This is a genomic window from Micromonospora sp. NBC_00330 (assembly GCF_036136635.1).
Taxonomy (GTDB): domain Bacteria; phylum Actinomycetota; class Actinomycetes; order Mycobacteriales; family Micromonosporaceae; genus Micromonospora; species Micromonospora salmantinae.
The window spans coordinates 2,297,975-2,353,238 of sequence record NZ_CP108012.1 but is presented as its reverse complement, the minus strand read 5'-3'; the positions used below and the strand labels follow the sequence as shown (position 1 = coordinate 2,353,238).

Annotated in this window: 56 protein-coding genes, 1 pseudogene and 1 riboswitch (2 of these 58 cut by a window edge); of the genes and pseudogenes, 32 read left to right on the top strand and 25 right to left on the bottom strand. The window is 72.1% G+C overall.

All coding sequences use genetic code 11. From position 1 onward, the window contains the following. The 3 genes from OG598_RS10400 to gcvP form a co-directional block, all read left to right on the top strand. Positions 1-776, top strand: the 3' portion of a protein-coding gene (locus tag OG598_RS10400) for a MerR family transcriptional regulator (RefSeq protein WP_328654226.1). It extends 292 nt beyond the left edge of the window; the window shows 776 of its 1,068 coding nt (coding positions 293-1,068); the start codon falls outside the window, past its left edge; it ends in the stop codon at positions 774-776. A gap of 84 nt (positions 777-860) precedes the next feature. Next, a complete protein-coding gene (locus tag OG598_RS10395) occupies positions 861-1,703 on the top strand; it encodes an NAD-dependent protein deacetylase (RefSeq protein ID WP_328654225.1) in 843 nt (280 codons plus the stop codon). Between the two features lie 74 nt (positions 1,704-1,777). Beyond that, positions 1,778-1,876, top strand: a riboswitch (glycine riboswitch). Positions 1,877-1,949: 73 nt separating this feature from the next. Further along, positions 1,950-4,772: an aminomethyl-transferring glycine dehydrogenase gene (gene gcvP, locus OG598_RS10390; RefSeq protein WP_328654224.1), complete on the top strand. Its 2,823-nt coding sequence runs from the start codon at positions 1,950-1,952 to the stop codon at positions 4,770-4,772. A 150-nt stretch (positions 4,773-4,922) separates the two neighbouring features. Here the strand turns inward: gcvP and OG598_RS10385 are convergent, their stop codons facing one another. Continuing rightward, entirely contained in the window at positions 4,923-5,123 is a 201-nt protein-coding gene (locus OG598_RS10385) for a DUF5999 family protein (RefSeq protein ID WP_007460326.1), read from the bottom strand. A gap of 123 nt (positions 5,124-5,246) precedes the next feature. Between OG598_RS10385 and OG598_RS10380 the strand changes: the two genes are divergently transcribed. Together OG598_RS10380 and def are read left to right on the top strand one after the other, a co-directional pair. Beyond that, on the top strand, positions 5,247-6,494 hold the full coding sequence (locus tag OG598_RS10380) for a chorismate-binding protein (RefSeq protein WP_442931465.1): 1,248 nt from the start codon (positions 5,247-5,249) through the stop codon (positions 6,492-6,494). Positions 6,495-6,526: 32 nt separating this feature from the next. Next, complete coding sequence (def, locus tag OG598_RS10375; RefSeq protein ID WP_328654223.1) at positions 6,527-7,036, top strand: peptide deformylase; 510 nt, start codon at positions 6,527-6,529, stop codon at positions 7,034-7,036. Here def and OG598_RS10370 read toward each other — a convergent pair. After that, positions 7,033-7,803: a sulfite exporter TauE/SafE family protein gene (locus OG598_RS10370; RefSeq protein ID WP_328654222.1), complete on the bottom strand. Its 771-nt coding sequence runs from the start codon at positions 7,801-7,803 to the stop codon at positions 7,033-7,035. The genes def and OG598_RS10370 overlap by 4 nt on opposite strands. 183 nt (positions 7,804-7,986) lie before the next feature. Here OG598_RS10370 and OG598_RS10365 point away from each other — a divergent pair, with 183 nt between their 5' ends. The 3 genes from OG598_RS10365 (at position 7,987) to OG598_RS10355 (ending at position 11,885) form a co-directional block, all read left to right on the top strand. Then, the gene (locus OG598_RS10365; RefSeq protein WP_328654221.1) at positions 7,987-8,766 is read left to right on the top strand and encodes an endonuclease/exonuclease/phosphatase family protein; all 780 of its coding nucleotides are present in this window, start codon (positions 7,987-7,989) and stop codon (positions 8,764-8,766) included. Positions 8,767-9,004: 238 nt separating this feature from the next. Continuing rightward, positions 9,005-11,104, top strand: a complete 2,100-nt coding sequence (locus tag OG598_RS10360; protein WP_328654220.1) for a M14 family zinc carboxypeptidase — start codon at positions 9,005-9,007, stop codon at positions 11,102-11,104. Positions 11,105-11,195: 91 nt separating this feature from the next. Then, on the top strand, positions 11,196-11,885 hold the full coding sequence (locus OG598_RS10355) for a fasciclin domain-containing protein (RefSeq protein ID WP_328654219.1): 690 nt from the start codon (positions 11,196-11,198) through the stop codon (positions 11,883-11,885). A gap of 6 nt (positions 11,886-11,891) precedes the next feature. Here OG598_RS10355 and OG598_RS10350 read toward each other — a convergent pair whose 3' ends face one another. Further along, positions 11,892-12,887 (bottom strand): tyrosine-type recombinase/integrase, encoded by a 996-nt coding sequence (locus OG598_RS10350; protein ID WP_328654218.1) that lies wholly within the window; start codon positions 12,885-12,887, stop codon positions 11,892-11,894. Positions 12,888-13,208: 321 nt separating this feature from the next. Between OG598_RS10350 and OG598_RS10345 the strand changes: the two genes are divergently transcribed. Continuing rightward, positions 13,209-13,766 carry a hypothetical protein gene (locus OG598_RS10345; RefSeq protein WP_328654217.1) on the top strand — a complete coding sequence of 186 codons (558 nt, stop codon included), beginning with the start codon at positions 13,209-13,211 and terminating at the stop codon, positions 13,764-13,766. Between the two features lie 196 nt (positions 13,767-13,962). On the opposite strand, the gene OG598_RS10340 is transcribed toward OG598_RS10345, so the two are convergent. Continuing rightward, the gene (locus tag OG598_RS10340) at positions 13,963-14,289 is read right to left on the bottom strand and encodes a GIY-YIG nuclease family protein (RefSeq protein WP_328654216.1); all 327 of its coding nucleotides are present in this window, start codon (positions 14,287-14,289) and stop codon (positions 13,963-13,965) included. Between the two features lie 292 nt (positions 14,290-14,581). Beyond that, positions 14,582-15,568, bottom strand: coding sequence for a hypothetical protein (locus OG598_RS10335; RefSeq protein WP_328654215.1), 987 nt, complete (start codon positions 15,566-15,568; stop codon positions 14,582-14,584). 70 nt (positions 15,569-15,638) lie between these two features. On the opposite strand from OG598_RS10335, the gene OG598_RS10330 reads away from it, so the two are divergent. Beyond that, positions 15,639-16,247, top strand: a complete 609-nt coding sequence (locus OG598_RS10330) for a TetR/AcrR family transcriptional regulator (RefSeq protein WP_328654214.1) — start codon at positions 15,639-15,641, stop codon at positions 16,245-16,247. A 166-nt stretch (positions 16,248-16,413) separates the two neighbouring features. Here OG598_RS10330 and OG598_RS10325 read toward each other — a convergent pair whose 3' ends face one another. Next, entirely contained in the window at positions 16,414-17,316 is a 903-nt protein-coding gene (locus OG598_RS10325) for an alpha/beta fold hydrolase (protein WP_328654213.1), read from the bottom strand. An 86-nt stretch (positions 17,317-17,402) separates the two neighbouring features. On the opposite strand from OG598_RS10325, the gene OG598_RS10320 reads away from it, so the two are divergent. Continuing rightward, positions 17,403-17,867 (top strand): hypothetical protein, encoded by a 465-nt coding sequence (locus OG598_RS10320; protein WP_328654212.1) that lies wholly within the window; start codon positions 17,403-17,405, stop codon positions 17,865-17,867. Positions 17,868-17,927: 60 nt separating this feature from the next. Here OG598_RS10320 and OG598_RS10315 read toward each other — a convergent pair whose 3' ends face one another. Then, the gene (locus OG598_RS10315) at positions 17,928-19,526 is read right to left on the bottom strand and encodes a beta-N-acetylhexosaminidase (protein ID WP_328654211.1); all 1,599 of its coding nucleotides are present in this window, start codon (positions 19,524-19,526) and stop codon (positions 17,928-17,930) included. Positions 19,527-19,739: 213 nt separating this feature from the next. Here OG598_RS10315 and zwf point away from each other — a divergent pair, with 213 nt between their 5' ends. Then, positions 19,740-21,119: a glucose-6-phosphate dehydrogenase gene (zwf, locus tag OG598_RS10310; RefSeq protein ID WP_328654210.1), complete on the top strand. Its 1,380-nt coding sequence runs from the start codon at positions 19,740-19,742 to the stop codon at positions 21,117-21,119. Between the two features lie 58 nt (positions 21,120-21,177). Here the strand turns inward: zwf and OG598_RS10305 are convergent, their stop codons facing one another. Further along, positions 21,178-21,855: a TetR/AcrR family transcriptional regulator gene (locus tag OG598_RS10305; RefSeq protein ID WP_328655305.1), complete on the bottom strand. Its 678-nt coding sequence runs from the start codon at positions 21,853-21,855 to the stop codon at positions 21,178-21,180. Between the two features lie 50 nt (positions 21,856-21,905). Here OG598_RS10305 and OG598_RS33540 point away from each other — a divergent pair. The 4 genes and pseudogenes from OG598_RS33540 to OG598_RS10285 form a co-directional block, all read left to right on the top strand. Next, positions 21,906-22,466: pseudogene (locus OG598_RS33540) on the top strand (MFS transporter); the annotation flags it as partial. 118 nt (positions 22,467-22,584) lie between these two features. Further along, positions 22,585-23,253, top strand: coding sequence for an MFS transporter (locus tag OG598_RS10295; protein ID WP_328654209.1), 669 nt, complete (start codon positions 22,585-22,587; stop codon positions 23,251-23,253). A gap of 180 nt (positions 23,254-23,433) precedes the next feature. Continuing rightward, positions 23,434-24,864, top strand: a complete 1,431-nt coding sequence (locus OG598_RS10290) for an OFA family MFS transporter (protein ID WP_328654208.1) — start codon at positions 23,434-23,436, stop codon at positions 24,862-24,864. Then, a complete protein-coding gene (locus OG598_RS10285; protein WP_328654207.1) occupies positions 24,861-24,986 on the top strand; it encodes an MFS transporter small subunit in 126 nt (41 codons plus the stop codon). Before OG598_RS10290 ends, OG598_RS10285 begins: the two co-directional genes overlap by 4 nt. Before the next feature lie 55 nt (positions 24,987-25,041). Here OG598_RS10285 and OG598_RS10280 read toward each other — a convergent pair whose 3' ends face one another. Further along, complete coding sequence (locus OG598_RS10280; protein ID WP_328654206.1) at positions 25,042-25,770, bottom strand: SDR family oxidoreductase; 729 nt, start codon at positions 25,768-25,770, stop codon at positions 25,042-25,044. Between the two features lie 88 nt (positions 25,771-25,858). On the opposite strand from OG598_RS10280, the gene OG598_RS10275 reads away from it, so the two are divergent. The 3 genes from OG598_RS10275 to OG598_RS10265 all read left to right on the top strand — a co-directional run bounded on the left by OG598_RS10275 (position 25,859) and on the right by OG598_RS10265 (position 27,981). Then, positions 25,859-26,692 carry a patatin-like phospholipase family protein gene (locus tag OG598_RS10275; RefSeq protein WP_328654205.1) on the top strand — a complete coding sequence of 278 codons (834 nt, stop codon included), beginning with the start codon at positions 25,859-25,861 and terminating at the stop codon, positions 26,690-26,692. A gap of 60 nt (positions 26,693-26,752) precedes the next feature. Next, positions 26,753-27,214, top strand: coding sequence for a peroxiredoxin (locus OG598_RS10270; RefSeq protein ID WP_309251659.1), 462 nt, complete (start codon positions 26,753-26,755; stop codon positions 27,212-27,214). An 83-nt stretch (positions 27,215-27,297) separates the two neighbouring features. Then, positions 27,298-27,981: a hypothetical protein gene (locus OG598_RS10265; RefSeq protein WP_238669805.1), complete on the top strand. Its 684-nt coding sequence runs from the start codon at positions 27,298-27,300 to the stop codon at positions 27,979-27,981. Between the two features lie 6 nt (positions 27,982-27,987). On the opposite strand, the gene OG598_RS10260 is transcribed toward OG598_RS10265, so the two are convergent. Beyond that, a complete protein-coding gene (locus tag OG598_RS10260; protein ID WP_328654204.1) occupies positions 27,988-28,440 on the bottom strand; it encodes a MarR family winged helix-turn-helix transcriptional regulator in 453 nt (150 codons plus the stop codon). Positions 28,441-28,537: 97 nt separating this feature from the next. Here OG598_RS10260 and OG598_RS10255 point away from each other — a divergent pair, with 97 nt between their 5' ends. After that, a complete protein-coding gene (locus tag OG598_RS10255; protein WP_328654203.1) occupies positions 28,538-28,984 on the top strand; it encodes a hypothetical protein in 447 nt (148 codons plus the stop codon). 95 nt (positions 28,985-29,079) lie between these two features. Here the strand turns inward: OG598_RS10255 and OG598_RS10250 are convergent, their stop codons facing one another. The 3 genes from OG598_RS10250 to OG598_RS10240 all read right to left on the bottom strand — a co-directional run bounded on the left by OG598_RS10250 (position 29,080) and on the right by OG598_RS10240 (position 32,871). Next, a complete protein-coding gene (locus OG598_RS10250; RefSeq protein WP_328654202.1) occupies positions 29,080-30,273 on the bottom strand; it encodes a GNAT family N-acetyltransferase in 1,194 nt (397 codons plus the stop codon). 172 nt (positions 30,274-30,445) lie between these two features. Further along, complete coding sequence (cydB, locus tag OG598_RS10245; RefSeq protein ID WP_328654201.1) at positions 30,446-31,444, bottom strand: cytochrome d ubiquinol oxidase subunit II; 999 nt, start codon at positions 31,442-31,444, stop codon at positions 30,446-30,448. A gap of 14 nt (positions 31,445-31,458) precedes the next feature. Beyond that, positions 31,459-32,871, bottom strand: coding sequence for a cytochrome ubiquinol oxidase subunit I (locus OG598_RS10240; protein ID WP_328654200.1), 1,413 nt, complete (start codon positions 32,869-32,871; stop codon positions 31,459-31,461). A 151-nt stretch (positions 32,872-33,022) separates the two neighbouring features. Between OG598_RS10240 and OG598_RS10235 the strand changes: the two genes are divergently transcribed. The 6 genes from OG598_RS10235 (at position 33,023) to OG598_RS10210 (ending at position 38,493) form a co-directional block, all read left to right on the top strand. Then, positions 33,023-33,796: a lysophospholipid acyltransferase family protein gene (locus OG598_RS10235; protein WP_328654199.1), complete on the top strand. Its 774-nt coding sequence runs from the start codon at positions 33,023-33,025 to the stop codon at positions 33,794-33,796. A gap of 92 nt (positions 33,797-33,888) precedes the next feature. Next, a complete protein-coding gene (locus tag OG598_RS10230) occupies positions 33,889-34,728 on the top strand; it encodes an SDR family oxidoreductase (protein WP_328654198.1) in 840 nt (279 codons plus the stop codon). Between the two features lie 62 nt (positions 34,729-34,790). After that, positions 34,791-35,366: a hypothetical protein gene (locus tag OG598_RS10225; RefSeq protein WP_328654197.1), complete on the top strand. Its 576-nt coding sequence runs from the start codon at positions 34,791-34,793 to the stop codon at positions 35,364-35,366. Between the two features lie 174 nt (positions 35,367-35,540). Beyond that, positions 35,541-36,308 carry a glycerophosphodiester phosphodiesterase gene (locus tag OG598_RS10220; protein WP_328654196.1) on the top strand — a complete coding sequence of 256 codons (768 nt, stop codon included), beginning with the start codon at positions 35,541-35,543 and terminating at the stop codon, positions 36,306-36,308. A 17-nt stretch (positions 36,309-36,325) separates the two neighbouring features. Beyond that, positions 36,326-37,720: an MFS transporter gene (locus OG598_RS10215; RefSeq protein ID WP_328654195.1), complete on the top strand. Its 1,395-nt coding sequence runs from the start codon at positions 36,326-36,328 to the stop codon at positions 37,718-37,720. 56 nt (positions 37,721-37,776) lie between these two features. After that, positions 37,777-38,493, top strand: a complete 717-nt coding sequence (locus OG598_RS10210; protein ID WP_124821847.1) for a thymidine kinase — start codon at positions 37,777-37,779, stop codon at positions 38,491-38,493. Between the two features lie 60 nt (positions 38,494-38,553). Here OG598_RS10210 and OG598_RS10205 read toward each other — a convergent pair whose 3' ends face one another. Then, complete coding sequence (locus tag OG598_RS10205) at positions 38,554-39,399, bottom strand: hypothetical protein (RefSeq protein WP_328654194.1); 846 nt, start codon at positions 39,397-39,399, stop codon at positions 38,554-38,556. Between the two features lie 190 nt (positions 39,400-39,589). On the opposite strand from OG598_RS10205, the gene OG598_RS10200 reads away from it, so the two are divergent. Beyond that, positions 39,590-40,129 (top strand): calcium-binding protein, encoded by a 540-nt coding sequence (locus OG598_RS10200; RefSeq protein ID WP_328654193.1) that lies wholly within the window; start codon positions 39,590-39,592, stop codon positions 40,127-40,129. Here OG598_RS10200 and OG598_RS10195 read toward each other — a convergent pair. From OG598_RS10195 to OG598_RS10185, 3 genes are all read right to left on the bottom strand, one after another. Beyond that, positions 40,117-43,224, bottom strand: coding sequence for a BTAD domain-containing putative transcriptional regulator (locus OG598_RS10195; protein ID WP_328654192.1), 3,108 nt, complete (start codon positions 43,222-43,224; stop codon positions 40,117-40,119). The two genes, OG598_RS10200 and OG598_RS10195, sit on opposite strands and share 13 nt — an antisense overlap. A gap of 124 nt (positions 43,225-43,348) precedes the next feature. After that, positions 43,349-44,485 carry a low temperature requirement protein A gene (locus tag OG598_RS10190; protein ID WP_328654191.1) on the bottom strand — a complete coding sequence of 379 codons (1,137 nt, stop codon included), beginning with the start codon at positions 44,483-44,485 and terminating at the stop codon, positions 43,349-43,351. 52 nt (positions 44,486-44,537) lie between these two features. Continuing rightward, positions 44,538-44,996 carry an Rv0361 family membrane protein gene (locus OG598_RS10185; protein ID WP_430502116.1) on the bottom strand — a complete coding sequence of 153 codons (459 nt, stop codon included), beginning with the start codon at positions 44,994-44,996 and terminating at the stop codon, positions 44,538-44,540. 146 nt (positions 44,997-45,142) lie between these two features. On the opposite strand from OG598_RS10185, the gene OG598_RS10180 reads away from it, so the two are divergent. Genes OG598_RS10180 through OG598_RS10165 form a run of 4 tightly spaced genes read left to right on the top strand, consistent with a single transcriptional unit; the run spans position 45,143 to position 48,922 of the window. Beyond that, positions 45,143-46,846: an acyl-CoA dehydrogenase family protein gene (locus OG598_RS10180; protein WP_328654190.1), complete on the top strand. Its 1,704-nt coding sequence runs from the start codon at positions 45,143-45,145 to the stop codon at positions 46,844-46,846. Positions 46,847-46,877: 31 nt separating this feature from the next. After that, positions 46,878-48,050: an outer membrane protein assembly factor BamB family protein gene (locus tag OG598_RS10175; protein WP_328654189.1), complete on the top strand. Its 1,173-nt coding sequence runs from the start codon at positions 46,878-46,880 to the stop codon at positions 48,048-48,050. A gap of 60 nt (positions 48,051-48,110) precedes the next feature. Then, a complete protein-coding gene (locus OG598_RS10170; protein ID WP_328654188.1) occupies positions 48,111-48,482 on the top strand; it encodes a VOC family protein in 372 nt (123 codons plus the stop codon). Positions 48,483-48,514: 32 nt separating this feature from the next. Further along, positions 48,515-48,922 (top strand): RidA family protein, encoded by a 408-nt coding sequence (locus OG598_RS10165; RefSeq protein ID WP_328654187.1) that lies wholly within the window; start codon positions 48,515-48,517, stop codon positions 48,920-48,922. Positions 48,923-48,951: 29 nt separating this feature from the next. Here the strand turns inward: OG598_RS10165 and OG598_RS10160 are convergent, their stop codons facing one another. The 8 genes from OG598_RS10160 to OG598_RS10125 form a co-directional block, all read right to left on the bottom strand. Beyond that, on the bottom strand, positions 48,952-49,950 hold the full coding sequence (locus tag OG598_RS10160) for a tyrosine-type recombinase/integrase (RefSeq protein WP_328654186.1): 999 nt from the start codon (positions 49,948-49,950) through the stop codon (positions 48,952-48,954). 71 nt (positions 49,951-50,021) lie between these two features. Beyond that, entirely contained in the window at positions 50,022-50,447 is a 426-nt protein-coding gene (locus tag OG598_RS10155) for an Hsp20/alpha crystallin family protein (RefSeq protein ID WP_328654185.1), read from the bottom strand. A gap of 102 nt (positions 50,448-50,549) precedes the next feature. Then, the gene (locus OG598_RS10150) at positions 50,550-51,044 is read right to left on the bottom strand and encodes a GNAT family N-acetyltransferase (RefSeq protein ID WP_328654184.1); all 495 of its coding nucleotides are present in this window, start codon (positions 51,042-51,044) and stop codon (positions 50,550-50,552) included. Positions 51,045-51,074: 30 nt separating this feature from the next. After that, positions 51,075-52,751, bottom strand: a complete 1,677-nt coding sequence (locus OG598_RS10145; protein WP_328654183.1) for an ABC-F family ATP-binding cassette domain-containing protein — start codon at positions 52,749-52,751, stop codon at positions 51,075-51,077. Positions 52,752-52,997: 246 nt separating this feature from the next. Next, positions 52,998-53,411, bottom strand: a complete 414-nt coding sequence (locus tag OG598_RS10140) for a DUF6069 family protein (RefSeq protein WP_328654182.1) — start codon at positions 53,409-53,411, stop codon at positions 52,998-53,000. A 77-nt stretch (positions 53,412-53,488) separates the two neighbouring features. Further along, positions 53,489-53,965, bottom strand: coding sequence for a MarR family winged helix-turn-helix transcriptional regulator (locus tag OG598_RS10135; protein ID WP_328654181.1), 477 nt, complete (start codon positions 53,963-53,965; stop codon positions 53,489-53,491). A 52-nt stretch (positions 53,966-54,017) separates the two neighbouring features. Next, entirely contained in the window at positions 54,018-54,533 is a 516-nt protein-coding gene (locus OG598_RS10130) for a DUF2087 domain-containing protein (protein ID WP_328654180.1), read from the bottom strand. Between the two features lie 55 nt (positions 54,534-54,588). Continuing rightward, positions 54,589-55,104, bottom strand: a complete 516-nt coding sequence (locus OG598_RS10125) for a MarR family winged helix-turn-helix transcriptional regulator (RefSeq protein ID WP_328654179.1) — start codon at positions 55,102-55,104, stop codon at positions 54,589-54,591. Between the two features lie 68 nt (positions 55,105-55,172). Between OG598_RS10125 and OG598_RS10120 the strand changes: the two genes are divergently transcribed. Then, a protein-coding gene (locus tag OG598_RS10120) for an MFS transporter (protein ID WP_328654178.1) crosses the window boundary here: on the top strand, positions 55,173-55,264 show its start. Its footprint extends 1,141 nt past the window's final position; only the first 92 of its 1,233 coding nucleotides appear in the window; it begins with the start codon at positions 55,173-55,175; its stop codon lies beyond the right edge, outside the window.

The following is a 55,264-nucleotide window of genomic DNA, read 5'->3' as shown; positions in this document are numbered from 1 at the left end:
GGCTCGCCACCCTCCTCGTGGACCACCTGTCTGAAGGGGGCACCACCATGTCCGACCCGAATCCCACAGTTGCCGTCCGTTGCGCCGCCGGTGGTGACACCGGCCTGGTGCGCGACAGCAACGAGGACACCGCGTACGCCAGCGGGCGGTTGCTCGCCGTGGCCGACGGTATGCGGGGGCCCGGCGGCGCGGCCGCCAGCGCCGCCGCCGTCGACGCCCTGAAGCCGTTGGCGCTCACCGACGTGCCGGCGGCCGACCTGCTGACGATGCTGTCCGGCGCGGTGAGCGACGCCGACAGCGCCGTGTGCGGGTTGGCCACCGACACCGACCAGCCGGTCACCACGCTGACCGCGCTGCTGTTCAGCGGTTCCCGGCTGGCGCTGGTGCACGTCGGTGACACGCGGGCCTACCTGCTGCGCGGCGGTGAGCTGTCGCTGCTCACGCAGGATCACACCTGGGTGCAGGCCCAGGTCGATCTGGGCCGGCTCGACCGTGACCAGGCCGCGGCGCATCCGCAGCGCGCGGTGCTGGTGCGTGCCCTCGGCGGCGGCCGGCAGGTCGAGGCGGATCTGGCGCTGCGTACCGCGTTGCCGGGTGACCGGTACCTGTTGTGCTCCGACGGGCTGTCCGCTGTCGTCGACCGGGTCGAGTTGGGGTCGGCGTTGGCCGCGACGGACGATCCCGGCGACACGGTGCGGGCGCTGATCGATCTGGCGCGGGCCGAGGGTGCGCCGGACAACATCGCCTGCGTCGTCGCCGACGTCGTCGCGGTGTAGCCGCCTGCGCCCGCGCCGGGTGGGGCTGCCCACCCGGCGCGGGGCTCGGCGTTGGCGAACCGGTTGAGGCAGCATGGAGAGGTGATGGAGAGCTTCGACGCGTTGACCTCGCTGGTGGCCGGTGGTGGGGTGGTGGTGCTCAGCGGCGCCGGCCTGTCCACCGAGTCGGGAATTCCGGACTACCGGGGGCCCAGCGGGGTGGCGCGGCGGCACACGCCAATGACCTTCCAGGCGTTCACCCGCGATCCCCTGGCCCGGCGGCGATACTGGGCGCGCAGCCACCTGGGCTGGCGGCTGATCGCGGGCGCGGCGCCCAACGCCGGGCACCGGGCGGTGGCCGGGCTGCAACACGCCGGGCTGGTCGACACGGTGATCACCCAGAACGTCGACGGTCTGCACGGTGCGGCCGGCAGCCCGTCGGTGATCGAGCTGCACGGCCGCCTCGACGAGGTGACCTGCCTGGACTGCGGCAACCTGACCTCCCGGGAGGAGCTGCACCGGCGGCTGCGCGAGGCCAACCCGGAGTTCGTGGCCCGCGTCGCCGCGGTCAACCCGGACGGTGATGTTGATCTCCCTGAGGAGCAGGTGGCGGCGTTTCGGCCGGTGGACTGCGGGATCTGCGGCACCGGGATGCTGAAACCGGACGTGGTGTTCTTCGGTGAGACGGTGCCGGCGCAGCGGGTGGCGCGGTGTTTCGCGGCCGTGGAGCAGGCCCGCTCGTTGCTGGTGCTCGGGTCGTCGTTGACGGTGATGTCGGGGCGCCGGTTCGTGATTCGGGCCGCCAAACGGGGCATCCCGGTCGCGATCGTCAACCAGGGGCCGACCCGGGGTGACGGCCACGCCACAGTGTGCGTCGACGCGCCGCTGGGCGTCGTGCTGCCGCAGCTCGCCGCGCGGGTCGCCACTGGAGCCCCACTCGAGGTGTGACGGGAGGGCCCTGAGGGCCCGGGGGTAGGACATCCGCCGGAAACACCGACGCTGGTAGCGTTGACCATGCCGGTAACACCCACGTGGGAGAGACCGCCCGACAGCACGCAGGGCGGCGCCGAAGGGGCAAATCCTCCCCGGAACCTCTCAGGCAAAAGGACCTCGTGGGCAGGCACTGTGGAGTGCCCCTGTGGGTGCGACAGAGGGGGAGGCCGACACGTCGACCTCGCCCCGGGAGTGCCCCCTATGACCGTAGAGCAGTTCGCCACCCGTCACATCGGTCCCGGCCCCGACGATGAGCGTCGGATGCTGGAGGTCGTCGGGCACGACTCGATCGACGAGCTGATGGACGCCGCGATCCCCGAGGTGATCCGCTGGCACGGCACCCTCGACCTGCCCGACCCGGCCACCGAGGCCGAGACGATCGCCGAGCTGCGGGCCCTCGCGGCGCGTAACACCGTCGCCGTCTCCATGATCGGGTTGGGGTACCACGGCACGCACACCCCGGCGGTGATCCGCCGCAACGTGCTGGAGGACCCGGCCTGGTACACGGCGTACACGCCGTACCAGCCGGAGATCAGCCAGGGCCGCCTGGAGGCGCTGCTGAACTTCCAGACCATGGTCACCGACCTGACCGGGTTGACCACCGCGAACGCCTCCATGCTCGACGAGGGCACCGCGGCGGCGGAGGCGATGACCCTGGCGCGGCGCGCCTCCAAGAGCAAGAGCGGCGTGTACGTCGTCGACGCCGACGCGTTGCCGCAGACCATCGCCGTGATCACCAGCCGGGCCGAGCCGCTCGGCATCGACGTGCGGGTCCTCGACGTGCAGCGCGACGAGTTGCCGGCGGAGTTCTTCGGCCTGCACCTGCAGTACCCGGGGGCGTCCGGGGCGGTACGCGACCATGCCAGCCTCGTGGAGGCGGCGCACGCCGTCGGCGCCCTGGTGACCGTCGCGGCGGACCTGCTGGCGTTGACGCTGCTGCGCGCACCTGGGGAGATCGGCGCAGACATCGCCGCCGGCACCACCCAGCGTTTCGGCGTACCGATGGGCTTCGGTGGGCCGCACGCCGGTTACCTGGCGGTGCGCTCGGGCCTGGAGCGGATGCTGCCCGGGCGCCTGGTCGGGGTGTCGCGCGACGCGGACGGCAACCCGGCCTACCGGTTGGCGTTGCAGACCCGTGAGCAGCACATCCGGCGGGAGAAGGCGACCAGCAACATCTGCACCGCGCAGGTGCTGCTCGCGGTGATGGCCGGCATGTACGCCGTCTACCACGGCCCGGACGGGCTGCGGGACATCGCGACGCGTACCCATGCGATGGCGGCGCGCCTCGCGGCCGGGTTGCGCGCCGCTGCGGTGGACGTCGCGGACGTCGCGTTCTTCGACACCGTCACCGCGACCGTGCCGGGGCGGGCCGCCGAGGTGGTGGCCGCCGCCGCGGACCGTGGCGTCAACCTGCGGCTGGTCGACGCCGACCGGGTGGGGGTGTCCTGCGACGAGACCACTACCGACGCGCACCTGGCGCTGGTGTGGGAGGCGTTCGGGGTGCCCGCGTTCGACGGCGACGTGGACGCGGCCCTGCCGGTCGACCTGACGCGCGGCAGCGACTTCCTCACCCACCCGGTGTTCCGCAGCCACCACTCCGAGACGGCGATGCTGCGGTACCTGCGGCGGCTGTCGGACTTCGACTACGCCCTGGACCGGGGCATGATCCCGCTGGGGTCGTGCACGATGAAGCTGAACGCGACCACCGAGATGGAGCCGGTCAGCTGGGCGGAGTTCGCGAACATCCACCCGTTCGCGCCGGACGCGCAGACCGTCGGGTACCGGGAGATGATCGGTCAGCTGGAGTCGTGGCTGGCCGAGGTGACCGGCTACGACGCGGTGAGCGTGCAGCCCAACGCCGGTTCGCAGGGTGAGCTGGCCGGGTTGCTGGCGATCCGTTCGTACCACGCGTCGCGGGGTGAGACGCACCGCGACGTGTGCCTGATCCCGTCGTCGGCGCACGGCACGAACGCGGCGTCGGCGGTGATGGCCGGCATGCGGGTCGTGGTGGTGGCCTGCGACGACGACGGCAACGTCGACCTCGTCGACCTGGACGCGAAGATCGACAAGCACCGCGACGCGCTCGCCGCGATCATGGTGACGTACCCATCGACGCACGGTGTGTACGAGACGGGCATCGCGTCGCTGTGCGCGAAGGTCCACGACGCCGGCGGGCAGGTGTACGTCGACGGGGCGAACCTCAACGCCCTGGTCGGGTTCGCCAAGCCCGGCAAGTTCGGCGCGGACGTCTCGCACCTGAACCTGCACAAGACGTTCTGCATCCCGCACGGCGGCGGTGGCCCCGGGGTGGGCCCGGTGGCGGTCCGCGCGCACCTGGCGCCGTTCCTGCCCGGTGACCCGCTGGGCGCGCACATGGACGCCACGCCGGCGATCTCGGCGGCGAAGTACGGGTCGGCGGGGATCCTGCCGATCCCGTGGGCGTACCTGCGGATGATGGGTGCCGAGGGCCTGACCCGGGCCACCGGTGTGGCGGTGCTCGCGGCGAACTACGTGGCGGCGCGGCTGCGGGGACACTTCCCCGTGCTGTACGCCGGCAACAAGGGCCTGGTGGCCCACGAGTGCATCCTCGACCTGCGGCCGTTGACGAAGGCGACCGGGGTGAGCGTCGACGACGTGGCGAAGCGGCTGATCGACTACGGCTTCCACGCGCCGACGATGTCGTTCCCGGTGGCGGGGACGCTGATGGTGGAGCCGACCGAGAGCGAGGACCTGGCCGAGCTGGACCGGTTCTGCGACGCGATGATCGCGATCCGCGCGGAGATCGAGCAGGTGGGTTCCGGGGCGTGGCCGGCGGGGGACAACCCCCTGGCCAACGCGCCGCACACCGCGGCGATGGTCAGCGGTGACGAGTGGTCGCACGCGTACCCGCGGTCGGTGGGCGCGTACCCGGCCGGGGTGGACCGGGCCGGGAAGTACTGGCCGCCGGTGCGGCGCATCGACGGCGCGTACGGCGACCGGAACCTGGTCTGCTCGTGCCCGTCGCCGGAGGCGTTCGAGGACTGACGACGCCGCAGCCGGTCGGGGACTGACGACGGCGCGCCGGGGCGGGCGGTACGGCCTGCCCCGGCAGCCGCTGCGACCTGGGCGGGGACGTCCCTTACCGGGGGACTAGCCTGGGTCGACGGCGGCTAAACGGTGACGCTGAGTGGTCGGTCAGGCCACGAGAGCGTGGCGGGCGGGGCCGCGGTGCGGTGCGATGCTGCTGCCGTCGGGAAGCAGCTCGCCGGTGTCCTCGAAGACGATGACACCGTTGCAGAGCAGGCTCCAGCCCTGCTCACGGAAGCAGGCGAGGACCCGCGCGGCTTCCCGGTCGGTGGCTTCAGCGGAGGGGCAGGTCGGTTGGTGCTGGCACATCGGGTTCTCCGGACTGTGGGGGCACTGTGTCATGGTTCACATGACCAGTGACGCACAGTACCAAGCGAAAGTGTCCAGCATCGAGCAGGTGCCCGCCTGGTGCACGGGAAATCCACTGAACGGATGAGGAAGGTTGGACCGTACGGCGTGGAAACGCTCCCACAGGTGTGGGCCGCAGGCAGCGGCCCGGCGGCTGTGGCCGCTGTCCGCGGCCCGGCGGCGTCGATCGATGTACCCGCCGCGCCGGCCGCGTGCCGGGGTGCGCTGACCGAACGCGCCCGCCTGCACTGGTCTCGCGGTGACGGCGGTGACCCCGCGGCCCTCGCCGAGGAGTTCCTCGCCGCGCACGGCCTACCCCTGCACGACCTGACCCGACCCGCCACCGGCCGGCACGGCACCGGGGTCTGCGGTGCGGCGCTGTACCTATCGGCCGCCGCCGGGGCGCTGCTGGCCGGCGCACCCACCGGGGCGCCCGAACCCGCGCCGGCCCTGCCCGACCTCGCCGTCGTCGTCTACCAGCACGGCCCCACCCGGGTCACCCGGCCCGGCACAGGGCCGCCGTGGTGGCTCGGCGAGTGGGTCGAGAGCTGGACCCCCGCCCAGCACGCCGCCGCCGTCGACGCGGTCCGCGCCGCCATCGGCCGCGGTGACGTCTACCAGAGCAACCTCGTCGGCCACGCCGCCGCCCCCTACACCGGCGACCCGTTACCCGCCCTGAGCCGCCTCGGCGCGCTCCCCGGCGCCCGCTACGGCGGCGTCCTCACCGGCGACGGCTGGGCCATCGGCTGCGCCTCCCCGGAAACCCTCGTCGAGGTCACCGACGGGCAGGTGATCACCCGACCGATCAAGGGCACCCGCCCGGCCACCGCCACCGGCCGCGCCGAACTGCTCGCCAGCGCGAAGGAACGCGCCGAACACATCATGATCGTCGACCTGGAACGCAACGACCTCGCCCGCATCGCCCGCACCGGCACCGTCACCGTCGACGAGCTGTTCGCCGTGCGCCGCTGGTGCGACCTGTGGCAGGCCGAGTCGACAGTCCGCGCCGCCGCCGCCGACGGCCTCGGCCTCGCCGACCTGCTGCGCGCCACCTGCCCCGGCGGGTCCGTCACCGGCGCCCCGAAACTCGCCGCCCTGACCCAGATCAGCGCCCTCGAACCGGTCGGGCGGGGCGCCAGCATGGGCGCACTGGGCTGGGTCGCCCCGGGCCACGTCGACCTGGGCCTGACCATCCGCACCGCCGCCGCCGACGGACAGCGACTGCACACCTGGGCCGGCGGCGGCATCACCTGGGACAGCGACGCACACGCCGAGGTCGCCGAGGCCGCCGCGAAGACCACCCCGATCCGCGCCACCCTGGCCGGGCGCTGACCGCGGCACCGCACGGCGATACGCTGAACCCCATGACCATGCGGCCCATCCGGATCATCGGCGACCCTGTCCTGCGCACCGGATGCGAACCGGTCACCACCTTCGACGCCGAGCTGCGCGCCCTCGTCACCGACCTGATGGACACCCTGCTCGGCGCCCCCGGCCGCGCCGGCGTCGCCGCACCGCAGATCGGCGTCAGCGCCCAGGTGTTCGTCTACGACGCCGACGGGCACCGCGGCCACCTCATCAACCCCACCCTGGAGCTGTCCGACGAGCTCCAGGACGACGAGGAGGGCTGCCTGTCCATCCCCGGGCTGTACTTCCCGACCGTGCGGGCCCTGCACGCCACCGCCCAAGGCGTCGACCAGCACGGCGAGCCGCTGACCATCGCCGGCAGCGGGTTCCTGGCCCGGGCCCTGCAACACGAGACCGACCACCTGGGCGGGCGGCTCTACGTCGACACCCTGCGCGGCGACACCCGCCGCCGGGCCCTGCGCGAGATCCGCGCCGGGCGCTTCGACTCACCCAGCCGCCGCGGCTAGCTCACCCACTGGTCGTGGCCCAGCTTCGCGACCAACGCCACCACCACCACCAGCAACACCACTCGCACGAACCCGGAGCCGCGGCGCAACGCCATCCGCGCTCCCAGCACCGCGCCGGCGATGTTGCACACCGCCATGCCCGCGCCCAGCAGCCACCACACGTGCCCGGTCACCCCGAACACCACCAGCGCGCCCAGGTTCGTCCCCGCGTTGACGACCTTCGCCATCGCCGAGCCGTGCACGAAGTCCGCCCCCAACAGGGCGGTGAACGCCAACACCAGGAACGTGCCGGTGCCCGGGCCGATCAACCCGTCGTACAGGGCGATCCCCACCCCGGCCACCGCGATCACCGCCGCCACCCGCACCGGAGTGCGCTTCGCTGGCGCCGCCACCACCCCCATCCGGGGGCGCAGCAGCACGAACACCGCCACCGACACCAGCACCACCAGCACGACCGGCCGGTACGCCGACGCCGGCACCGCCCCGGCCAGCGCCGCGCCCACACCCGAGCTGAGCACCGCGAACCCCGCCGCCGGGCCCGCCACCCGCCAGTCGACCTTCGTCCTGCGGGCGTACGTCGCCGCCGCCGTGGCCGTACCGAAGATCGCGGCCAACTTGTTGGTGCCCAACGCGGTGGCCACCGGCACCCCCGGGGCGGCCAGCAACAACGCCGGCAGCAGCAACAACCCGCCACCACCGACCACGGCATCGACCCACCCGGCCATCGCGGCGGCGGCCAGCAGGGTACTCAGCGTCACGGCGTCCACGGGCGGCAATTCTGCCCACCCGACGCGCCCGGCCGGCACCCAAGTGGCCAGCCTCACCCGGTCACCGACCCCGCGTACGCCGCAACCACACCCCCAACGCTCCGACCGCCACGAACACCAGCACCGAACACAGCAAGACCTTCACCACCCGGCAACCATGCCACGGGCACGTAAGGTGCAGGAGTGCGCCTGGCCACCTTCAACCTGCTGCACGGACGGTCCCTCACCGACGGGCTCGTCGACTCCGACCGACTCGCCGCCGCCATCGGCGCCCTCGACGCCGACGTGCTCGCCCTGCAGGAGGTCGACCGCGACCAACGCCGCAGCGGCCACCTCGACCTCACCGCCATCGCCGCCCGCGCCCTCGGCGCACCCCACCACCGCTTCGCCGCCGCCGTCGTCGGCACCCCCGGCGAACAGTTCCGCCCACTGCGCCACGAAGACGACGGCCACGGCGAACCCTGCTACGGCATCGGGCTGATCAGCCGACACCCCGTACGCAGCTGGCAGGTCACCCGACTCAAGCCGGCTCCGGTGCGCTCACCGGTCTACGTGCCCGGCCCCCGCGGTGGTCTCATCCTGCTGCACGACGAACCCCGTGTGGTCCTCGCCGCCGTCCTGGACACCCCGCACGGCCCCCTCACCGTCGCCGCGACCCACCTGTCCTTCGTGCCCGGCTGGAACGCCCGCCAACTACGTCAGACCGTCCGCGCCCTGCGCGCGCTACCGGGGCCCCGCGTCCTGCTCGGCGACCTCAACCTGCCCGCCGGCGCGGCCCGGCTCATCTCCGGCTGGCACCCCCTGGGCAGACGCCCCACCTACCCGTCCGGGCAGCCCCGCGTCCAACTCGACCACATCCTCGCCGACCGGCAGGCCCTCGACCAGCTCCCACCGGTACGCGCGGTCACCACGCCCGCGTCGACCATCTCCGACCACCGCCCCCTGCTGGTCGACCTCGGCTGAGCATCATCGCCCAACCGACCGCATCGCGGCTCTGGTCCGCGTCCAAGGTCGCCTCGGCTTCCTGAAAACCGGGGCATCCCCGTGCCCCGGACACCGCGCCCTGCTGAAAGCCGAGTCGATCAAGGGTCGGCGGGGGAGCGGACCACCGAGTCGCAAGATTCCCTCAAGATCATTGCATCGACGGACTTCGACAACCATGCTGGTCGACACGCGCCACGATCAACTCGTCGGAGGCCACATGAGACGCCAGCGACCCACCCTCATCGCCGTGTCCACGCTCATCGCCATCACCCTCACCACCGCAGCACCCACCCCCGCCAACGCCGCACCACCCGACCAGGTCACCGCCCTCACCGCCCACCAGGCCGACGGATACACCACCCTCGCCTGGCAACCCGTCGACGGCGCCACCGACTACCAGATCGAACGCACCCCCGTCGACGCCGACAACACCCCCACCGGCACACCCACCATCGTCGGCATCTGGCGACCCAACCGCCAGATCAACCAACACGCACCCACCTTCGCCGACGCCGGCTACAACCCCGGCGACACCTTCCAATGGCGCGTACGCGCCCGCACCGGCACCACCGAACAGCCCTACTCCGACCCGGTCACCGCCACCACCACCGCACCCTGGGGCAACCCCACCACCCCCGGCGAGCAACTACGCACCGGCTGGGAGACCACCCACGCCGCGCAGTACACCAGCGACACCGACGAGTACGCCTACACCGCAGCCATCGACGCCCTCAGCGACCGCGTACGCGTCGTCGAACTCGGCCCCACCGTCCAGAACCGACCCATCAACATGCTCGTCATCGGCCACCCCACCCCGGCGGCCACCCCGGAAGCCGTCGCCGCCACCGCACCCGTGGCCATCAACTGCAACGTGCACGGCAACGAACCCGGCGACCGCGAAGCCTGCCTCATCATGGCCCGCCAACTCGCCTTCAGCACCGACCCCCGCATCACCGACCTGCTCAGCCACACCACCGTCCTGATCGTCCCCACCATCAACGGAGACGGCCGCGCCAACAACACCCGCGGCAACTCCACCGGCCAGGACCTCAACCGCGACTACTCCCTGATCCGCCAACCCGAGACCACCGCGTACATCACAATGGTCCGCGACTACCGACCCGTCGCCGGCTACGACGGCCACGAGTTCGGCAACTCCCGCGCCGGCGACCTACCGATGCTGCCCCCACGGCACCAGAACGTCGCCCAACCCATCTTCGACCAGTCCCAGGACATGATCGAAGGCCACATGTACGCCAAGGGCGCCGAAGCCGGCTGGTGGGCCTGCCCCTACGGCTGCGAAGGCGGCGGCAACGTCGGCCTCAGCGAAGAAACCATCCTGCGCAACACCCTCGGACTCAAGAACGTCACCAACTCCCTGCTGGAACTGCGCAGCTCCGGCGGCCAGACCCGCCCCGACGAGGGCAACACCGCCAACAACCGACGCCGCAAGACCTACTCCGCCCTGTGGACGTTCCACCAGTTCCTCGACTACCACCGCGCCGACCGCGCCGACATCCTGAAAGCCCGCAGCGAAGCCATCGAATCCCAAGCCGCCAACACCGGCCGGCTGGTCTTCCGCGGCTCCCGCCCCATCCCCGCCCACCCGGCACCGCACCCCGGCGACAGCCCACCACCACTCGACGCGCCCCCCGCCGACCTGATCCTCGACAACCCGCCCTGCGCCTACAAACTCACCGACGCGCAGTACAACGGCGCCCGCACCGACGGACCCGGTGGCGTCGGCACCACCGTCGCCCAGCGCATCGCCGCCCACGGCTGGAAGGTCATCACCATCGGCGACGACCACTACATCCCCCTCAACCAACCCGAACGCGGCCTCATCCCCCTGCTCCTCGACGGCAAGGGAGTGGAGAAGCTGACCGACGGCGAACGCGTCTACCCGACCCTCACCGGACGCCGCAACGGACCCCTGACCGTCACCGGCTTCACCTGCGCCGACGACGCCACCATCAACGGCCCGGTCACCGTCCGGGCCGGCGCGGCACTCGTCACCACCGCAACGACCATCAGCGGCCCACTCACCGCCACCGGCGCCGCCGGCATCCTCCTCGCCGACAGCACCATCAACGGCCCGGTCCGCATCGCCACCACCGACACCATCTCCATCATCGACGCCACCATCGCCGGCCCCGTCGACCTGTCCGGCAACACCACCGGCACCGACGCACCAGTGCTGGCCGGCACCACCATCCGCGGCCCACTCACCTGCGCCGGCAACAACCCCACCCCGCACAACCTCGGCATCGCCAACACCGTCCACGGCCCCCGCACCACCCAGTGCGCGGCACTGTGACCGACAACTAGCGAGCCACCACGCCGGCGGCGCGGGCCCAACCCCGCGCCGCCGGCCCTCACCAGCAACCCCCGCACCCGTGGAGGCCGCCGTGTCGCACCCCGCCACCCCACCGCGACAACCCCGACGAATCCGCGGACCGCACGGCGCTCGGCGCGTCCGACGGACGCTCGGCCTGCTCCTGCCGACCCTGCTGCTGGCCGCCTGCACCGGCAGCCCCGCAGCTCCCCGCACGGACGCCGCGACCGCGACCGCAGGACCCCAGCCCACCGGGCCACTCTGCGCCGCCCTGCCCACCGGCACCGACCCCGGCAACCCGAGCTTCCTCGCCGGGCAACCAGTCGACCAGGCGCTGCGATGGATCCCCACCCTCACCACGTTCGAAGCGGCAGTGCGCACCAGCGGCGTCCTCACCGACCTGCCCGCCGGCGACGGCGTCACCCTCCTGGCGCCCTCCGACGACGCCTTCGCCGCCACGTTCTCCGAGGACAACTGGGACGACCTCATGACCCACCACACCGACCAGCTCCGCACACTGCTGAAAGCCCACCTCATCACCGGAAACCACCCGATCGCCGACCTCGCCACCGCCGGCACCGCCACCACCCTCGACGGCGTCACCGTCACCGTCGCCCGCGCCGGGCCCACCGCCCGCCTCGGCGACCGCGCCGACACGGTCTGCGCCGACTACCAGGCCACCAACGCCCGCATCCACATCATCAACGCCGTCCTCGGCCCACTGCCCGTCACCGCCGACGGCACCGGCCACCGCGCACACTGACCACGCTCACCCGGGCGGCACCAGACCCGCCAGCGCGCGGTTGGTCCGGTTGGCGCGGACCGCGTCGCGCTGCTGCCCGGCCGTCACCTCGATGTACGTCTGCGACGACGCCAACGACGCGTGCCCCAACAACCGCATGATCTCCGCCGCGCTCGCACCGTCCTCCGCCAACCGGGTCGCGAAGGTGTGCCGCAGCGCGTGCAGCCGCGCACCACGCGGCACCCGGTCACCGATGCCGGCCCGCCGGTAACACGACTCGACCAGATACTGCAGGCCACCACGGCGCAACGGCTCACCGCGCCGATCCACCAGAAACGGCGAGTCGGGGCGTACCGACCGCGAACCGAAGCGCCGCACCCGACTGTCCAGGTAGTCCCGCAGGACCCGGTCCAGATCCGCCTCGATCGGCACCACCCGAGGCCGCCCACCCTTGCCCGCCACCTCGACCCGCCGCTCACCGGGCCGACCGCCGAGCGAGTCGACGCGCAACGCCAGCAGCTCCGACAGGCGCAGCCCGGCGCAGAGCGCCACCGCCAACACCGCCACGTCCCGCTCCGGCCACGGGTCGCGTTGCCGACCGTCGTCGCGTGCGGCGGAGGCGAGCAGCACCTCGGGGGTGTCCGCGCCGCGCAGCGGCTTCGGCTGGGGGAGTAGTGCCCGAGGCCGCCCGACCGCTGGCATCGGGTTGCCCGCCACGAACCCGTCAGCGACCAGGAACGTGAAGAAACTGTTCCAGGTGGACCAGGCCCTGTGCACCGACGCGGGCGCCCGGGGAGCGGCGAACCGGGCGAAGGCCGCGCGCATCACCCGGGGGGAGAGGTCGGTGATCGACAGCGCGTCCAGGGGTAGGGGAGGGGTGGCATCTTCCGCGACCAGAGCCGCGACCGTGCGCAGATCCCTGCGGTACGCGGCCAGGGTGTGCGGGGAGGGCTTACGGGTGGCCCGCGCGGTCAGGAACTCCTCGATCAGCACCACGAGCGATTCGTCCTGTTTGTCATGCATAAGGGATATTATGCAGCATTTTCGCGTATCCGGGAAGCGGTAAGCGAGGGGAGAGGGGCCTCGTCCCGGACCGCCGCGATTACGGCGGGAGCTGACCGAGGAGCACGTAACGTGCGCGGCATGACGTCGCTCGCCGCCACCTGTCCCACCTGTGGTCGACCGGGCATGCCCATCGTGTACCGGGACCTCGATGGTCCGACAGATCTGGTCTGCTCCGAGGGGCACCAGTGGCGGGCCGCCGGCCGAGCCGGGTGGGCTCCACATGCGTCACCCACCGCCGTCGACCGCGGCCCGCGGGACGCAACGACACCGATGAGGCCCATGGACGTCAGCAAGGACGGGCGGACCTGGCGGATCGGCACGGCCGACGACGTCGCCTGGCTCGCCGGGCGGACCACGCAGGGCCTGTCGGTCACCACGGCGATCCCGCCGGTGTTCGAGGCGTACGGCACCTTCCACCCGCCAGAGGGTGTCGACTTCCACGCCCACGAACGCGCCGTGGTCGACGAGTTGGTGGCGTGCACGCCGGATCAGCCCTGGTGGCTGGGCTTTCTCGACACCGGCGCCCACGACGTCGTCTTTCCGCACGCCGCGAGGGTGTCTCTCTACTGGGACTGGCCCTATGTGTTGGTCGAGGCCGGGCCGGAGCAGGCTCTCGGCTGGCGCGTCGGTCACATGCGCGGCGGCGACGGGGCGCTGCCCGACCTGTTCTTTCCGGCGGATCGCTCCTGGCTGGTCTCCGCCCTGTGGGACGACATCTGGACCGACATCGGCGCCAGTGCTGCCATCCTGGCAGCCTTGCGACGCAACCCGCTGGTCAACGCCGTCCTCGTCGGGCCCGACGAGGACGCGTGCCCGCCCGGCCTGTCGCGCGACTGACCCCGCCGTACGACGGTGAGGGGACCGCCCAGAACCCGCTACTTTACATAATGTGCATTATCGAATCGCACTCGTCGTGCTGCTGGGACGGGGCGCGGGCTTACTTGTGCCACGGCGGGTGTCAGTCCTCAGTTGTCCTGAGCCACCGCAACAACTTGAGCCGACTCCACAGATTCGCTTCGCGTTCGAGCCGCCGTCACAGGTGGCACTCCTCGTCGCACAGGGTGTTGACGTGCTCGTTCAGCTCGTCAGTCCAGCGGAACCATTCGCCGTTTACCCGCAGGTGACCGAAACGCCGGTGCAGGTCGGCTTCGATGACACGTCGCCGACCGGCGTCGGGTTCATAACTGGCGTGCGCCAGGTGCAGGTGGGCCGGGTTGCCGGTCTGGAGGTCGGCGAGGCGGCGTCGGACATCGTCGCTCTGTCCGATCTTGACCCGGTCGGCGATCGCCGCGCTGAATCGATCGGGGATTGCGAGAATGACGTAGACCCCAGGGCCGTGGTGCGGTTCATCGGGGGGCATACCGGCTTCGATCATGGCGTCCTTCGGGCAACCCAAGCGGTCACCGCCGGTCAGCCGGCCAATCCCTCTCACAGCTCCTCCGTCCAGTATCGCGTCAGCGTCATCCTGAAGTCGTCGTCGATTGTCACGTTAGTGACCGGCGGGTTCGGTCGACCTCTCCCCCGCGCTCGGCCCGCTCTCTGGCGATGCCCGGCTACCGTTTGTTGTCCGCCGTGGCGCTGACGAAGGCGGACCCGGTCTCAGTCTCGGGCTCGTGGTGCTGCCGATCCTGCTGGTGGCAGAGCCGCACATGTCAGAGGCGGAAGATCCGAACTATCAACCCGGTGTCGTGCATCGTGTGTGGCGCGAAGGCGTGGTACGCCCACGCGTGCACCCAGGCGTTGCCGGTCCGTACGGTGAGCCAGGTCTTGAATGCGCCGGGCAGCGTGTAGATGAGAAGCACGAACAGGATCGTCAGCGTGGCCTCGCGCGGCGACCCGAACCTGCCCCAGCCCTCGAACACGTGCAGTGCCGCGTACGTCAGGCCGCCGAGAACGAGGGTCGCGGTGGTGGAGCCGGTCAGACGGGCGTATCGGGGGACGAGGACGCTCTGTACGAAGATGACTGTGGGCAGCACCGTGCCAGCAAAGTACAGCAGGAATGTCAGTGGCACTCCGACGGTGAGCTGACCCGGGGCCAGGCCGGCGAACGCGTGGCCGAGCACCACCCACTGCGCGAGCGATTCGAGGACCAGCACGGCGAGGATGAGGATGGCGTCGCCGCGCCGATCGGCCGAGCGCAGACACATCTGGTGGGCGGTGTACCGCCGCCGGAACCACAGGAGTGGCAACAGCGCGTAGGCCACAACGTTGTACGTGGCCCAGCCGAGCGCCTCGGCGGGCCCGACCGGATCGGTGGCACCGACGAGCGTGCCGCTCAGGTGGAAGCCGATCGGGTGCCAGCCGAGCCCTCGGCCGATGAGCAGGCCACCGAGTTGGGCGAGGACGCCGTACGCCAGGACGAGCCCTGTTTCACGGCGAGCGGTCGGGGTTGTCGGTGCGCGCTCGGCGATCGCCGGTGCGGGTCGACCACGGGTGAGCGCGTATCCGACGGCGGCGAGCAGTGCCAACTCGACGAGGGTGGCCTGAGCGGCGATCACCTGGCCGGGCCCGGATGGCGGGTCGTGCTGCGCCGGCCAGTCGAAGGGGGCGTCGCCGGGCGCGAGGAGCAGTACCGCGCCGTTGAGTGCGAGCCAGCCGACCACGGCTGCCGTGAGCCAGGCTTGTTCTCGACGTGACACGGACGCTCCCGCCTATCTAGCACAGTTGTGTTAGCAACAAGAAAGTAGCACGAGTGTGTTATAAAAAGTGGTGCCGAAGCTGGTGGATGCGCAGACCCGACGGACCGAGCTTGCCGAAGCCGTCTGGCGGATCGTGATGCGGGACGGGCTGGAGCAGGCATCGGTGCGAAACGTGGCGCGCGAGGCCGGTCTGTCCATGGGTTCGTTGCGCCATTTCTTCACCACCCAGTCCGAACTCCTCGGATTCGCCCTACGGTTGGTGGGAGAACGGATCGAGGAGCGGATCCGAGCCGTGGACACCACGGGCGACCCGCGTGCGGTGGTCCGGTCGATGATCGACGAGATGCTGCCGCTGGACCGGTCACGGCGCGGCGAGTGCGAAGTGTGGCTCGCGTTCACGGCACGCGCCGTCGTGGAACCGACAATGGCCGGCCTGCGCAAGGAAATCGACAAGCGCCTCACCGACGCCTTCACCACGATGATCCGGCGACTGGCCGACGCGGGTGCGCTCCGGCCCGGGCTCGATCAGAAGGTCGAGGCAGAGCGTCTCTACGCCCTCGTCGACGGCGTGATCCTGCACGCCCTCCTGCGCCCCGGCCGGACCTCGAACGCAACCGCCAAGGCCACCGTCGGCGCACACCTCGACCAGATCGCGCCAGCCGCCGCGGATGAACGCTGATCAGCCGTACGGCGGCAGCGGGACTGGTCGCGTCGCACCTGGTCGTTGGCCACGAAAATCAGCCGGTCCTCGTAGTACCAGCTCGGATTGCACGCGCAGGTGGTGACGGTGAACCGGAAGTTCGCCCGGTACCGGCCGACCGGGACCCGCGGCTCCCATTGTCCAGTCAGGGGCGGCGCGGCGCGGTCTGGGCCTGGTCGCGGGTACGGCGCAACCAGTCCTGGCTGAGTGATCGCAGCAGGGTGGGTTGTTCGTACGGCAGGTAGTGCCCGGCCGCGTCGGTCACGGTGTAGGTGCCGCGCGGGTAGTGGCGCATGGCGCGGAACTGGTCGGCGTACCCGACGATGCGGTCCTGTCGGCCGGTGATCACGGCGACCGGGCCGTCGAAGACGACCTCGGCGGTCTCGTCGGGTAGCGCGTAGCCGGGGCCGCTCTGCAGCTCCTGTTGGAAGGTCGGGTCACCGGGGCCGCCGGAGTTCAGGGCGGCGAGGACCGTCGCGACGACGGTTGGGGTGCGGTGGCCCAGGGCGGCGTCGAGGTGTGCGTGCAGGGCGGCGGGAGCGGCGTCGAGCCAGGCCGGGGGTGCTCCGAGTGGTGGTTCGTCGGGCAGGTTCCGGCTGTGGCGGGCGATGGTGACGCCGGGACAGACCAGGAGCAGGCCGGCGACGAGGTCGGGTCGTTGGCGTGCGATGCCGGCGGCCAGGTACGCGCCGTAGGAGCCGCCGGCGAGTAGGACCGGCGCGTCGAGGTGGTGGTCGAGCCAGGCGCAGACGGTGTCCAGTACGGACTGGGAGGTGGGTGGGCAGTGTGCGGGGGTGTCTCCGTGGCCGGGCAGGTCCAGGTAGATCTCTCGTAGGCCGACGCCCGCGAGGGCGGGGCTGAAGGCGGTGGCCGTTGCGGTGCGGCTCATGCTGAACATGGGTAGGCAGACCACCGCTGGTCCGGTGTCTGCTGACTGGTCGTACGCCAGGTTCATGGAGGCGTCCTCGCTGGAGATGGCTGTGTGCTCCAACGTCTCATGCCCGGTGAGGTCGGGGCGGATACCGGGCGTGAAAGCGGTGTGCGTCATCGGTGGGTGATGTCTACAGTGGTGCGCTCCGGCCGCCGCGCGTTCATCGCGAACGGCGGGGCCGCACATCACCACGGGGGAACATCTTGACGAGTAAGCCTGTCCGTATTGTCGTTGGCCTGGTCGCTACCGTCGGCCTCGTCGTGGGCTGCCAGCCTGCCGAGAAGGAGGGCGCGGGGGCTGCCGCGCCGTCGCCGACCGTGGCGTCCAGTCCGACCGTGGACGTGGCGGCGAACAGCAAGCAGGTCTGCGACGCCAGTCTCAATTTTGTGAAGAAGCACTACGTGGCGATGGCCGACGACGCGATCGCCGCCATCGACAAGCCGGTCAGTGCCAAGGAGGCGGGCGCGAAGGTTCGCGGCCACTACACCGCGCTGTTGCAGGACCTCAGGACGGCGGCGCCGACCGCTGCCGATGTGCAGGTGCGCACCGCGTTGGAGACCCTGGCCGCGGGTGTGGAGAAGCACCTGGCCAGTCCGAAGGCCACCGAGATCGAGGCGCCGGATCTCGACCCGCCGCTGAAGGCGTTGGACACCGCCTGCGGTCGCTGACCGTCGTGGGCACCGGCCGGGTCGGCCGGTGCCCACGAACAGCGTGCGCCGGGGTGCGGGTCAGGTCCAGGGCACCTGCGGGGACGGGTAGAAGTCGACCTGTTGCAGTCGCCAGCGGGGTGCCTGCTCCCCCAGTCGGGTCCGGAACGATTCCCAGTCGTGGCTGGCGGTGGTGGACCAGCCGAGTTCGGCGATCGCGGGTAGGCGGGGGAAGGCCATGTATTCGATGTCGTCCAGGGTGCGCAGCGTTTCGGACCACAGTGGGGCCTCGACGCCGAGGATGGCGTTCTCGCCGACGCCGGCGACCCGGGTGGCGGGGTCCCAGCCGTAGGCGTCGGACACCTCGATCAGGCCGGCCCAGCGCAGGCCGAGGCGGGTGTTGGCGTCGTACTTCATGTCCAGGTAGGCCTTGTTCGCCGGCGACATGATGATCTTGTTGCCGCGGGCGGCGGCCGCGGCGAGGCTGGCGTTGGTGGTGCCGGTGCCCCAGAACTGGGCGACGGCGTCGGTGGGCAGGTCGGCCTGGGTGATCTCGTTCCAACCGGAGGCGCGCTTGCCGTACTTGGCGACCAGGGGCAGGACCCGGTTCATGAAGGTGCGGTAGTCCTCGTCGGTGGTCGCGTGGGCTTCGTCGCCGCCGATGTGCAGGAATGGTCCGGGGGTGATGGCGGCGAGTTCACGGATGACGTCCTCGACGAAGCGGTAGGTGAGTTCGTCGTTGATGCAGAGGGAGCTGTAGCCGACCGCGATGTCGGTGCGCGGGGGCGGTGCGACGCCGTCGCAGTTGAGTTCGGGGTACGTCGACTGGGCGGCGTTGGTGTGACCGGGCATGTCGATCTCGGGGATGATCGTGATGTGTCGTGCGGCGGCGTAGGCGACGACGGCCTTGTAGTCGGCCTTGGTGAGGTATCCGGGGCCGACGCCGTCGACTCCGGTGCCGGGTCCGCCGCCGACGGTGGTGAGGCGGGGCCAGGAGTCGATCTGGATGCGCCAGCCCTGGTCGTCGGTGAGGTGCAGGTGCAGGTAGTTGATTTTGTACTGGCTGAGCAGGTCCACGTAGGCGGTGATGTCGTCGACGGTGTGGAAGTGGCGTGCGAGGTCGAGCATCGCGCCGCGGTAGGCGAAGCGTGGGTAGTCGATGATTCGTCCGCCGGGGACTGTCCAGGTGGTCCGCTGCCGGTCGGGTGCCTCGATGTCGGCGGGGAGCAGTTGGCGCAGGGTCTGGGTGCCGGCGAACAGCCCGGCGGGGGTGTTGGCGCGGATGGTGACGCCGCGGCGGGTGACGTCGAGTTGGTAGCCCTGTTGGCCGACGCGGTCGTCGGCGCCGCCGAGGAGCAGGGCGATCTCGGGTAGCGGGGTGGAGCGTACGGGCAGGACGGGCAGAGGATGGCCGGTGGCGGGGCGCAGTGTGGTGGCGAGTTGGTTGCCGATGCGCCGGGCGGCGGCTGAGCCGGGGGTGGTGCGGATGACGGTCAGGGGGGTGATGCGGAATGCGTTGTGGGCGTCGGGGTGGGTTTCGACAGGTGCGGGGATGACGTCGCTGAGGTGTCGGGTTGGTGCGGTGGGCGCCGCGGCGGCGGCGGGCGTTGCGGGCAGGATTACTGGGAGCGCGAGTGCGGCTATGGCCAGCAGCCGTGTGGTGGTGTGTCGGCGACGCACGGTACCTCCAGGCCTCGTGATGATCGACCTTCGTCGATTAGAATCGCAGGCTACCGGCGTTTCGCCTGTACTGTAAACCTTCCTTAACATAAGGGCTCGTCGAGACAGTGCTGTCGCCGACCTCACGTACGCCGCACGCTGGGGAATTCCTGGCGTGGGTCGTGCGGTTGTCCGTTCGGAAGATCAGGTTCGGATGATCGAATGGGAAGTGCCATGCACATGCGCTCAGACGCGGTAGTGCTGTTCGGCGTCACGGGAGACCTCGTCTCGAAGAAGCTGTTTCCGGCGCTGTACGAGCTGACCCGGCGCGACCGCCTCGACGTTCCGGTGATCGGCGTGGCCCGCTCCCCCTGGGATGATCAGCAGTTGGTCACCATGGCCCGCAAGTCGGTCGCCGAGGCCAATGACGAGATCGACGACGAGACCTTCGACCGGCTGGCGGACAACCTTTCGATGATCTCCGGCAACTACGCGGACCCGACGACGTACCAGCGGCTGGCTGAGCGTCTGCGCGACGCCGAGCGGCCGGTCTTCTACCTGGCGATCCCTCCGGCGGTGTTCGGCTCCGTCGTCGAGGGCCTGGCGGCCGTGGGTCTGGCCGACCGGGGTCGGGTGATCGTGGAGAAGCCGTTCGGGCGTGACCTGGAGTCCTCCCGCGAGCTGGACCGCACCCTGGGCGCGGCCTTCGCGCCGGAGCGGGTGTTCCGCATCGACCACTACCTCGGCAAGGAAGCCGTCGAGGGTCTCTACGCCTTCCGGTTCGCCAACCGGCTGTTCGAGCCGCTGTGGAACAACGAGCACATCGACAACATTCAGGTGACCCTCGCCGAGGGTTTCGGCACGCAGGGCCGGGCCGGGTTCTACGACACCGTGGGCGCGACGCGGGACGTGCTGCAGAACCACATCCTTCAGGTCGTCGCGCTCATCGCGATGGAGGCGCCCGCCAGCGAGGACACCGCGGCGTTCCGGGAGGCCGAGGCCGCGGTGCTGCGGCAGATCGCGCCGCTGTCGCCGGAGTCCACCGTCCGGGGGCAGTACGCCGGCTACCGCGACGAGCCGGGCGTGGCGGCGGACTCGAACACGGAGACGTTCGTGGCGACCCGGGTGACCGTCGACTCCCCCCGCTGGGCGGGCGTGCCGTTCTACCTGCGCACCGGTAAGTCGCTGCCGGGGACGGCGACGGAGGTCGTGGTCGAGTTCAAGCAGCCGCAGCGCTCGTTGATCCCGGCCGAGCGGGGGACGGCGAGGGCCGCGAACCTGCTGCGTTTCCGCCTGGGGCGCGGTGACGGCATCACCATGTCGATCCAGGCGAAGAGCCCGGGTGCCGAGGTGGCGAGCCGTCCGGTGGATCTGTCCGTCGACTTCGGCTCGGCCTTCGGTCGCCGGCAGGAGGCGTACGAGCGGCTGCTCGACGACGCGATGGACGGGCAGCACCTGCGCTTCGCGCGCGCCGAGACGATCGAGCAGGAGTGGCGCATCGTCGAGCCGATCCTGGATCTGCCGACGGCGGTGCAGTCGTACGAGAAGGGCAGCTGGGGTCCGGCGGACGCCGACGCGCTGGCCGGCGGCTGGCACCTGCCGGCCCTGCGGTAGCGGCGGGCCAAGGCCGGGCCGGTCACGCCCGCACCGCTGGTGAGCGGTGCGGGTGGGATCACCCGGTGGTGCGGGTCGCCGGGCGGATGCCGCGGATGCCGGCGACGGCGAACTCGATGCCCAGGTCGTAGTAGCCGTCCCGGTCGCCGCAGAGGGTGAGCGCGTCGGCGGCGGCGAGGACGTGCGGAAAGCGCTGCGGTGCCAACGCCTGCAGCACTGCCCGCTTGGCGCGGATGGCGTCGTCGCGGGTGTCCGGGTCGGTGCCCCCCATGGCGCCGGGTTCGGTGGCGACGAGGGTCACCAGGGAGCAGAGGGCCTGGCTGCCGATCTCGGTGGCCTGCTCCGGGGGGTAGCCCGCCCCGTGGAGCAGGGCGAGGATGCGCTCCACCAGGATCAGGCCCGGCTCGGACAGCAGGATGCGGGTGGGGACGAGCCCGGCGACGGTGGGGTGTGGGCGTAGCGCGGCGAGGCAGGCGGCCAGGATGGCGCGGACCTGCTCGTCCCAGGGCGCGGTGGTCGGCTCGGGCAGGCGGATGTCGGCGAGCAGGCGTGCGGCGAGCGCGTCGAGCAGGTCGCCCTTGTCCCGGAAGTGCCGGTAGAGCGCCATCGGGGTGACGCCGTGCTCCTGGGCCAGCCGGCGGATGGTGATCGCGGACAGGCCCTCGGCGTCGGCGATGCGCAGTGCGCTCGCGACGATCGCAGTGGGGTCGAGACGCTGCGGGGTGTCCTTGCTCATACTGACCACCAGGCCAGTGTACTACGTACACACGCCCGTATACGTTGTAGATGTACGGCGTATACCGCGCCGTGCGACGTCCTCTCTCCGATGAGGTAGGCATGCGACGTAGTCCCTGGGCAACTCTGGCGGTGCTGTCGGTAGCGCAGTTCATCGTCATCCTCGACGTGACGATCGTGAACGTGGCGCTGCCCAACATCCAGGCCGATCTGCGCTTCACCGCTGACGACCTGCAATGGGTGATCAGCGCGTACACCCTGCTCTTCGGTGGTTTCCTGCTGCTCGGCGGTCGCGCCGCAGACCTGCTCGGCGCCCGCCGGATCTTCATCGTCGGTCTGGTGCTGTTCGGGACGATGTCCCTGCTCGCCGGACTCGCTACCTCGCCCGGCCTGCTGATCGCCGCGCGCGCCGTGCAGGGCCTGGGCGGCGCGTTGCTCTCCCCCGCGGCGTTGGCCATCCTCACCGTCACGTTCGCGCACGGACGGGAACGCAACATCGCCATGGGCATCTGGGGTGCCCTCGCCGGGCTCGGCGGCACCCTGGGCGTGGTGGCCGGCGGCCTGCTCGTCGACGCGCTGAGCTGGCGGTGGGTCTTCTTCGTCAACGTACCGATCGTCATCGCCCTCGTGGCGATCGTGCCGACCTTCGTGGCGGCCGTACGGCACTCCCAGCCCGGGTGCGCTGCTGGCGGTCTTCGTCGGCGTCGAGGCGCGCTCGGCCGCGCCGCTGGTGCCGCTGCGGCTGTTCCGCTCCCGGGCGCTGCGTGTCTCCAGTGGGGCGTTGGCGCTCAACGGCGCCGCGTTCCTGTCGATGTTCTTCCTCACCGCGATCTACCTGCAGCAGGTACGCGGCGCCTCGCCGCTGACCGCCGGCCTGCAGTTCCTGCCGATGGGCGCGACGGCCATCGCCGGCGCCGTCCTCGCCACCCAACTGGTGCACCGACTCGGCACCCGCACCCTGCAGATCATCGGCGCGCTGCTCAGCGTGATCGGTTTGCTGCTGCTCAGCGGGGCGAGCGCCACCGGCTCCTACGCCGGTGAGCTGCTACCCGGCCTGTTGCTGTTCGGTCTGGGCATCACCACGCTGGGCGTACCCGCCCAGATCTCCGCGATCTCCGACGTCGAGCACCATGAGGCCGGCGCCGCGTCCGGTGTGGTCACCGCCGTGTACCAGGTCGGCGGCGCGCTGGGGTTGGCCATCGTCACGACGCTGTCGGTCACCCACGTCACCGACGCGCTCAGCCGCGGCGCCGGTCAGCAGCAGGCGCTGGTCGACGGGTTTCACCGTGGTCTGTTGATCGCCGCCGTCTTCGCGATCGTCAACCTGGCCATCTCGCTCGCCACCCCGCAACTGCGCCCCGACGCCGAGCGGGTCGCCGAGGCGGCGGTCGCGGCCTGAGTCGGCGCGCCGTTGGAGGCCCGCCGCGCGCCGGCCTCCAACAGCGCGCGCCGCGCGGGCGCTGACTGACCGCTCAGCTCAGCGGAACGACCGTCCGGCGACGGTGAGGTTTGCCGCTTACGAGTGGTGTGGGCACGTTGGGTGCGACGTTTCTCGTCCTCGTCGGAGAGGAAGCAACGCATGCTTTCCGCACTCGATCGTCGGCACACCGTCGCGCCGCCCGGCTACAGCCGGTGGCTCATCCCCCCGGCGGCGTTGGCCATCCACCTCTGCATCGGTCAGGTCTACGCGACAAGCGTCTACAAGAACTCCCTGATCGCCCACTTCGACACCAGCCAGACGGCGATCGGGGTGATCTTCAGCATCGCGATCGTGATGCTCGGGTTGTCCGCCGCGATCGCCGGGACCTGGGTGGAGGCGAACGGGCCGCGTAAGGCCATGTTCGTCTCCGCCTGTTTCTGGGCGGCGGGCTTCCTGGTGGGCTCGCTGGGCATCGCCACGAAGCAGCTGTGGCTGCTGTATCTGGGCTACGGGCTGCTCGGCGGCATCGGACTGGGCATCGGCTACATCTCCCCCGTCTCCACCCTGATCAAGTGGTTCCCGGACCGGCCGGGGCTGGCCACCGGGTTGGCGATCATGGGGTTCGGTGGTGGGGCGATGGTCGCCTCTCCCCTGTCGCGGCAACTGTTGTCGTTCTACGACCCCGGCTACGACCCGGCCAACGCGGGGTCGACGGCGTCGGGCAGCGCCCTGGTGTGGCTGTTCGTGACCCTCGGCCTGGGCTACTTCGTGATCATGATGTTCGGGGTGGCGAACGTGCGGGTGCCGGCGCCGGACTGGCGGCCGGCCGGCTTCGACCCGGCGAGCGTGGCGGCGAAGCCGCTGGTCACCACGGCGAACGTGTCGGCGGCGAACGCGGTGAAGACCCGCTCGTTCTGGCTGCTGTGGGTGGTGCTGTTCTGCAACGTGACCGCCGGCATCGGCATCCTGGAACAGGCCAGCCCGATGATCCAGGACTTCTTCCGCGACAACGGCACCTCGGCGGTGACCGTCGCGGCGGCCGGCGGGTTCGTGGGTCTGCTGTCGCTGTTCAACATGGCCGGGCGGTTCGTGTGGTCGTCCACCTCGGACATCATCGGCCGCAAACCGATCTACCTGGTGTACCTGGGTGTCGGCATGGTGCTCTACGCGCTGCTGGCGCTCGTCGGGCAGACCTCGACGGCCCTGTTCGTGCTGTTGGCCTGCGTGATCCTGTCGTTCTACGGCGGTGGCTTCGCGACCGTGCCGGCGTACCTGCGGGACCTGTTCGGCACCTTCCAGGTCGGCGCGATCCACGGTCGGCTGCTGACCGCCTGGTCGGCGGCGGGGATCGCCGGTCCGCTGATCGTCAACGGGTTCCTCGACGCGCAGGGCGAGCCGGGCTCGCTGACCGCCGCGGCGTACCGTCCGGCGCTGTTCACGATGGTGGCTGTGCTGGCCGTCGGCTTCCTGGCGAACCTGCTGGTACGGCCGGTGCCGCAGCGCTACCACGAACCGTCGACGGAGCAGAACGCGCATCAGGATCAGAACGTGGACGAGGACACCACGACGCAGAGGAGTGGTACGCGATGAGTGAGGACAGCCGAACCGGGCAGCAGGCCCGGTTGTGGATCTCCTGGTTGGTGGTGGCGGCGCTGCTCGGCTACGGGGTCGCCCAGACCGTCGTCACCGCGGCGAAGCTGTTCACCCACTGAGCCGGATCCGGCGGTCTCCGACCGCGCGAAAGCCCGGGACCGGGTGGACGCGTGGTCAGAGACCGCCGGAGACGCGCAGCACGGTCCCGGTGGCGTACGAGGCGTCCGGGCCGAGCAGCCAGGCGATGGCGGCGGCGATCTCGTCGGGTTCGCCGGCGCGGCCCAGCGGGATGCGACCGACGGCGGAGTCGGCGCGGTCGGGCACCCCGGAGTCGGCGTGGATGTCGGTGCGCACGATGCCGGGGGCCACGGCGTTGACCCGGATGCCCTTCGGGGCGAGTTCCTTGGCCAGGCCGACGGTGAGGGTGTCGGTGGCGGCCTTCACGGCGGCGTAGTGCACGTACTCCCCCGGGCTGCCGAGGGTCGCGGCCGCCGACGAGACGTTGACGATCGCCCCGCCGTCGGTGAGCCGGCGGGCGGCCTGCTGGGCGCAGAGGACGTAGCCGACGAGGTTGACGTCGACGACCCGGCGCAGGTCCTCGACGCGCAGCTCGGTGAACGGTCCGATCGGGCTGGTGACGCCGGCGTTGTTGACCAGGCCGGTGAGCGGGCCGAGCTGCGCGGCCGCGTCGAACAGGGAGTGCACCTGCTCGGGGTCGGTGGTGTCGGCGCGTACCGCGATGGCCTGTGCGCCGGAGGCCCGCAGGTCGGCCAGGACGGCGGTGGCGGCCGCCTCGTCGCGTCGGTAGCACAGGGCTACGTGGTGACCGGCGGCGGCGAGCCGGCGGGCGGTGGCCGCGCCGATGCCCCGGCCGCCGCCGGTGATGACGGTGACGGGTGCCACGGTGCCTCCCGGGGGGTCTGACGGCTGCGCGTTGGTCGTGCCGACGCTACCGTGACCGGCGCGGCTCGGTCGTCGAGAGGAGAGTCACATGCATCGGGCGTTGGTGCTCGGCGGTGGCGGGGTGACCGGGGTGGCCTGGGAGTGGGGGCTGCTGGCCGGGTTGGTCGCGCGGGGCGTGCCGGTCACCGAGGCGGATCTGGTGGTGGGCACGTCGGCCGGTTCGGTGGTCGGCGCGCAGGTGTGCTCCGGGTTGCCCGTCGAGCGTTTCTACAGCAAGCAGTTGGCGCCGCCGTCGAGTGAGCTGGCGGCACGGTTGGGTTTCGCGACCCTGGCGCGGTTGATCTGGGCCGGTGGGCGGACCCGCGACGCGGTGCGCTCGCGGGCCCGGATCGGGGCGATGGCGGTGGCGGCGCGTACCCAGTCGGAGGCGTCGCGGCGCGCGGTGATCGAGGCCCTTCTGCCGGATTGGGAGTGGCCGCGGCGGCGGCTGCTGATCACGGCGGTGGACGCGTCGTCCGGTGAGTTCGTGGTGTTCGACAGTGACAGCGGGGTGTCCCTGGTGGACGCGGTGGGCGCGAGTTGCGCGGTGCCCGGGGTGTGGCCGCCGGTGACGATCGGCGCGCGCCGCTTCGTCGACGGTGGGATGCGCTCGAGCGTGAACGCGGACCTGGCGGCGGACGCCCGGGCGGTGCTGGTGCTCGCGCCGACGTCGGCGGCGTTCGGGCCGATGCCACGGCTGTCGGCGCAGGTGGACGCGTTGCGGGTGGCCGGGTCGCGGGTGGTGGTGCTGACGCCGGACGCGGCGGCGCGCACGGCGATCGGCCGCAACGTGCTGGACCCGGCCCGGCGTGCGGGCGCGGCGCGAGCGGGGCGGGCCCAGGCCGACGTGGTGGCCGACGAGGTGGCGGCGCTCTGGGCGTGATCGCTTACGCTCACCGCGCGGTCGATCAGACGACGGTCGATCGGACAATGGAGGTGCGCGGTGGCGGGTGTGGGTGTCGGCGACGAGGTGCAGGATTTCGAGCTGCCGGATGAGACGGGCACGCCGCGGCGGCTGTCGGAGTTTTTGGCGGCCGGGCCGGTGGTGCTGTTCTTCTACCCGGCGGCGATGACCCGGGGGTGCACGGCGGAGAGCTGTCACTTCCGCGACCTCGCTGCGGAGTTCACGGCGCTGGGTGCGACGCGGGTGGGCATCAGCCGCGACCCGGTGGCGAAGCAGGCCGAGTTCTCGAAGCTGCACGGCTTCGACTATCCGCTGTTGTCGGACGCCGACGGCGCGGTCGCGCAGCAGTTCGGCGTCAAGCGGCGGGTGCCGTTGGGGCCGTTGAGCATGAAGCGCATGACGTTCGTCATCGGCACCGACCAGCGGGTCATCGAGGTGATCCACAGCGAGGTCAGCATGAACGAGCACGCGGACCGGGCGCTGCGGGCGCTGGGCGGCTGAGCGGGCGTCAGCCCCGTGCGGCGGGTGTCGCAGCCGGCTGGTATCAAGACAGCAATCAAACAGGTGTACGGAAGAGGGTTGTGATGGATGCCGGCCAGGGTTTGTCCACTAGCGAGGTGCAGAGCATCCGGGAGTCGTTGGCGGCCGGGCGTAAACCGCGGGTGGTGTTCACCGCGGCGGCGGGGCAGATCGCCGGTCAGGTCGGTCAGGTGATCGAGCTGACCGACCCGGAGGTGTCCGACGAGTTCGTGGTGGTGCGCTTCGGTCGCGACGAGTTGCCGTTCTCCCCCGCCGACCTGGCCGTGGCGCCCAAGGGCGTCACTCGTCGGGTGGTGGAGCCGAAGCCGGAGCCCGAGCCCGAGCCGCCAGCGGTGGCCGCGCCGGAGTTCGTGTTGGACACGCCGCGGGTGCCCGCGCAGCGACAGGAGGAGCCGAAGGTGGAGCAGACGGAGAAGCCGCCGGCGCGGCGGGCGGTCAAGGCCGTCAAGCCGAAGGGCCCCGCGGGTCTCACCGTGACCTTGGCGTACGCCGACGGTGAGTGGACCGTCGCGGCGCAGCAGGGCAGCAAGGCACTGGCGAAGCCGTACGTGGTGAAGCCGGCGGAGGCGTTGAAGATGGTGGCCCTGGTCGACGTGCCGGGGGTGCAGGAGGCGGTGGAGCAGATCCTGGGCACCGAGCGGGCCGAGGCGGAGCAGCAGGCCGAGAAGCTGCGCGCCGAGCTGGCCGAGATCGAGGCCCGGCTGGCGGAGCTGCGCGAGGCCCGCTGAGGCGGGTCAGTGCCGGCTGTGGTGGTGCAGCAGTCGGGTGAGCAGTCGCGTCAGCTGCTCGCGCTCGGTGGCGGACAGCGGGGCGAGCAGGTCGGCTTGGACGCGATCGAGGGTCGCGCCCATCCGGCGGGCCTCGTCGGCGCCGGCGTCGGTGGCGCTGATGACGTTGCGGCGGCGATCGGCCGGGTCGGGGGCACGCACCACGAGCCCTCGGCCGGCCAGGTCGTTGATGGCGGCCACCACGTCGCTGCGGTCGATGCCGCAGCGACGGCCGAGGTCGGCCTGACTCGCGGGCCCGTCCTCGGCCAGGGTGGCGAGCAGGCGGTAGTGGTAGCCGCGCAGGTCGTGCGCGGCGAAGCCCTCGCTGAGCAGGCGGGCGGCGTGACCGGCGGTCTGGTTGAGCAGCCAGCTCGGTGTGGTGCTGAGCCCGGCGGGTGACTGCGGGGCCGCGTTCTCCATGCGCCGTAGCCTACCAGTAATCGTTGGCGCGACCCACGATCGGGTGTTACGTTGGTGGGACCAACGTTGGTTCTGCCAACGTGTCGAAGGAGGCGTCATGTCCACCATCCCCACCCTCAACGGCCAGGTCATCGGCCACGCCCACTACGCCACCCGAGCCCTGCTCGAACGGGCCACCGCTCCCCTCGGCGTCGAGTTCAACCAGTTGCTCGCCCTCAACGTCCTCGCCAACGGCCCGGCCGAACGCGCTCACCTCACGCACCGGATCACCAGCACCCTCAAGGTCGACGAGCAGGAGGTGCAACGGGTGCTCACCACCCTCGTCGACGCGAACCTCGCCCAGGCCGACCACGACGCCGACACGCCACGGCTACGGCTCACCGACGCCGGTCACGCCGTGCAGGCCCGCATCGCCGACGCCGTCGCGAACATCAGCGCGCGCCTCTACGCGGACATCCCCGCCGACGAGGCGAGCGCCGCCGCCCGGGCGCTCACCCTGGTCACCCAACGCGCCAATGCCGAACTGGCCGCGACCCCGACCTGACGGGCACGAGCCCGACGGTGCGCGGGTCGGTCCTGCCCGCGCACCGGGCCGGACCCGGCCAACCTGTCAGCGGCCGACGTGCCGCGTCCGGTCGGTCAGAAGTAGTCGAGCAGCTGCGCAGGGCCGCCGACGCCCAACAGGTCCAGGGCGGTCGGGTCGGCGTCACCGGCACACTGCAACAGGCCGGCCTGCGCGACCGAGCGGGCCCGCGCCGCCCCGGCGTAGAGCAGGGCGAAACCGCGTACGTCCAACCGCAGGTCGGCCTCGCCGTCGACCCGGGTCAGCTCGGCGGCGCCGTCGGCGACGGTCAACCGCCAGGTGCCGGTGTTCCACTCGGCGAGCGCGTCGGTGAGGCCGAAGTCGACGACGCCCCGGGCGTGGGCGGGCCACCCCCGCGCGCTCACCGCGCGGGCGACGTCGACCGGTCGGTGCATCCACAGGTCCCGCTCGTGATCGCGGGCCGACTCCAACGGCAGGACGGTGCTGACGGCGTCGCCGTCGAGCGGACACAGCCGCAGCGTCGGCGCGACGCTGGCCCAACTGCCGAGCACCCCGACGATCTCCCGGGCGGCCTCGGGGGTGACGGCCAGGGCCTCGTCGACGGTGAGCACGGAATCGGCGCCGTAGCCCCGGCCCCGCTGCCAGGTGACGTACCCGACCAGGTCGCCGTCGCGCTCGACGAGAGTGAGACCGTCGCCGGGCAGACCCCGGTCGGCGGCGAAGAAGTCGTACAGCTCACCCCGGCGGGTCAGCATGCCGTTGCGGTGCCGGGTGACCCGCTCGTACAGGTCGGTGACGGCAGGCAGGTCGGCCACCGTGCCGGCCCGCACCACCAGATCCGCAGAGGGCCGGTGCCGGGGCAGCGCGGCGGTGGCCAGATCGACGGTACGCAGCACACCGGCGGCCTCCCACCCGCAGGCCCGGTACGGGGCGGCGACTGTCGGATAGAGCGCGCTGACCGCCGCCCCCCGCTCGTGTGCGCCCCGCAGCAGCGCGGTGAGCAGGGCACGGCCCACGCCGCGACCGCGGGCCTCGGGGGCGACCGCCACCCCGGCGACGTCGGCGGCCGACACCGCCCGGCCCGACCACCACTGGTCGTGGTGCAGGTCGACGGCCTTGCCGACGAGCCGACCGGCGTCGTCGAACGCGCCGTAACGGGTCAGACCGGCGGGCGTGGCGGTGGTCTGCGCGGGCCGCTGCGGGTCGGAGCCGAACGCGATCCGGCCCAACTCCCAGGCGGCGTCGAGGTCGTCGGTGCTGAGTTCGCGTACGTGCACAGTGGCGGGCATCGGCACACCGTAGCGAGGCGCGTCCGCACCAACAGCCGATTTACCGCCGGGTGCGGCGGCCCCGACGCACCCCATCCCGGGCCGATCATGGAGTTGTGGTGGGCGACGAACGGCCCTCGTCGCCGCAAGTCAGGCACCACAAGTCCATGATCGGCGGGGCTGGCTCGCCAGGTCAGTGCTGCGGGATGTTGGCTACGCCGATGCGCTTGCGGAACACCCAGTAGGTCCAGCCCTGGTAGGCGAGCACGACCGGCGTGAAGATCACCGCCACCCAGGTCATGATCTTCAGGGTGTACGGGGTGGACGCGGCGTTGGTGGCCGTCAGCGTGCCGGCCGCATCCAGGGTGGAGGGCAGCACGTTCGGGAACAGCGCCGCGAACAGCGTCGCCACCGCCAGACCTATCGCCACGGCGGTGCCGGTGAACGCCCAGCCCTCGCGGCGTACCCGGGCGGCGGCCAGAGCGCCGAGCAGGGCGAGGGCCGCGCCGACGGCGAGCACGACGGCGGCCGCGCTGGAGCGGATGCTCAACGTCCAGGTCAGGAACGCGACGGCGAGCACGGCGGCGCCCACACCGAGGCGCACCGCGAGCGCGCCCGCGCGCTCGCGGATGTCGCCGGTGGTCTTCAGGGCGAGGAACACCGCGCCGTGGGTGAGGAACAGCGCGAGGGTGGTCGCGCCGCCCAGCAGGGCGTACGGGTTGAGCAGGTTCAGCAGGCCGCCGACGTACTCGTGGTCGGCGTCCAGTGGCACGCCGCGCAGGATGTTGGCGAAGGCGACGCCCCACAGGATCGCCGGCAGCAGCGAGCCGACCACGATCGCCGCGTCCCACCGGCGCTTCCAGGACGCCTCGGGGCGCTTGTGCCGGTACTCGAAGGCGACCCCCCGGGCGATCAGGGCCAGCAGGATCAGCAGCAGCGGCAGGTAGAAGCCGGAGAAGAGGGTGGCGTACCACTCGGGGAACGCGGCGAACATGGCGCCGCCGGCGGTGATGAGCCACACCTCGTTGCCGTCCCAGACCGGGCCGATGGTGTTGATCAGGACGCGGCGTTCCCGGTCGTCGCGGCCGAGCACGGGCAGCAGCATGCCGACGCCGAAGTCGAAGCCCTCCAGGATGAAGTACCCGGTGAACAGCACGGCGACGAGGAGAAACCAGATGGTGGTCAGTTCCACGATGGGCTCCGGGATCAGTAGGCGAAGGCGAGCGGACGCTCGGCGTCGTCGGTGTCGTCGGTGGGGGGTTGCTCGCTGACGTCCGGCACGCCGGCCTTGGCGTAGCGCAGCAGCAGCTTGACCTCGATCACGGCGAGGGTGGCGTAGATCAGCGTGAAGGCGGTGAACGAGGTGAGCACCTCGGCCAGCGAGACGCTGCGGGACACCCCGTTTCGGGTGAGCATCTCGCCGAAGACGATCCACGGCTGACGGCCCATCTCGGTGAAGATCCAGCCGAAGGAGTTGGCCAGCAACGGCAGCACCGGCATGGCCAGCCCGGCGCGCAGCAGCCACTTGCTGCTCGGGGTGCGGCCCTTGCGCTGGCTCCAGAGCACCAGCAGGGCGATCGCGCCGGCCGCCATCCCGAAGGCGATCATGAAGCGGAAGCTCCAGTAGGTGACCGGGATGATCGGGGTGTAGCTGCCCGCGCCGTACTGGGTGGCGTACTGGGCCTGGAGGTCGTTGATGCCGTGCACCGTGCCGTTCGGGTCGCCGGTGCCCAGGTACGACAGCAGGTACGGGATCTTGATGGCGAACACCTCGCGGCTGCCGTCCAGGCTGCCGATGGTGAGCACGGAGAACGAGGCGGGGCTCTCGGTGGTGTAGAGGCCCTCGGCGGCGGCCATCTTCATCGGCTGCACGTCCGTCATGATCTTGCCCTGGATGTCGCCGGTGAACAGCACGGCCGCCGAGGCGACCAGGACCACCCAGGAGCCGAACTTGGTGGCGAAGCGGTACGCGCCGGTGTCGGCGGAGTCGCGGTTGCGGATGACGTGCCACAGGCCGACCGCGACGACCAGCGACCCGGCGACCAGGAACGAGCCGGCCAGGGTGTGCGGGAAGGTGATCAGGGCGACCTTGTTGGTCAGCACGGCCGGGAAGTCGGTCAACTCGGCGCGTCCGCTGTCGGGGTTGATCCGGTAGCCGACCGGGTTCTGCATGAAGGAGTTCGCCGCGAGGATGAAGTACGCGCTGAGGTTCGTGCCGATCGCGGCGGCCCAGATGCTGGCCAGGTGCGCCCGCTTGGGCAGTCGGTCCCAGCCGAAGATCCACAGGCCGATGAATGTGGATTCGAGGAAGAACGCGACGAGCGCCTCGATGGCCAGGGGTGCGCCGAAGACGTCGCCGACGAAGCGGGAGTAGTCGCTCCAGTTCATGCCGAACTGGAACTCCTGCACGATGCCGGTGACCACGCCCATGGCAAAGTTGATCAGGAACAGCTTGCCGTAGAACTTGGTGAGCTTGAGATAGCGCTCGTTGCCGGTGCGGTGCCACATCGTCTGCAGGATGGCCACCAGCACGGAGAGGCCGATGGTCAGCGGCACGAAAAGGAAGTGGTAGACGGTGGTGACACCGAACTGCCAGCGGGCAACGTCCAACGCGTCCACCTGAAACCCCCAGCCATCCGTACTACGAGACGTAGTAAATACTACTGCTCGTCGTAGAAGGTTGGACGGCCCGCACCCTCCCGGGACCAATGACCCTGATCACCCGACCCGCCCTCGCGGCCCCGCCGGCGCGTGCGACGATGGCGCGCTGATGGACACCGCACACACCACCTGGCAGCCGCCGCTGATCTGGCGCGCAGCCCTGCTGCTGGCCCGGGGCCTGGTCGGCCTGCTCGCCCGCCTCGAGGTCACCGGCGACGTCCCGGCCCACCTTCGTCGCGGCCCGCTGGTGCTGGCCGCCAACCACATCAGCCCGTTCGATCCGGTGGTCATGGCCGCCGCCTGCCAGACCCGTGGCGTCGCCCCGCGGATCATGGCGACCGCCGGGCTGTTCCGCGCCCCGGTGTTCGGCGCCGCCATGCGCCACGCCGGGCACATCCGGGTCGACCGGGGCACCAGCGCCGTGCACCGGGCCCTCGACGACGCCGCCACCGCCGTTGCCCGCGGCTCGGTGATCCTCATCTACCCCGAGGGGCGCATCGGCCTGGACCCCGGCCTGTGGCCCGAACGCGGCAAGACCGGCGCCGCCCGCCTCGCCCTGGCCTGCGGCGCCCCGGTCGTCCCGGTCGCCCAGTGGGGCTCGCACGAGGTGCTGCCGTACCAGGCGCCGCGCGGAATGCTGCGCGGCGTCGCCCGCTCGCTGTGGCGTCGACCGGTGATCCGGGTGCACTTCGGCACCCCCGTGGACCTGGGCGAGACGGCTGCGGCCCACCCGGGTGCGGCCCGCCGCGCCACCGACCGGATCATCGACGCGCTCACCGACACCCTCGCCCCGCTGCGCCCCGACGAGCCGGACCTGCCCCGTCACATCGACCCGGGCCGCCCGAGCGACATCAGCCGGGCGCACCGCCGCCGCTCGGCCTAACGCCGCCTCGATCACCGACTGCGCCCTTAACCTGGTGCGGCGGGGCCGAGGAACGACTCTGCCCGCAGCGCCCGCCACGAAAGCAGGAGATCATGAGCGAGCAGACGGTGCTGATCACCGGCACGTCCACCGGCATCGGGCTGGAGATCGCACTCGGCTGCGCCCGCGCCGGCTGGCGCACGGTGGCCACCATGCGCAACGTCGGCCGTGCCGACCAGCTGCTCGCGGCCGCCGGCGCCGCCGGGGTCGCCGACCTGATCGACATACGCCGCCTCGACGTCACCGACGCCGACTCGGTGACCGCCTGTGTCGAGGAGGTGATCGGCGCGTACGGCCGGCTCGACGCGGTGGTCAACAACGCCGGCGCCGGGCACGTCGGCACCCTGGAACAGGACAGCGTCGACGACGTGCGGGCCGTCATGGAGGTCAACTTCTTCGGCGTGCTGCACGTCAGCCGGGCCGCCCTGCCACACCTGCGAGCCCGCCGGGGCAGCCTCGTCACCGTCTCCAGCGTCGGCGGGATCGTCGGTCAGCCGTTCAACGAGGCGTACTGCGCCGCGAAGTTCGCCGTCGAGGGGTACATGGAGTCCCTCGCCCCGCTCGCCGCCACCACCGGCGTGCGGGTGACCCTCGTCGAGCCGGGCGCGGTGGCCAGCGAGTTCGTCGCCAACATCGGCATCGACGCCGACGCCACCAGCGCCGCCGGGGTGTACGCACCGGCGCTGCGCGCGTACCTGGCCCGCACCGGGCAGGCGTTCGCCGCCGCGCAGTCCCCCGCCGAGGCGGCGGCGGTGGTGGTCGCCACGCTGACCGACCCGACGCCGCCGGTGCGGGTGCAGACCTCCGACGGCGCCCGGCAGTTCGTCGGAGTCAAGCTCGCCGACCTCGACGGCTCCGCCGTGGCGCGGATGACCGGCGGCTGGCTGGCCTGAACCCCTGGGGTCTGCACGACGCCGGGTCGGCGGTGCCGCTGGGCGACGGGGACAATGATCACGTGTCGCGCCGCCCTCTCGTCCTCGTCGCAGTCGTACTCCTCGTCGTCGGCGGCATCGGCTACGCCGGGCTGCGGACGGCGTACCACCACGCCAAGGACCAGCGGGACCTCGCCGACCTGACGCGGTCGTCACCGTGGTCTCGCGATCAGCTGTTGATCCCCGACGACGTGACCCGCGCCGGCGCCGTCGCCTGGCTGGAGCGTGGCGGCCTCGACATCGCCTACCCGCTGCGCACCGCTGACGGCCGCGCCGTGCCCGTGCTCTGGCGGTTGCGTGTGCCGCATCCCGCGAGCGGGCTACCCGACGGCGTCGACTGCGGCTCACCGCGGCTGCGCACCTGCACCGACCTGGGCGGCGGGAGCACGCTGATCGTGACTCACGAGACCGACAACAGCGACCCGTCCATCGCCCTCTATCGCACCGAGGGCGCCACCGTACGGGCGATCGAAGTGCAGGGGCCGGACCCGGTCGGAGTCGACGAGTTGACCGCCGCGCTCACCCACGCCCACCGGCCCAGCGACGCCGAACTGCTGGACCTGTTGCGCCACGACGGCTACCACACCGACTGGAGCTGAGACAGGCAGGAAGATCGACTCGGATTCCTGCAAACCGGGGCATGCCCGCGCCGCGGACGCCCCGACTTTCAGGAATCCGAGTCGATCACCGGGCGGGGCGGGGCGGCGGCGCGAGCGGGCGACAGACGCCGGCCGGCCACCCGCCGGCCACCAACCGAGGGCATACTGCGTCGCGTGTTGACCCGATTCGGCTACCTCGACGCGCCCGCGCCGCTGGCGTTCGCCCACCGTGGCGGCGCCGCCGAGGGCGACGAGAACACCACCGAGGCGTTCGCCCGGGCCATCGGGCTGGGCTACCGGTACGTGGAGACCGACGTGCACGCCACAGCGGACGGCGTGGCGGTGATCTTCCACGACCCGACGCTGCTCCGGGTCACCGGTGAGGCGGGACGCATCGCCGAGATGCGCTGGGCCGACCTCGCCTCGGTGCGCGTCGGCGGCGCCGCCGTCGTACCCCGGCTCGACGAGGTGTTGGGGGCGTGGCCGCAGGTCCGCTTCAACATCGACGTGAAGGCCGACGGAGGCGTCGAGCCGACGGTCGCGACGGTGACCCGGGCCGGCGCCGGCGACCGGGTGCTGCTCGCCTCGTTCAGCGACGCCCGGTTGACCCGGCTGCGCGCGCTCACCGAGGGTCGGGTCGCCACCAGCCTGGGCATGCGCGGCGTCGCCCGGCTGCGGCTGGCCTCCCTGCACGGGCGGCCACTGCGGCTGCCGCCGTCGGTGGTCGCCGCGCAGGTGCCGCCGCGCTACGGGCGGGTGCCGGTGGTGGACCGCCGGTTCCTCGACTACTGCCACCGCATCGGCCTTCAGGTGCACGTCTGGACGATCGACGAACCCGCCCAGATGCACGAGTTACTGGATCGTGGCGTGGATGGCATCATGACCGATCACGTCGGCGTGCTGCGCGACGTCTACCGCAGCCGCGGCCACTGGGCCGCCTGAGGATCGAAGGACCCCCGATGGCCGAGACCGTGACCCCCACGGTGGACGACACCCCGCCTCCGGCGAGCACTCGCCGGGAGCGGCGCGGCTGGTACATCTACGACTGGGCCAACTCCGCGTTCCAGACCACAGTCATCACGGTGTTCCTGGGCCCGTTCATCACCACCGTCGCCGAGTTGGCCGCGGGGTGCGAGTTGGGCGCGGACACCTGCGACGGGTACGTGCACCCGCTGGGCATCCGGGTGGCGGCCGGGTCCTACTACCCGTACCTGATCTCGCTGTCGGTGTTCCTCACCGTGTTCGTGCTGCCGGTGATCGGGGCGATCGCCGACCGATCGGCGCACAAGAAGCGGCTGCTCGGCGGCGCCGCATTCACCGGTGCCGGCGCGACCATCGCGATGATCTTCGTCACCGGTGACCGCTACCTGCTCGGCGGGGCGCTCTTCCTGGTCGCCAACATCTCCTTCGGCGCGGCCGTCGTGGTCTACAACTCGTTCCTGCCGCAGCTCGGTGGCCCGGACGAACGCGACGGCATCTCCAGCCGTGGCTGGGCGCTGGGCTACCTCGGCGGTGGCCTGCTGCTGGCGTTCAACCTGGTCGCGGTGACAATGTTCAGCGAGGACGACAACCCGCAGCGCACCCTGGACCTGGCCCGCTGGTCGATCGTCTCCGCCGGGGTGTGGTGGGCGGTGTTCACCCTGGTGCCGCTGCGCTGGCTGCGGGAACGCCCCAGCGCGGCGGCGGCGCTGGCCCGACGGGGCAACGTGCTCACCGACGGGTTCCGGCAGTTGGGCCACACCCTGCGCGAGATCAAGGCGTACCCGTTGACGCTGTTCTTCCTGCTGGCGTTCCTGGTCTACAACGACGGCATCCAGACCGTCATCACCCTGGCCAGCCAGTACGGCACCGAGGAGCTGCGACTGGACCAGAGCACCCTGATCATCACCATCCTGCTGGTGCAGTTCCTCGCCTTCGGGGGCGCGTTGAGCCTCGGCGCGTTGGCCCGGCGAATCGGCGCCTGGAAGACCGTGCTGCTCAGCCTGGTCCTCTGGACCGGTGTGATCATCGGCGCGTTCCGGCTGCCGGCCGAGGCGCCGGTGCCGTTCATGGTCCTCGGCGCGGCCATCGGCCTGGTCCTCGGCGGCAGCCAGGCGCTGAGCCGATCGCTGTTCAGCCAGCTCATCCCGGCCGGCAAGGAGGGCGAGTACTACGGCTTCTACGAGATCAGCGACAAGGGCACCAGCTGGCTCGGCCCGCTCGCCTTCGGCCTGGTGTTCCAACTCACCGCCTCGTACCGGGTGGGCCTGGTCTCACTGCTGATCTTCTTCGTGGTCGGGTTCCTGCTCCTCGCCGCCGTGCCGATCCGCCGTGCCATCGTGGCCGCGGGCAACACCCCACCCCGGGTGCTCTGAGCACGGGTCCCGCGCCCGACCGATCCGGGCCGGTCAATGGGCTAGGCTGCCCGACCGTGACCGACGACGCCGCCACCGCCCCGACCTGCCTGGCCCACCCGTTCCCCGGCCAGCCACACGCCCCGGCCGGGTGCGCGGCCGCGCGCGGGCTCGACGGGCGTCCGGTGCACGCGGCGGCGTTGAAGTTCTTCTGGGGGCCGATGGACTGCGGCAAGTCCACGATGGCGTTGCAGATGAACTACAACCACGCCCGGCAGGGCCGACGCGGTCTCGTCACGACCCGCATCGACAGGTCGCTGGGACCGCAGGTCACCACCCGCATCGGCCTGGCCCACGAGGCCATCGAGGTCACCGACGACCTGGACCTGCGGGCCCTGGTGCGCGGCCGGTGGGCCGACGGGGTACGCGTCGACTACCTGATCTGCGACGAGGCCTGCTTCTACACGGTGGAGCACGTCGAGCAGATGGCCGAACTGGTCGACAGCTACGACGTCGACGTGTTCGCGTTCGGCCTGGCCACCGACTTCCGCTCGCGGATGTTCCCCGCCGCGCAACGCCTGTTCGAGCTGGCCGACGAGGTGGCCCGCATCCAGGTCGAAGTGCTCTGCTGGTGCGGCCGCGAAGGGCTGCTCAACGCCCGTGTCGTCGACGGGCGGGTCGTCCGTGAGGGCGCCCAGGTCGTCATCGGCGACACCGTCGACACCGCCGAGGTGCGCTACCAGGTGCTCTGCCGCCGGCACTACCGCAGCGGCGACCTCGGCCCCCGCGACTGAGGCATCGCGGGTGGCCGGCCGCCCCCGTGCTGGGGACGGCCGGCCATTGGTACGGGTGGATCAGCCCACGCAGACCTGCTGCGCCCTGATGTTCCATGCCCCGGCGAACGGGGCGATCTCCCATCCGGTCGCCTGAGCGGTGTCCAGCGTCGCGCTGGGCACCAGGGTCGTCACCGAGCCGGCCCCGGTGAGCCCGTTCAGCACGCCGCCGACCCCCGCGGTCTGTGACCCCGCCGGGCAGGCCGGCGTCGTCATGGGCTTCGGCGAGGTCGCGTTGAGCCCGCTCAACGCCTCCGTCAACGCCATCGCCGGCAGCGGGGTGGCGCAGAACGCCTGGGTCTGCAACGTGAAGTTGCCTGGCGCGCCGAACACGTACGCGGTGCTCGACACCGAGCCGAGCGCCGGGGTGAACGCCAGCTCGTCGATCGCCACCGCGCCGTTGGCGTTGTCGATCCGGTACCCGCCGCCGAAGGTCTTCTTGCCCGGCGGGCAGACGGCGGTGATGCCCACCTTGTCGAGGGCGTTGTTCGCCGATGTGGTGGTGACCAGTTGCAGGCCGGCCACCGTGCCGGCCGGTGCGCAGACCGCGAACGCGTTCACCGACCAGGGCACGTTCGTGGCGTTGGCCTCCACCCCGACCACGGTCACCGTGTGCAGGGCGGCGTCGGCGTACATGCGGGTCATCAGGACGTCGCCCTGACCGTCGTTGATCCGCCCGCCGGCGCCGACGACCTGGTCGGCGCCGTTGCACGAGATGGGCATCGTCTTGGTGTTCGTGGCGTCCAGGACGCTGGTGGCGGCGACCCGGTACAGGCCGACCGACGCCTGCGCCGGGGTCGCCGGTGCGAGCAGCGTCGCCGCCGCCATGCCGGTCAGCACTGCCAGACCAGCCAGTTTCCGCTTCATTGGATTTTCCCTCCGCACTGCCTCGTCGACTGTCGACGACGGCTGTGGGATCAGACTCCGCACGGTCGTCAGGAGGGCGTCAGCAGCGCGTCGTACTGACGCCACGATGACGTGCGGCTGCGACTCTGCGCGCGACGTCATCGTGGCGTCGGCGGGCTCCGGACGGGGCCTACGAACAGGAGGTTCCATCATGCGTACCCGAGTGGCGGCCGTGCTGGCTGCCGTACTGCTCAGCGGCGGTCTCGTCGGCGTCGGTGGCGTCGCGGCGCACGCTGACCCGAACGCGGATCCGTGCGCCAGCACCGACGGTGACCCGATCATGGGCACCGAGGGCGACGACACCCTGCGTGGCGGCGGCGGACCCGACGAGATCTATGGACTCGGCGGTAACGACACCATCTACGGCGGCGGTGGCGTCGACACGATCCACGGTGGTGGCGGCGACGACATCATCTTCGGTAACGGCTGCGGGGACATCATCGTCGGCGGGGCCGGCGACGATCTGCTGGCCGGGCTCGACGGCAACGACTATCTCTCCGGCGCCAACGGTGCGGAACTGCTGATCGGGGAGGCCGGCGTCAGCATCTGGGGCGTTCTCACCGACGGCGACGCCCTCGACGGTGGTTCCGATGTGGACACCTGCGCGGAGGACGACGAGTCCGACCCCAGCATGATCTTCTACTCGTACGTGGACACCCCCGCGGGCAACGCGAACCTCTACAGCTGCTGACCGGCCCGTCTGCCCAACACAGCAGGGTCCGGGGGCGGTGCGTCGATCGCGCGCATCGCCCCGGACCACCTCTCGAACGCCCTGCGGGCCTCGCCGTGCCGGCCGGCGTCGATAAGCGTCGCGACCAGCGTGTGGTGCGCCCACTCGTCGTAGCCGTCGGCGTCGAGCAGCCGGACCAGGGTGGTGGCGGCCCGGTCGGCCGCACCATCGCGTCGGTGAAGGCGGGCGAGTTCACGCAGCGCCCGCAACCACACCGAGCGGGTCTGTTCCCGCAGCCCGTCGGCCCAGTCCTCGTACGGCTCGTCGGCGAAGGCATCCCCCTGGTAGGCGGTGGCCACCTCGGCGAGCAACTCGCGGGCTCGCGCCGGGTCACCGTCGCGGCCGAGGCGCTCGGCCCGTGGCACGTCGGCGAGGAGGCGCTCCGCGTCGACGACCACCCGGGTCAGGTCGACGCGGACGCCGGTCAGGTCGGCGCGGACGTACCGGTCGACGGGCCACCGGCGGGGCGGGTCGAGCACGGCACGCACGGCGGACAGCAGCACCGACAGGCGATGCGCGGTGCGTCTCGGCTCGTCGTCGGGCCACAACAGCTCGCACAGCTCCGCCCGCCCGATGGCACGGCCACGCCGGGCGACGAGGATCTTCAGCAGCGTACGGGCCTGCCGGGACCGCCACGCCGGCAGCGGGACCTCCCGCCCACCGACGACGACCTCGAACCGGCCGAGCACCCGCACCTCGACGGCTCCGCTCCCGGCGGAGGTCTCGGACAACTGCCGCCCGTCGACCGTCTCGACCCCGAGCGCCACCAACCGGTCGGCGGCCACCTGCGCCGCCGACCGCTGTGCGCCGTCGGCGCCGGGGACGCGGCCGAGCAGAACGACGGTCTGCTCGGCGGCCGGGACCGCGCCCGCCGCCTGCCAGATCTCCGTGGCCTCCAGCAACGCGGCGCGGCTCGCGGCCGGCTCGGCGGCGACAGCGGCGGTGAGCTCCAACGCCTCGGCCAACGCGTCGGACTGCCGACCGGTCCGGGCCGCGCCGACCGCTTCGGCCGCCCGCCGCCGGGCCAACCCCAGATCACCCCCGGCGTACGCCACCCAGCCCGTCGCGGCCAGCGCCGACGAGAGCAGGTACGCCGGCGCCAGACGGTGCGCCTCGTCGGCGGCGGCGCGGGCGGCCGCGAGGTCGGCGCCGACGCCCTCGCAGCGCAGCCGAGCCAGGCCCACCAGCGCCGGAATGAGCACCTGAAGGTCTCCCACATCACGGGCCAGCTCCACCGCCTCGGCGAAGGCCGCCAACGCCTCCTCGCGACGGCCCAGGCGGCGACCGACCTCGGCGATCCCGTAGACACCGGCCGCCGCCCGGCGCAGTCCCAACCGTTGCGAGACCGAGGTGGACCGGCTGAAGTGCAGCGTCGCCTCCTCGTAGCGGCCCAGCCGCAGCAACGCCTCACCGGCGTTGTGCAGCGCGGTCACCAGCACACCCGGCGGGCCGGCGAGTTCCGCCGCGCGGACGGCCCGCACGGCGGTGGCCAGCGCCGACGGGTAACGGGCCTCCCGCAGCAGGCAGTGCGCCTGGTTGACCAGGACACGCGCCTGCTGGACCAGGTCGCCCGCGCGTTCGGCCGCCGCCAGTGCCTCGGCGAGGTGCCCGTCGCGGCGGGTGCCGGACGAGGTCAGTGCCGCCGCGATGTGCGCCGCCGCCAGCGGGCCGTCCTCGGTGAGGTGCTGCGCCACGGTGAGCGCCCTGGTCGCCGTGGCGATGGCGTCCTCGACCTGGCCGAGCTGGGCGAGGGTGCTGGCGCGGCAGGCCAGCACCAGCACGTCGTCGGGGCCGGGCGGGGTGACCGTCGGCTGTGTACCGACCAGGTCGAGCACGGCCAGGGCGCCCGCGTAGTCGGCACGCAGGTACGGCACCATCGCCGCCCGCCAGAGCAACCGTGCCGGCCAGCGACGATCCCGCTCCGCCTGGGCCAGCAGCGGGGCGAAGACCCGTGCCGCCTGGGTCACCGAGCCGGACATTCGCAACGCCTCACCGTGGATCAGCCGGATGTCCGGGCTCTGCTCGGCCTGCGGTAACGCGGCGACCAGGTCGGTGACCTCCGGCGCGCCGCCGGCGGCGAGCATCTGCCCGCCCTGGCGCGCGATCAGGTCGGCGCACCGTGCGGTGTCCCCCGCGTCGTGCAGGGCTCGGGCCGCCGCCAGCGGGTACGCGTTGGTGAGGTACCAGTCGGCGGCGGCGTCCAACCGACGGCGTTCCGCGGCTTCGGGCCGGGCCGGTTGCTGCGCCAACACCTCGGCGAGCACCCGGACCAGGTGCACCGTCGGCGGGGTACGACCGGGGCGCCGGCGGGGGTGGGCGACCAGCAGCCCGGTGCGGGTCGCCCAGCGCAGCGCCGCCGCGGTGCCCTCGGTCGTGGCGTGACCGTCGACGGCCGCGCACAGCGGCGCGCTGATCGGGTCGAGGTCGTGGACGCGACCGAGTAGCCGCGCCACCGACGGGGGCAGGTCGGCGAGGACCTCCTCGCGGGCGAAGTGCCCACCCGCGGTGCCGGGCTCGGTCAGGGCCGCGAGCAGCTCCCGCCGGCCGACGCCCTGCCGGCCGAGGGCGTCACCGGCGAGGTGCACCCACGCCGGCCAGCCGGCGGTCAGCTCGTACACCAGGTAGGCCAGGTCGCCGTCGGGCACCGCGTGCTCGTCGCGCAGGATCCGGGCGACCGCGTCCCGGTTGAGGGCGAGCGTCTCCGGCCCGCGCTCGACGACGGGTACGGCGCAGGCGCTCAGCGTCGCGGCGGCCAGCGGTTGCCGGGCCGCCAGCGTCACCGCCGGCTGACCCGGCAGCGCCGTCAACAGGCGTACCAGGGTCAGTTGGTCGTCGTCGGTGAGCGCGGACACCTCGTCCACAGCGACCCGCTCCGAGGGCTGCGTGGCCGTGGGCGGGTGCGTGGCGTGTGAGGCCGCCTCGATCAGGTCGGTCGCCCGGTGACAGGTCGTCGGGCCGTCTCCGCCGATGGTCTCCAGGGCGGTGCTCTTGCCGTAACCGGCGGCGGCGACCAGCACCAACCACCGCTGTGGCCAGGTCTGTTGCGCTGTCGTCATCGGGTCGCCTCCGCTCGTCCGAGCACTGCGGAAGGTCACCCGGAGGGCCGGTGACCCACGCTAACCACCCGCCGGCCCGCCGACGGTGCCGTTGTCCTAGAACCGACCCGATGCGGCCGGACGGTCAGGACGGCTGCCGGGCGGCGGCCCGGACCCAAAACCGGTCGGTCAGGATCACGGCGACCGTCACCGCCAACGCCGCCGCGGCGCACACCGCGACGGGTGCCCCCAGCACCACCCCCACCGGCATCAGCGCCAGCAGGACCACCACCGCCGTGACCCGGCTGACCGGCAGGGTCCGCCACAGCAGCGCCTTGTAGGCGGCGTGCCCGGCCAGGAACAGCGCGGGACCACCCAGGGTGAGCAGCACGTCGACAGTGGTGGCCGGCGCGGCGGGCTCCCGCAGCAACCGCTCGTCGGCCGCCGACGTGACGACGACACCGGCGACGATCAGCGGGTGCAGGAAGTTGAACGCGACTCGGCTCAACGCGCCGGTGCGCTCCCCGGCCTGGGCGAAGACCTCCGTGGCAGCCGGGGCCGAGCGGGCGAAGTACACCCACCACAGCGCCACCGAACCGCCGAACGCCAGCAGGAACGCCCCGGACGTCACCAGGTCCACGTGCGACGTGAGGGTGCTGCCGGTGACCAGGATCGACTCTCCCAGCGCGATCAGGACGAACGCCGCGCACCGTTCGGCCAGGTGCCCACCCTCCACCATCCACCGCTCCGGTCGGCTGCGTCCCCGTCGTGGCAGCGGATAGCCGATCGAGAGGCCGACCACCTCGATCACGATCACCGCTGCCCACACCGCGTCCCGGGCGGCACCGCCGACCAGCCCGCCGACGACCACGAGCACCGACGTCCCGGTGATCCACGGCAGCGACTGCTGAAATCCGGCCACCAACCACGGGCTGCCCTGCACCGCCCACAACGCGAACAGGGTGCGGCCCACCTGCACGATGACGTAGACCAGCGCGAAGAGCAGGCCGGTCGAGCCGAACGCCTCCGGGATCGTCGCCGACAACAGCAGGCTGCCCAGCCCCACTCCGATCAGCATCGTCCGCACCGGCCCCTGGTCCGGTTGCAGCCAGTTGGTCAGCCAGGTGGTGTAGACCCAGACGAGCCACACCAGCGCCAGCAACAGGCCGGTACGGCCCGCGCCCCGCCAGTCCAGGTGCGCCAGCAGGTAGTGCGACAGCTGGGTGATGCTGAAGATGAAGACGAGGTCGAAGAAGAGTTCCGTCGAGGTGGTCGGCTGCACCCCCTCGCGTGGTCGCAGCAGCTGTGGGCGTGTCGGGGCGGCGACCGGGGGCCTAGAAGGGGTCACCGCACACCCGCCAGTTCCCGTCCTCACGGACCACCGGCAGGCGACGTTCCTCGCTGAGCCCGCCGTCGCGGGTCACCTTCACGGTCACCGTGCCGTGCGGTCGTCCGCTGCGGGTGGCGACCGACACGTCGGTGATCTCGTAGTCGGTGACCATCGGTGGGGTCCGCACCCAACTGGTGAAGCCGATCGCGCTCCAGCGGCTGCGCGCGTCCTCGCAGAGCCGCTCGTACGCCCGGTCGCTGTCGCCGAGGGCCACCTCGCTGAGGAAACCGTCGGCGGTCTCCCGGATCGGGCCGGCGGCCTGCCGGACGGTCTGCAGGTTCCAGGCGCCCAACCCGGCCACCCCCACGCAGCACAGCGCCACGCCGAACCCGGCGAACGCCAACCCGGTGCGCATCGGGCGGTGACGCCGGGCCGGTCGGCTCCACGACTGGCCCGCACCCACGACTACCGACCGTAGAGAAGACGCTCACGCTGACGGGCGACAAGCCGGAAACTGGGTGCGCCCGATGGGCGGGTGTGCCCTGTTCGCGGCGGCCCCGCATCGTCTACCGTCGGCGCACACCCCCGAGCAGTGCCAGGAGCCGATCGATGAGCCGCTTCGTGCAGCCGGTACCACCCCCCGTCGACCCGTACGCCGGCGATGGCCTGCTGCGGTCCTGGCTGGAGCGTCACCTCGGCCCGGGCGGGCACGCCGCCGCGAAGGGCCGTCTCGCGGACCTGGCCGCCGACGTCACCGGGCCGCTGCGCGCGGCGCACGCCGACGCGGAGGCGCACCCGCCGACGCTGGTCCGCTACGACCCGTGGGGTGCCCGGATCGACCGCATCGACACCTCCGCCGGTTGGCAGGCGCAACGCGCCGCCGCCGCCCGACACGCAGTGGTGGCGCTGCCCTACCTGCCGGACGCCCGGGGCACCTGGGGTGCCGCCGCGCGGGTCGTCCAGCACGCCCTGCTGCACCTGTACGGGCCGGAGTCGGCGACGTTCTCCTGCCCGGTGGCGATGGCCGACGGGGCGGCGGCGCTGCTCAGCATGCCCGACGTCGACGCCACGGTCCGCGACGCGTGGCTGCCCCGGCTGATCTCCACGGACCCGGCCACGGCGATCACCAGCGGGCAGTGGATGACCGAAGCGCAGGGCGGCTCCGATCTGGGCCGCTCCAGCACGCTGGGCCGACCCGCGGCGGACGGTTCGTGGCGGCTGACCGGGGAGAAGTGGTTCTGCTCCGCCGCCGACGCGGCGATGGCGGTGGCGCTGGCCCGGCCGGAGGACGCCGGGCGGGGCAGCCGGGTGCTCGCCCCGTTCCTCGTTCCCCGGTACGCGGTCGACTCACCGCTGGCCGACGGCGCGGCGCCGGGCGCACCCGCGCCGGGCGTCACGGTGCACCGGCTCAAGGACAAGCTCGGCACGCGGGCGCTGCCCACCGCCGAGATCGGCCTGCGCGACGCGTACGCCCTCCCGTTGGGTGATCCGGCGGTGCCCGGTCTGGTCCGGGCGATGACCCTGGTCGTGGTGACCCGGGTGCACAACGCCGCGGCGGCGGCCGGCGGGATGCGACGGGGTCTCGCCTACGCCCGCGCGTACGCCGAGGTGCGGCACGTCGCTGGCGGCCCGCTGGTGTCCTCGCCCCTGCACCGGGCCACCCTGGGCACCCTCGCTGTCGACGCGGCGGGCGCGTTCGCCCTCGCTGGGCACGCCTTCGCCCTGCTCGGGCGGGTCGAGGTCGGCGCCGACCCGGAGGCCGCGGCGGAGCTGCGCATCGTGGCGCCGTTGGCGAAGCTGGCCACCGGCCGGCTCGCCGTCAGCTCCGCCAGCGAGTACGTGGAGAGCTTCGGCGGGGCCGGCTACGTGGAGGACACCGGCGTGCCCCGGCTGCTGCGCGACGCCCAGGTGCTGCCGATCTGGGAGGGCACCACCAATGTGCTGGCCCTGGACGTGCTGCGCGCGCTGACCCGGGAGGACGCCGGTGCGCCGCTGCTGGGCCGGCTGACCGCCGCCGTCGACCTGGCGCGACCGCTGTCGCCGGTGCTGGCCGACACCCTGGCCACCGCCGCCGCGCAGTTGGAGGAAACCATCAGCGCGGTGACCGTCGACCCGGGCGCGTCGGCGGTGCTCGCGGGCGCTCGTGGTCTGGCGTTGCGCCTGGCGTACGCGCTGACCACCGCGTTGCTCGTCGAGCACGCCGCGTGGGGCGACGAGCAGGCGGAGTTGGCCGCGCGGCTGTGGGCGCGCCGCTGGCTGCGGCACGAGGAGATCGCCGAGGACGCCCACCACCACCTCGACCTGCTCTGCTGACCGGCCGGCGCGAGCGGACGGGTGGGCGCTCATGTCGGTGCTGATCGAGCTGGGTGACGACAGGGGCGCGCCCCTGGAGGAGCGCCCGCCACCGCCGCAGGTGTCCCGCCGGTGGCGGGTGGCGGCGCTGGTGGCGGCCTGTGTGCTGCTCGGTGGTGCCGCCCCGACCGCGCGCCTGACGCCTCAGGTCGGGCCGGCGGTGCCCGCCCGGGCGACAGTGCTCGGCGCGGGGCCGCTGCTGCTGGTCGTCGACCCCGAGCCGAACCCGCCGACGCTGAGCGCCTACGACTCGGCCGCGCCGGACGGCCCGCCGCGGTGGCGGGTCACCGTGCCGCCCGCCGCCGGGTGGTCCGCCGAGGTCGCCGGTGACCTGTTGCTGCTGGTCGAGCGCGACCAGGCGCTCGGGGCGCGGGTGACCACCGCGCGGTCCTTGCGTACCGGCCAGCCGCTGTGGCGGCGACCCGAACGGGTGTCCGCGGCCGGGAACGAGGCGGTCGCGGTGCGCGAGGTGCGCAGCGCCGCCGAACCGGGTCGGCGGGTCGAGGGCACTGTGCACGGCGTCGACCCGGCCACCGGCGCGACCCGGTGGTCGGTCCCGCTGCCCTCCACGGCGGTGCTGCGGGCGCTGCCCGGCCTGCCCGGGCGGGTGCTGCTGGTGCAGGACGACGGGTTGGTCCGGCTGCTCGACGCCCGTGACGGCGCCGAACGCGGGCGGGGACAGCTTCCGCCGGCCGACTACGGCCCGGACAATCCCCAGGTCGTCGGCGCGCATCTGGTGCTGCGCCACCCGAGCGGCGGCGCGATGGCGCTGACCGGCTTCGACCTACCCGGGCTGGTGCCGCGCTGGCGGTCGCCGGTGCAGCCGGGTGACCTGGTCCTGCGGCCCTGCCAGGGTCTGATCTGCGGGCAGGACGAGCGGGGACGCTGGGCGATCGACGCGGGCACCGGGGTACGAGTGTGGACGTGGCCGGCCGGAGCGCGGTGGCGCACGGTGGCGGGCCCACGGGTCGCCACGGAACCCCTGGTGGTGCTGGGGATGGCGGAGGACGGCAGGCGTTCCCTGATCGCGACGGTGGGACGCGACGGTCATCGGGTGTCCGCAGTGCTCCCTGCGGGTGTGACCGACTGCCGCCGGCTCGGCGCCGGGTTGATCTGCCGCGACGGCACGGCCCGCGTGACGTTCTGGCCCCTCGACGCCCCCTGACCCGTCTCCTGGCCGGTGTCGCGGGCCGGAGTTGTCGGGCCCCGGCGGCATACTGCCGGCGTGACAACTTCTGCCGACCTCGCGATGGTCAACCTCGACAGTTCCGATCCCGCCGGCCACGCCGCGTTCTACCACGAGGCGTTGGGCTGGGAGGTCACCCACAGCCAACCGGAGTACGCGATGATCAGCTCCGGTGGCGTCTCGATCGGCTTCGGCCTGGTCGAGGGCTACCGACCGCCGTCCTGGCCGGACCAGACCGGTGACAAGCGCTACCACCTGGATCTTTACGTCGACGACCTGGCGGCGGCGGAGGAGAAGTTCGTCGCCGCGGGCGCGTCGAAGCCGTCCTTCCAGCCCGGCGGCGAGCGGTGGGTGGTGCTTCTCGACCCGATTGGGCAGCCGTTCTGCATCTGCCCCCGCCCGCAGAGCTGAGACGGCCCGGCGCAACGACAGAAGGGGTCAGCATGGCCGTCACCCTCGTCAACCCGGACGGGTTACCGAAGCCGGATGTCTACCGCCAGTTGTCGATCGCAACCGGGTCCAAGCTGGTCTTCCTCGCCGGTCAGGTGGCCCGCGACGCCGAAGGGCGCAAAGTCGGTGAGGGAGACCTCGCCGCCCAGGTCGAGCAGTGTTATCTCAACATCGGCACCGCCCTGGCCGCGATCGGTGGGTCCTTCGGCGACGTGGCGAAACTGACCATCTACGTCGTCGACTGGTCGCCCGACAAGATGCCCCTGTTGGGCGAAGGCGTCGCTCGGGCGGGTGAGAAGCTGGGAGTTGACCTGGTCAAGCCCATCACGCTGCTGGGTGTCACTGCTCTGGGCGAGCCTGATCTCCTCGTCGAGGTCGAAGCCACTGCGGTTCTCGACTGATCGACAACCCGACGTCGGGCGTGCGGCACTCAGCCGCGACGACGTGACCGGGCCGCCCACACCGCGTAGGCCGGGTCGCGGTCGAGGTTGTGCCGGTCCCGGTCGTAGCGGCGGGTGGTACGCGGGTCGGCGTGCCCCATGGCGTCCTGCACGTCCTCCAACGGCACGCCCTCCGAGCGAGCCGTTGTGGCGAAGGCGTGCCGCAGCGAGTGTGGGGACAGCTTCGCCCAGGCCGGGATGCCGGCGGCCCGGGCGAGCCGACGGACCATCCGGAACACCGAGTGCCGGTCCAGTCGGGCACCGCTGGCGGTGACCAACAGCGGGCCGGTGAGCTGCGGCACCGGCACGCCGGTGGCGGCGGCCCGCTGGGCCAGGTAGGCGTCCAGGGCGTGCCCGGTGCCGGGGGTGAGGGCGCGGCGACGTTGTTTGCCGCCCTTGCCGATGAAACGCACACTGCGGTGGCCGCGTTCGGTGCCGAGGTCGGTCAGGTCCAACGAGATCAGCTCCCCTACCCGTAGACCCAGGTCGGCGAGGAGCGCGAGCGCCGCCCGGTTGCGGACGGCGGTCGCGCCGGTGTCCGCGTCGGCGGCGCTGAGCAGGGCGTCCACCTCCTCGGGGGTGAGCCCGACGGTGGCGGAGTGGTCCCTGTCGACGCGGGGGCGGTCGGCGCCGGAGACCGGGTTGGCCGGGACGGCGCCCAGTTTGACCAGGAAGTCGTACCAACTGGACAGCGCCGAGAGTCGACGTGCGACGGTCGCCGGGGTCAGTGGTCGGCCGCTGCGCGCGCCGACGCTGCTCTCCAGCGCGCGCGCGTACTCGTTGACGTGCAGGAACGTGGCCCGCAGCGGGTCCAGGTCGTGGCCGGCGCACCAGCGGAGCCAGCCGGTGACGTCACGCCGGTAGGCGTCGCGGGTGTGCTCGGACAGCCGCCGGTTGCGCAGCCACGCCTCGGTTACCTCGACCGGCCCGCTCGGCAGCGCGGGTGGCGCGGACGGGCGGGCGAGCACCGGAGCATCGGAGAACACCATGTGAAAAAGGCTCTCAGCCTCGGGTGGGATCGGCGTGCAGGCGCGCCGATCCCACCCGTCACCGTGTCGGATCAGGCGTTGATCTCTCGGCGGGCGGCGCCGTTGGCCTGGATGGTGACCCGGCGGGGCTTGGCGCGCTCGGCGACCGGGATGCGCAGCGTCAGCACCCCGTGCTCGTAGCCGGCCTCCAGCTTGTCGGTGTCGAGCGTGTCGCCGAGGAACAGTTGCCGGGTGAAGGTGCCCATCGGGCGTTCGGCGGCGACCAGTTCGACGCCGTCGCCGGCGGGCCGGCGACGCTCGGCGCGGACGGTGAGCACGTTGCGTTCGACTGTGCAGTCGATGGTGTCCGGATCGACCCCGGGAAGGTCGAACGCCGCGTAGAAGTGGTCGCCGTCGCGGTAGGCGTCCAGGTGCATCGTCGCGGGACGGGCCGCCGTACCGAAGAACTGCTCGGCGAGCCGGTCGATCTCGCGGAACGGGTCGGTACGCATCAACATGGTCATGCCTCCTCGGTTCTCCTGGCCGAAGGTGATGAGTTGAGCCGGGGCGACTCAACTTCCTCTTCTTATTTAGCGTGTCCGCGCGCCGACGTCAACTGGTCAGGACAGCCGCTTCTCAAACCAGTGTTCGGCGTAGGGGCCCCGCGAGTACGCCGGGATCTCGGCGTAGCCGTGCCGGGCGTACAGGGCGCGGGCCTCGACCAGGTCGTGCCGGGTGTCCAGCCGGATCCGCTCCGCCCCGGCCGCGCGGGCCTGCTCCTCGACGGCGGCCAGCAGCGCCGCGCCACCACCGGCGCCGCGGTGCTCGGAGCGGATGAACACCCGGGTGAGCTCGGCCCAGCCGGGTTGCCAGCGCAGCCCGGCGCAGCCGGCCAGGTCGGGGCCGTGGTGGGCGAGCAGGAGCAGCCCACTCGGCGCGGTCAGGTCGTCGCTGGGCATCTCGGCCAGCGCCGCGTCGACCTCGCCGGGCAGGGCGGGGCGACGGTGATAGCGAACCACCATCTCGGTCATGTACTCGCGCAGCAGCAGCACCGCGTCGGGGTGGTCGGGCCGGCTGGTGCTGGTCGTCCAGGTGGGCCGGGCGGTAATGGTCACCTGTTGATCATCACCGCCCGGTCAACGGTTTTATCCGGTCGCCCCGGTTCGCGTACTCGGCGTCGCCGGATCGCCGACCCGGAGCAGTGGCCAGTCGGCCAGGTCCCGCAGCAACTGCCGGTCGTGGGTGGCCACGACGACGGCGGCGCTCGTCGCGCGGATCGCGTCGGTCAGCTCGTCAGCGAGGGTCGACGACAGGTGGTTGGTCGGCTCGTCGAGCAGGATCAGTGTGGGCCGCCCGGCCAGCACCAGTGCCAGGTCGAGACGGCGCTGCTGCCCCTGTGACATCCGCCCGACGGGCGTACGCGTCGTGGTGGTGTCCAGCAGCCCGAGCGATCCGAGTGACACGGTCTCGGCGGCGGGCAGCACCCCGCGCGACACCAGTCGTCCGACCTGGCGGGCGTACACCTCGTCGGCGGTGAGGTCGGGGGCCTGCCCGGCGGTCTCCTGGGAGAGCCGGGCGACCCGGGCCTCCCTCGCCGTCCAGGCGTACCCGTCGGTGGGTTCGAGCGCTCCGGCGAGCACCGCGAGCAGTGTGGACTTCCCAGCCCCGTTGGGCCCGGTGACGAGCAGCCGGTCACCGCCGTCGATGGTGAGGTCGACCGGCCCAGGGAGCCGCCCGTCGACGGCGACGCCCTGCGCGCGTACCTGCGGCGCGCCCTGCCGTACGCCGAGGACCGGCACCCGCAGCGTCGGCGGTGGTTTCGGTACGTCGATCCGGTGTGCCTGGAGGGCGTCCTGCTGCCGGTTCAGGGCCTGTACGACGCCCGGCGCGCGGGACTGGCGCTGGTGCTTGCCGGTCCCCTTGTCCGGCCGCCAGCCGGTGGAGAGTCGGTCGCGGGCCTTCGACACCGCGTCCTGGAGTCGTCGACGCTCGGTCTGCTGCTGCTCGTACTCCTGCTCCCAGTGCTCCCGCTCGCGGCGCCGCGCGCCCTGCCAGGCGTCATAACCGCCGGCGTGGAGCCGTGCTTTTGCGTCGTGGGTGGGGTCGAGGTCGAGGAACCGGTCCGCGACGTCGCGCAGGAGCGCCCGGTCGTGGCTGACGATGGCGAGACCGCCGTCGTGCTCGCGGAGTCGGCGGGTCAGAAAGTCCAGGCCGTCGGCGTCGAGGTGGTTGGTCGGCTCGTCGAGAAGTAGCACGTCGTGGCGCGCGCCGAGCAGGCACGCCAGCCGCACCCGGTAGCGCTGCCCCACCGACAACGTCGCCAGGGGACGGTCGCGGTCGGTGCAGGCGTCGAGGGCCTCGAGTGCCACGTCGACGCGGCGTTCGGCGTCCCACGCGTCGAGCCGGGTGGCCGTGTCGAGCGCGATGGCGTAGCGGTCCTCGGCACTCGGATCGCCGGCGGTCAGGGCGAGGGTCGCCTCGTCGAGCGCGGCGAGGGCGGTGAGCGACGCGGCCAGCGCCTCGGACGTGAGGGTGCCGACCGTCTCGCCGTCGCGGGCGGGCAGCTCCTGGCGGGCCAGGCCGATCGTGCCGGCCCGCAGCACGGTGCCGTCGTCCGGTGTGATCAGCCCGGCGAGTACGTGCAGCAGTGTCGTCTTGCCGCGACCGTTCTCGCCGACGACCGCCACCCGCGACCGGGTGGAGACGGTGACCGAGACGTCGGTCAGGACGCGACGGGACCCGCGGGTCACTGTGATGTTCGTGGCGCGCACGTGCGCGCTGTCGCCGGCCTCGGCCGGCAGGGAGATGATTTCGGGGTTCAACGGTGCTCCGCAGCTCGCGATGGAGCCGGGCAGCAGCTATCGGCCGCCCGGCGGGAACCGGGACGGCGAGCGCGAATTCAGCAGAGGAAGGGCGCCGCCGTCAGCGGGCGGAGCGGACCTTCTGCGACCAGATACCTCGTGCCATGACGGCGATGCTAGCAATCTCGGCGCATCGACTCACGAGGGTTTCGCCCACCCCGTGGTCAGCGCGACACGAGGTGGGCGGGGGGAATGCCAGCGGGCTGCCTAGCGGCGCGGGCGGGGCAGCAGGGCGATCAACGCGACCGCCACCGCCACGTGTGTCGCGCCGAGGGCGAGTTTGGCGCCGCCGGTGGCGTCGACGCTGAGCACGGGGACGAAGGACAGCGCCGTCACGACGATGGCCAGCGCGATCCAGACCGGTCGGGCGACCCGGCTGGCGAACCGTTCCAGCAGCGCCAGCGCCGCCCAGCCGAGCAGTGCGGCTCCCAGGGCGATCATGACGATCGCGCCGGCCCCGATGACGGTGGCGGGCTGACCCGGGCTCTCGACTGTGTAGTCGACTCCGGCCAGCGCGCCGATCGCCCAGATGGCCAGGGGTGCCACGACGGCGGCGGCGACACCGAGGGCGCGGCGGCGCAGTGGTGAGGGTGCGGGGGTCGTGACGGTGGCAGCACTCATGACGGGCTCCTCGTTCAGGGGAAACGAACGAGTACGACCGTAACAGATAGTCTTGTTCGGAACTATCTTTCTCGGAACTAACAGCCGGAGCGGGCCCCCGGCGCGTACGGGGAGGTGTTGGCCAGTGGTCCGCTCACCAGTCCCAGGAGAGCCCGCAGGAACACCTCCCGGTCCTGCTCGGGCAGGGTTGCCAGCAGGTCGTCCTGGATGCGCCGGACCACCTGTTGCGCCTGTTGCAGCACCTGCTCCCCCGCCGGAGTCACAGCGACCATCCGGGCACGCCGGTCGGTTGGCACCGGACGGCGCTCGGCCAGCCCGGCCCGCTCCAACTGGTCGAGCGTCACGACCATCGTGGTCTTGTCCACACCGCACCGCTCGCCGATCTCCCGCTGGGTCAGCTCACCGGTGTGGGCCTGCGCCAGCACGTAGTGCGCCCGCGGCGAGATGCCCAGCTCCGCCAGCCCGGCGGCGTGCTCGGTCTGCAACGCGTGACTCGCCCAGGAGAGCAGGAACAACAGGTCCGGCGGGCCGTCGGAGGGCGTGCAGGAGGTCATGCGCCGAGGCTAGCAAGATCCTCCGCAACGAGACGGTTCGCGCGGCGGACGTTCAGAGCCGCTGGTAGATGCCGTGCTCCCGGGTGAGCAACTGCTCGTCGATCAGATACCGGCGCAGCGTCGCGTGATCCGACCCTCCTGCGGCGCACCACGGCTTGAGCGCGTCGTCGACGGCCCGTTCCGGATAGCGGGTGCCCGGCTCGAACGACTGCTCGGCGATGTGCGCGAGCAGGACCCTCCGTCGACTCCGCTGCGCCGGCAGACTCACCAGGACGCCCGCGCGCAGGAAGGTCCGCAGCACCGGGTCGACGCCGGGCTCGGCGTCGTCGGCCGGGCCGCTGTCGCGCGCTGCGGCCCGCAGCGACGCCTCGTCGGCCGCGAGCGCGCCGTCCGCGCCGGTGACGAGACCCGCGTCGGTGAGCCGGCGGACCCCGGTGAGCACCACCCGCGCCGGCAGGCAGGCCCGCTCGGCGACCTCGGTAGCGCTGGTCGCGCCCAGCACGATCGCCGCAAAGATCCGTCGCCGTCCGTCGTCGGCCAGGGCTCCGGCCAGCACATGCGCAGTCACGCCGGTCACCCTCGCATCAGCGGTACGCGGACCGCCAGGCGATTTTCGGCCCCGTTCAGTCGGTCTGCGGCGTGCTCTGTGGCTGTTCGGCGACGAGCAGCACCCGGCGCAGCAGGTCGGAGAGGTGTCGCCGCTCGGTCGCGGTGAGCGCGCCGAGCAGGCGGTGCTCCTCGGCGCCCTGGACCTCCATCGCCCCGCGCCACGCGGCCCGACCCGCCTCGGTGAGTTCCACGTCGACGCGTCGACGGTCGACTGTCGACGGAATCCGTTGTACGAAACCCCGCCGCAGCAGCGCGTCCACCCGCGCGGTGATCGAGGCGGGGGCCATCGTGAGGTCCACGGCGAGGTCCGAGGGTGCGGCCCGGCCACCGCGACCGGCCAGGGCGTGCAGGGTGTCGTACTCGTGGGCCGGCAGGTCGAGGTCGACCAGGACCCGCTCCTTGACGGCCCGCAGATGCCGGGTCAGTCGGATCATCCTGGTCACCGCCCCCTCGACGTCCGCGTCGAGGTCGGGCACCACTGGCAGCCAACGCTCGATGTGCCGGTCGACGGCGTCCGGAGTGGTGGTCACCGCGCCAGCTTACCTCAGCACCGAAATATTCGTTGCCGAAATATTCGACGTCGAAGTATGTTGTGGCCATGGCTCACCCCCTGCGCAACCACTCCTTCCGGCTGCTGTTCCTGGGCCGCACCATCTCCGCCCTCGGCGACGCGGTGGTGCCCGCCGCGCT

Bases quoted from the DNA above. Each gene is read 5' to 3' on its own strand.
- OG598_RS10395 (WP_328654225.1), top strand. From the start codon at position 861: ATGGAGAGCTTCGACGCGTTGACCTCGCTGGTGGCCGGTGGTGGGGTG.
- gcvP (WP_328654224.1), top strand. From the start codon at position 1,950: ATGACCGTAGAGCAGTTCGCCACCCGTCACATCGGTCCCGGCCCCGAC.
- OG598_RS10385 (WP_007460326.1), bottom strand. From the start codon at position 5,123: ATGTGCCAGCACCAACCGACCTGCCCCTCCGCTGAAGCCACCGACCGG.
- OG598_RS10380 (WP_442931465.1), top strand. From the start codon at position 5,247: ATGAGGAAGGTTGGACCGTACGGCGTGGAAACGCTCCCACAGGTGTGG.
- def (WP_328654223.1), top strand. From the start codon at position 6,527: ATGACCATGCGGCCCATCCGGATCATCGGCGACCCTGTCCTGCGCACC.
- OG598_RS10360 (WP_328654220.1), top strand. From the start codon at position 9,005: ATGAGACGCCAGCGACCCACCCTCATCGCCGTGTCCACGCTCATCGCC.
- OG598_RS10350 (WP_328654218.1), bottom strand. From the start codon at position 12,887: ATGCATGACAAACAGGACGAATCGCTCGTGGTGCTGATCGAGGAGTTC.
- OG598_RS10345 (WP_328654217.1), top strand. From the start codon at position 13,209: ATGGACGTCAGCAAGGACGGGCGGACCTGGCGGATCGGCACGGCCGAC.
- OG598_RS10340 (WP_328654216.1), bottom strand. From the start codon at position 14,289: ATGCCCCCCGATGAACCGCACCACGGCCCTGGGGTCTACGTCATTCTC.
- OG598_RS10325 (WP_328654213.1), bottom strand. From the start codon at position 17,316: ATGACGCACACCGCTTTCACGCCCGGTATCCGCCCCGACCTCACCGGG.
- zwf (WP_328654210.1), top strand. From the start codon at position 19,740: ATGCACATGCGCTCAGACGCGGTAGTGCTGTTCGGCGTCACGGGAGAC.
- OG598_RS10305 (WP_328655305.1), bottom strand. From the start codon at position 21,855: ATGAGCAAGGACACCCCGCAGCGTCTCGACCCCACTGCGATCGTCGCG.
- OG598_RS10290 (WP_328654208.1), top strand. From the start codon at position 23,434: ATGCTTTCCGCACTCGATCGTCGGCACACCGTCGCGCCGCCCGGCTAC.
- OG598_RS10285 (WP_328654207.1), top strand. From the start codon at position 24,861: ATGAGTGAGGACAGCCGAACCGGGCAGCAGGCCCGGTTGTGGATCTCC.
- OG598_RS10275 (WP_328654205.1), top strand. From the start codon at position 25,859: ATGCATCGGGCGTTGGTGCTCGGCGGTGGCGGGGTGACCGGGGTGGCC.
- OG598_RS10265 (WP_238669805.1), top strand. From the start codon at position 27,298: ATGGATGCCGGCCAGGGTTTGTCCACTAGCGAGGTGCAGAGCATCCGG.
- OG598_RS10260 (WP_328654204.1), bottom strand. From the start codon at position 28,440: ATGGAGAACGCGGCCCCGCAGTCACCCGCCGGGCTCAGCACCACACCG.
- OG598_RS10255 (WP_328654203.1), top strand. From the start codon at position 28,538: ATGTCCACCATCCCCACCCTCAACGGCCAGGTCATCGGCCACGCCCAC.
- OG598_RS10250 (WP_328654202.1), bottom strand. From the start codon at position 30,273: ATGCCCGCCACTGTGCACGTACGCGAACTCAGCACCGACGACCTCGAC.
- OG598_RS10235 (WP_328654199.1), top strand. From the start codon at position 33,023: ATGGACACCGCACACACCACCTGGCAGCCGCCGCTGATCTGGCGCGCA.
- OG598_RS10230 (WP_328654198.1), top strand. From the start codon at position 33,889: ATGAGCGAGCAGACGGTGCTGATCACCGGCACGTCCACCGGCATCGGG.
- OG598_RS10215 (WP_328654195.1), top strand. From the start codon at position 36,326: ATGGCCGAGACCGTGACCCCCACGGTGGACGACACCCCGCCTCCGGCG.
- OG598_RS10205 (WP_328654194.1), bottom strand. From the start codon at position 39,399: ATGAAGCGGAAACTGGCTGGTCTGGCAGTGCTGACCGGCATGGCGGCG.
- OG598_RS10200 (WP_328654193.1), top strand. From the start codon at position 39,590: ATGCGTACCCGAGTGGCGGCCGTGCTGGCTGCCGTACTGCTCAGCGGC.
- OG598_RS10195 (WP_328654192.1), bottom strand. From the start codon at position 43,224: ATGACGACAGCGCAACAGACCTGGCCACAGCGGTGGTTGGTGCTGGTC.
- OG598_RS10180 (WP_328654190.1), top strand. From the start codon at position 45,143: ATGAGCCGCTTCGTGCAGCCGGTACCACCCCCCGTCGACCCGTACGCC.
- OG598_RS10175 (WP_328654189.1), top strand. From the start codon at position 46,878: ATGTCGGTGCTGATCGAGCTGGGTGACGACAGGGGCGCGCCCCTGGAG.
- OG598_RS10165 (WP_328654187.1), top strand. From the start codon at position 48,515: ATGGCCGTCACCCTCGTCAACCCGGACGGGTTACCGAAGCCGGATGTC.
- OG598_RS10160 (WP_328654186.1), bottom strand. From the start codon at position 49,950: ATGGTGTTCTCCGATGCTCCGGTGCTCGCCCGCCCGTCCGCGCCACCC.
- OG598_RS10155 (WP_328654185.1), bottom strand. From the start codon at position 50,447: ATGTTGATGCGTACCGACCCGTTCCGCGAGATCGACCGGCTCGCCGAG.
- OG598_RS10140 (WP_328654182.1), bottom strand. From the start codon at position 53,411: ATGAGTGCTGCCACCGTCACGACCCCCGCACCCTCACCACTGCGCCGC.
- OG598_RS10135 (WP_328654181.1), bottom strand. From the start codon at position 53,965: ATGACCTCCTGCACGCCCTCCGACGGCCCGCCGGACCTGTTGTTCCTG.